Source organism: Aeribacillus sp. FSL k6-2211 (genome assembly GCF_037966125.1).
Taxonomy (GTDB): Bacteria; Bacillota; Bacilli; order Bacillales; family Aeribacillaceae; genus Aeribacillus; species Aeribacillus composti.
The window spans coordinates 100,001-157,671 of record NZ_CP150190.1; the positions used below are offsets into that span (position 1 = coordinate 100,001).

A 57,671-nucleotide genomic window follows, 5' to 3' on the forward strand; every position below is an offset into this window, starting at 1 on the left:
TTTTGAAAGAATGACATTCCGATGTCATTTGACAACAGGAAGGAAAACAGAAAAGGCTGCTTGGTGGCAATGGCGAAGAGGTCACACCCGTTCCCATCCCGAACACGGAAGTTAAGCTCTTCAGCGCCGATGGTAGTGAGGGTTTGTCCCTTGTGAGAGTAGGACGCTGCCAGGCTGCCTTTATTTAATTGTTTTTAGGAGGATTAGCTCAGCTGGGAGAGCACTTGCCTTACAAGCAAGGGGTCGGCGGTTCGATCCCGTCATCCTCCACCATCTTGCATGCTCGTGAAGATCAATTGGAGAGCATGTTCTGTCTTCTTTGATTATACTTCAGCGTACTACATTGAGATTCTTCTTAAGCAAGCTTATTTTCATTGGAATAACAATTTAAGCAAAGGCAAAAACTGAGTATTGAAGTTGTTATTATGCCGGTGTAGCTCAATTGGCAGAGCAACTGACTTGTAATCAGTAGGTTGGGGGTTCGATTCCTCTCGCCGGCATCATTTTAGTTGTTATTATGAGTATGTCTTTCAATCAGTTGTCAGACAAGCAATGCTTCATCAAATTTGTGGCAGGTTGTTTTGCCCTGATGTCATTGATCGTCTTCCAAATAGTTAAGACAGAAGAGACGGCTGAAAAATATTTTTGATTATGAGCCATTGCTCAGCAGGTAGTGCAACGAGCAAAGCCTCGTCGAATAAGCGGCGAGTTGTCCCGACGCATCCAACATCCTCGAAAAGACTGGCAGAGGAAGGGACATCTGACAAATGAAAAATGGATTAGAAGAAAAAAATTTTTTATGAGCCATTAGCTCAGTCGGTAGAGCAACGAGCAAGGCTTCATCGAATAGGCGACGAGTTGTCCCGACGCATCCAGCATCCTCGAAAAGACTGGCAGAGGAAGGGACATCTGACAAATGAAAAATGGATTAGAAGAAAAAAATTTTTTATGAGCCATTAGCTCAGTCGGTAGAGCAACGAGCAAGGCTTCATCGAATAAGCGACGAGTTGTCCCGACGCATCCAACATCCTCGAAAAGACTGGCAGAGGAAGGGACATCTGACAAATGAAAAATGGATTAGAAGAAAAAAATTTTTTATGAGCCATTAGCTCAGTCGGTAGAGCATCTGACTTTTAATCAGAGGGTCGGAGGTTCGAATCCTCCATGGCTCACCATTTTGACGCGGGTGTGGCGGAATTGGCAGACGCACTAGAATCAGGATCTAGCGCCTTTATGGCGTGGGGGTTCAAGTCCCTCCACCCGCATCATATGCGGAAGTAGTTCAGTGGTAGAACACCACCTTGCCAAGGTGGGGGTCGCGGGTTCGAATCCCGTCTTCCGCTTTTCTCTGCCGGGGTGGCGGAATTGGCAGACGCACAGGACTTAAAATCCTGCGGTAGGTGACTACCGTACCGGTTCAAGTCCGGTCCTCGGCACCATATTGGCGCCCGTAGCTCAATTGGATAGAGCGTTTGACTACGGATCAAAAGGTTAGGGGTTCGACTCCTCTCGGGCGCGCCATATCGGGAAGTAGCTCAGCTTGGTAGAGCACATGGTTTGGGACCATGGGGTCGCAGGTTCGAATCCTGTCTTCCCGACCAGGGAATTTAAAGGGGCCTTAGCTCAGCTGGGAGAGCGCCTGCTTTGCACGCAGGAGGTCAGCGGTTCGATCCCGCTAGGCTCCATCCAAATATTTATTTATACAACCAATTCCAATAATCCACTGAACCTTAGGGAGATTCCTAAGGTTTTTTTATTGCCCATGAAAAATGGACATGCCTGGCGCAGGTCGTTAAAAATTGCATATCACAATAAATTGATTGTTGAGGAAGCCAATCGGCGATATCATTGTGCTTGGTTATTTCTCACACTGACAGTTCGGAATGTCGAGGGAGGAGAGCTTCGCCAAACGATTTCCGATATGATGAAGGGGTTTAATCGTTTGACGAAGTACAAGCGATTTGATGCAGCCGTCCTTGGGTATTTTCGAGCTTTAGAAATCACGAAAAATCATGAAGAACATACATATCATCCACATTTTCATGTGTTATTACCAGTAAAGAAAAGTTATTTCACAGGCAAGTTATATATTAGTCAAAAAGATTGGACAAGCCTTTGGAAAAAGGCAATGAAACTTGATTACACGCCGATTGTACATATACAGCGGGGCAAAGGGAAAACCAAGATTGATGCTGAACAGATCGAGAGTGAAGTGCGAGAGGCTATAGAGGAGCAAAAAGCTGTTTTGGAAATTTCAAAGTACCCTGTGAAGGATACAGATCTTGTCCGCGGCAACAAGGTGACTGAAGACAATTTGGATACGGTCTACTATCTGGACGACGCGCTGTCGGCTCGGCGACTAATCGGATATGGTGGCATTTTGAAGGAGATACATAAGGAAATGAATCTCGGTGATGCAGAGGACAGCGATCTGGTTAAGATTGAGGAAGAAAATGATGAGGTGGCAAACGCTGCATTTGAGGTTATGGCTTATTGGCATCCTGGCATAAAGAATTACATAATCATCGAGTAGGAGGGAGCGATTAACTCCCGTCCTCTCACACCACCGTACGTACGGTTCCGTATACGGCGGTTCAATTAAGATAATTGACGCAAGTCTTTATAACTTCCGTGAATAGCTGTTCTCTTTATGCCAGTGGTCACTCCACCCTCCAAGAGATCTCCCACGGGATTCACCGCTTCCTCCCTCAAGTGAGGTACTACGTTTTCTGTGTTCATCATGACTCACTGAATGCCAAGGGCTATTCTCTCTTAATTGTTCGGTCCTTCTTAGTTGTTCTAGACCAACTAATACTATGACCTCTGCTGACTTCTGACTGTTCAGCTATCTATCACTAGATAGGTTACCAAGGTTACTTGGCGTGCCAGCCAGACCTCCCCGGGTAAGAGTGTAATCTTTCCTTCCATCCATCTGCTTCATTTACTCTGTATCACCTTCGGCAGAAAGGGCTTTGTTTTGTCTTGCAAACTCACCCAGTGATACCTAGCCTCATATGAAGTTCGTGTTCCGAGAGACCCAAAGTTTGCCGCTCGCTTCCTTCAGATTCCGCGTCACCACGGACACCCTTGCGTTAAGCTAACTGCTACTTCTGCCTTCGCAGCTCGGGACTTTCACCCTATAGATTACACCCATGCCGGGCGCACAAGTAAGAAAAGCAGGCCTAGAGCCTGCTTTTCTTACTAAGGTAGATGTTTTTTTAACTTTTTGTCCCATCCTGTGAAGACCATTATTGCCGTTATTGGTAGCCCTAATGCCATAACAAAAATCAAAGATACATTTTCAGATGGACCTAAGATTAAATAAATCAATAACATTATAGCCGCGAGGCTAATATAACTTTTTAAAAATGCTATCAGTGAGTTTTTATTCATAATCTCGCCCCATTTTAAATTATTTTACAATCGTGTATTATATTTGTACTGAATAGGATGTATGGTAATTTTTATAATCAGTTATTGTTATTTTTAATCTCTTTCCTTTTTTTGCAGCATTTATAACTTCTTTTTTATAAAGAGAATCATTAGCATTGCATAAATATAGTTAGAATTTTCTGTTAATTAATTTTTGTGAATTTGTGCCAAAAAGACAAAACCTAAAGAAAGGTGGCACTGCCCATTTGGTAAATATATACAGTTAAACCAGAGCGACAACGACAAAAGGGAGATTATGGACTGGCTCGCCCATCAAATTTTCGCAACCAAACATAAGCTGGTTTCCACAGAGCTCTCTTTAACCAACGAGTAATTCGAAGTAGGGATTTCTTACTTTTCATCTCCAATTGAATGAGAACATGTAAGCAATACGTGATCAGGGCTAAGAAAATTTGATTTTGAATAGCTGTTTCACTCATTCCATAAAAGTGCTTAATTTCTACGTGTTGCTTGAGCCATTTGAAAAAGAGTTCAATAGCCCAGCGAGATCGGTAAATATCACTTATCTCTTCTGGTTTTAAATCAAATCGGTTGGTGATGAAACGAAGTAAGTTCCCTTTTGTGTCCATAACTTCTAGTAGACGAAAGACATTTTCAGTACGATTTTGTGTGGTACCAATGTAGACCATTTTATCGGATAGAACGTGACAATCATCAGGAAGTGAAAATGTATAGACTTCACGAATGACTGCGTTTTTCTTCAGTCTTGAAACGAAGAAATAGCCATCATCTGTCATCCGATCAAAACGTTCATAGTCCACATAACCGCGGTCAAACACATACATGGCTTCTTGATCATCCACTAGGACTTCGAGTTGATTTCGGTCATGTTCTTTTGCTGTCGTAATCACTGCTTTTTCAGGATAGACGGTGTCTTTATCCATGAAAACGAGCCGTAAGTGTAGCTTTACACCAGCTTTTGTTTTCCGGAATTTTGCCCATTTATAATGGGTCAAATTCAACGGGAGTGTACTTGAATCAATGATTTTCAGTGGCATATTCTTTCCGTTTTTATAATGGTACCGTTGAATTTTCCAAACAAGATCCAAGAACAAATTTGCAAGAATTAGTGGGTGGATCTGATTGTTTTTTCGGGATAGCTGAGAGGCACTTATCGATTCAAATCCGAGTGCTTTTTGAAGATCTTCGTCTACAAGTGCATCACTCATTTCCTCTAAGCTCTTAAATTCGAGCAGCTGGGCTACCAATAAAAGTTTAATATAGGCTTCTGTTGTCAGCTTTTTTGTGTAATAGTCCTGTTTCAATTCTTTGACTTGTTCGCTAAGTTTTTGAATATTTATGGGTGAAACCCATTTACCAAATGATGAAATTAGTGTATTCTTGTCCATAACTCTTATCCTTTACGGTTGGATTTGGACAGGAACCACCTGTACTTCCATTGTAAAGGATTTTTTTGTTTCGAAATCAATAAAAAATTGAACATTCTTAGTATTTTGAATCATCAGATTTAATTACTGCAATGCTAGTGAAAGAGAATTAGAACTCAGTTGTGTTGCTAATGCAAGAAGCCCATCCAGCAACTCCACCCCATTTAGTAGCAATAGCTAAAATAACAATTTTTAGATTACTATTACCTTTTATTGCTTTCATATTATTAGCCAACTCTTTATTGAGCTTTGGATAAAGTATAAGACCCTACTACAACTCTCTTTTCTGCTGCATGAGCAACATTACTTGATTTATTAAATCCCAAAAAACTTGTTGATCCTAACAGAGGTGGGGCAACCAATATAATCTTCACTAAAAAACCAAATCTCTTCTTTTTCACAATCATAGCATTATCTCCTTTACTTTCACACTCTTTTTCAATCAAAAAACATCCTTTCCTGGAATTATATGGGCCCATATACTACTACTATAAACAAATATAAGTCTTTTTGGAATACTTTGGATATGATTTAATTAGAATTAGTCGAAAATTAAGAAGGGTTTGAATTAAAGATAGGAAAAAACGTTTTACTTTTTATAACGTGTGGTTTTTTGGATTGATAATGTACAACATTAGAGAGCATACTTCCTTTGCTACAGCGACGATTATTTTAGCTGCTTTCATTGCTGTTTGTTTGATGCTTGAGGTGGTTTGGAAAAGATATAAAAAAGACTTAGAAGAATACGAGAAAGATTTTAAAAAAGCTATCAGAGAACAAAATGCTATTTTGGAAGTTTCTAAGTATCCAGTCAAAGATACGGATGTCATTAAAGGGAATAAGGTCACGGATGAAAATGTGGAAACCGTTTTGGTGTTAGACAACGCCTTGGCATATAAGCGATTAATCGGTTATGGTGGTTTGCTGAAACAGATCCACAAGGAATTGAATTTGGGAGATGCAGAAGATGGAGATTTAGTCTATATCTCCGAAAATGACGAAGTAGCAAACGGTGCTTTTGATGTGATTGGCAAGTGGCATATCGGTTTAAAAAATTATGTGATAAAGAGAGATTAATAGGGTGTAGAAAATTAGAGATACAGAAGATACGGGAGATGATTTTCGTATCTTTTTTTATTGCTCGGCGGGTCACTAGAGGGAAGAAGGTGACGCATGGCGGTTGTCAATTAAAATGTGCGGTAGCGGACCGAAGGGAGCATAAGGAGCACATTTTTTTGTGTTGCTTAACATAGTGCTTTGAAGCCGTTAGTATGATCCGAAAAGTGTATAGCGATGGGGGCAAACAAAACTATCGATATCGATCGAAACATAAAAAATGGGAGAATTTCTAATAAATCGCTAAATATGGTTGATTAATGGTATATTTGGTAATATTATTTAATTGATCAGATGAAGAGAAAGTGAGAGTTTAAATATGAGTTCAGCTATACAATGGCTCAGCAGCTTCATTATTTTTTAGGAAAAATTTAAGAAAATAGATAAACATCGCGTAATGAACATTGTTTCTAAATTTCGTTTTATGGTTTTATTGATGAGGTGCAGACTATGTCATATGTAAGAATTTTTTTTCTTATTGCAATCAATGCTTTAAGAGCATATCAAAGCAATTTGTATGAAAAATTTGAAAAAATTTTACCTGAACTTAAGTATCTGGCGAAATATTATATATACTTTTATGCAGCGTCAAATATTTTATTATTAGGGATTATTCTTTTACTAGACCCTTCTCAAAATGTACATATTCATCGTATTTTAAATGACTATAAATGGGAAATTTTAATCGCAAAATATTTAATGGAATTATTTATCATTATAACTTTGTTAAGATTTGAAGTTCCAAAAGGATTTAAAAAAGTTTATGGATTAATACCGTCTATTTTTTATGTAATCACTGCTAATTTTAAAAACGTTTATACATGGATACTGATACAGTTTATATATTATGCATTTTTAGATAAACAACTTTTTTTGATCTTATTGATTTTAAGCTGTATCATCATTTATCTTTCTTTGTTTGCTAAAATATCAGAATTTCAATACATATTAAATATTTTAAAAATGGCTCGTCTCATGTTTGTAATATTGTTAAGTTATCAAATCATTCAAGAAGTATCGCAAAAAGCAGGTTTTAGCTTCGCGAGTGCAACCAATAAAATCGAGGTTTTATTATTTTTATGGGTGGCTTTTCTATTAATTCTGTTAATATCTAACTATTTTTTATTAAGATATATTAAAGCTACTACACGAATTTTCCAGGAAAAACAATTAATCCATTATTTCAAACTATTTTTTATACCCTTCATATTTTTGACTTTGATACAGATCACATCCAGCTTGTTTGTTTTCATCAGCAATATCGAAGAATCACTGATAATCATATCCTATTTAATTTCATCTCTTTTTGTAAAAATCAAATTTATTGATTTTTTAACTATGGAAACTTATGGTTATTATTTGTTTTATTTAAAGTCTTTAGACAAAAAAATTCAATCTGAGTTTATGATGAATATTAACTTAAATAATTTCTTCTTATTATTGCCCGTTTTACTATTTCACCTCTGTTATCTCATTTTAAATCAGCAATATATTTATGCTTTCCTGCTGATGCTTGTATACATATTAGACATTAAGGCAGATGAACTAATCATTTTAATCACGAGAAAAATATTGAAGAAAAGTGAATTGCCTAATTTGTTTATACACACAAAAAAAGGTTTATCCAACGTATTATTAATAGCGTTTGTTCCCAGTGCCATTATTAGCATTCTTGTAAACAGTAGCAGCATAAAGAGCTCCAGCTTAGCTACAACGATGTTGCTGCTCGTTTCCGTCATACTATTTTGTGTGTCAATATTGGCGCATTATTGGAGGAAGAGCTTTTTTGACGAATTACATAAGTGAGGTAAAAAATAAATGTTAGAAATTAAAAATTTAACGTATAGCATAGGGGAGAAAAAAATTTTAGATCATATATCTTTTTCAATACCTGAAAATGAAGTGACAGCCATTGTCGGGCCAAATGGCGTGGGCAAAACTACAACCGTGCAAATATTGTCGAATATAATCAAAACGGAAAATGCTTCTGTTAAGAGCTTAAATCGTAATAAGAAAATCGTTTACTTGGATATTGAATATTTAGTTTTTGATGAATTGACAGCACAAGAGTTTCTCGAGTTACATTCACGAATTCATAATAAAAATAAAGAAGAGCTTGAAGAACTATTAAACGAATTTGAAGTATTGAATATTAAAGAATTTTTACCGAACAAGTTAAAGGGTCTTTCTTTAGGGCAAAAGCAAAAATTGATTATATTAATGGGATTTATGTCCAATGCAGATATTTTAATATTTGATGAGCCATTTAACGGTTTAGATTATAAATCTGAAATGAATTTTAAAGAGCTGCTCAGAAAAAATAAGTTTAACTTCACAATTATCATCACTACCCATAATTTTCATGATATCGAAAGGTACACTAAGCAGTGCATTGTGATGGAAGATAGCAAAACGATTAAGCAGATTACAAACGTAAATACTCAAAGTTATAAAAAAAATATATTTCAGTATTTAGGTTTAGAACAGGAGCAGTATAAATGAATCGTCAGTTCGTCATAAAAAGGGAAGAGTTCATGAAAATTCCTCTGCTTATATTTGGTTTTTTATTGGCAGGATTCTTCTTTGGCGCATTATTAGAAGTCGATTTAAAAAGGGAAGCTCTCGATCTAAATTTTATTGATATTTTTTTCAATAACGCCTCAATCGGCATTATGTTAGTTCTGCTAACAAGTTTCATATCTTATCCGATTATTTTATATAATTCATTTTTTTTTTAGGGTTAAACATATATTTTGGCATAGAGCTCTTTGGCGTATATAAAACTTTCATGACTTTAATTTTCCATACGCCGATAGAAATAGTAGGATGGATCATATGTATCATCGCTTCGAAAAGAATGAAAGATTTTTATAAAACTGTGTTAAAAAAAGAAATAAACAAAGAAAATATAAAGGCTGTTTGTATGTTATTGCTGACAATGATAGCTGTTTACTTTGTTGCAGCCATAGTGGAATATTATGCTTTTGAATTTCTGGGGGGACATAAATGGTTAAATTAAAAGCAAATGAAAAAATATTATTAATACTGTTTACGCTTTGGTATTTATTATCCATACAATTTATCAGTCAATACATGATCATGAATCAAGGCAGTGTAATCTATGAAATGAACATTTTTAAAACGAAAGAAATCATGTTTGTATTCCTAAATTTTGTCATAATGATCTTTTCGATTGTTTTTCTTTTCTTTCAAGCTTTTATCTATCGATTTATCATACTATTATTTAAACCGCAGAAATATCCATCCATATTTTCAAGCTTTTTTTATTTAATGATTGGATATTTGCCATTTTCCATTACGATCATTATCACAAACTTTATTCATCAAGAGTCAGTAGCATTGCATTAAGTTAATTTTAATTTGTCAAGCCCAATTTTATGTTAAATTTCATCTTTTTGGATATAAAAAAACTCCTTATAATTAGGATTGGCAGTCCTATCCAAATCCTAAGAATAAGGAGAAACCATTATGGATAAGAATACCACAGAATCCACAATAAATGAACTATTTAAAGAGATCGATCCAATAACTTTTTCAAAACTAATTAATGTGATTGACGTTGACAAATACATTAAAAAATTAACAGCGTATAAGTTTTTACAACTTTGTATCATCGCTCAGATAAATGAATTGGAAAGCTTAACAAAATTGGCCAAACATTTGAAAGACAAGGAAGAGTTGCAGACATATCTGGAATTTGATGCAATTAGTACTTCGCAACTTTCTCGCAAATTAGGCCAATTATCCCCTCAACTGTTTGAAAAAGTATTTAAATATCTGGTCTTAAAGATCCAAGGGCAAATGAAAAATGCCCCGATCATCCGAAACATTGGTCGTCTTCTGGTCATTGATTCTACCACGATGAGCATGAGTTTGAGCCAATATCCATGGGCAACTTTTCGTAAGACAAAGGCTGGTGTTCGACTCCATTTAAAGGTTGTTGTAACGAAGGATATCACTGTTCCGGATCAAGGGATTATCTTACCCGCGAAACATGCCGATCGCACACAGATGGACGAACTCATTGAAATCGATCCAAATGCGATTTACTTGTTTGATCGAGGGTATGTCGATTACAAACAGTTCGACCGCTTATGCCGAGAAGGGGTGCGATTCATTACCCGGCTTAAAAAGAACGCAGAGATTGAAGTTTTATCGGAACGGATTCCCAATCCAGAACGTTTGATTTATAGGGATCAGATTGTCATTTTAGGAAATGACCGTAATCATACCAAAATGACTCATCCTCTCCGATTGATCGAAACGGTCGACAGCGAAGGGAATCCCGTGATCATCATAACCAATTGCTTTGATCTTTCTGCGGAAGAGATTGCAGATTTATACCGATATCGCTGGAAGATAGAGACCTTCTTTAAATGGATGAAACAGCACCTTAAGATAAAAAGATTTTATGGAAAAAGTCAAAATGCCGTTTACAATCAAATTTGGATCGCCCTAATCACCTATTGCTTACAGGCCATGCTCCAATTAAAAGTGAATCACGATGGTCCTTTATTAGAGATCAAGCGAACTTTACAGAATCTGCTTTTTAAAGGTTTTGACTGTTTTGTTCGCTCCCTTTTTAAAAAGCCAATTCGAACGTCCAACGGTCGGAAAAAATACCATTGGGAAAAAGATTTTGAAACCATCGTGTACCAATTTGAAGAAGGGGAGGTGGAACACCTAGACGATTTAGTTTATGATCCAATGTTTCTGTAATATATTACCAAATTGTGGAAATGGACTGCCGATTAAGACGTCATTGTCCTTTTAAGCTTGCTTAGAAAGATTGTATGTCTGAATATTCAGTTACATGAAATAACTGGAATTTTTATTGAGCTTGACAAACATTAAATTTTTTTATGCAACGCTACTGATCAAGAGTATGTTTACAATATTTCAACGAATATATACGCAAAAATTTTCATAACGATTATTGTAAACGTAATATATATATTCATCATTGTTAAAAAAAATATCACCGATTCCAAAAAGGCGCTATTATTGTGTATGTTTTTAATCGTAATAAATGCTCTAGTTTTATTCATTAATTTCAATTCACTATAAAAAACGATCGCATGATCATTGACTGTTTTCCAGAGGAACTTTGCAAAATATATGAGAGGATATGAAAATGGTTAATGAAATAAAAATGTATTTTTCTCGTCACAAACCAATTTATGTTATACTTGCTGCAATCATGATAGGATGCGGACTGCAATATTTCATACTTAGCAATGAGAATATGAAGTCTGTACAGGATGCTTTATCGGAAGAATCGGAGTCATTGATTTTCCAAAGCTTCTCTGTCGATATCATTGCCCTCATTGCCTTGCTATATTATATTTTTTGCTCTGCTGCTTCAATCATGAAAGATGGAGTTTTTGAAAAAAATAAAAGCACCCGTAAAATGATTTTACATAAATATACGCTTCTTATTTGTTCGTATTTATTTGCAACGGAATCATTGTATTATCGACTAGCATAATCGTTATCATACTTTATGGATTTCATCATGATATTTTTTATCATGCATTGTTATTACTTATTGCGAAGTCCTATACCGCAATTTTTTATGTAACATGATCTATGTTTTTGGCTGTTCTATTCAAAAAGTATATGTTTATTTTTTCCATGCTTTTTGTTGTGGAGATTGCAAAAATTGCGGTTTTTGCATTTCTGCGTAAATTTGCTGTTTTTGATTACGTTATATTCAATCATTTAGATATTTCTTCTTATTTCCATTTGCCGTCTTCAGGAATTGATAAGGGATATAACATAACCCATGGTGCTAGTTGAGCGTCAACGCTCAACTAGCCCAAGAACAACGAGCGAATAGGCCAACAAAATGGCATCAAGCGCCGTTTCAAATCCAGAGATCGAATTGGCGCGAATTTTCGTGATCCGAAATGAATCCACTAAAACCGAGAACGCGGTTTCGACGATTTTGCGTTTTCGTTTCATCCATCGTTTCCATGCTTTCGATTGATGGATTTTCTGGTTTTTCCGAACGGGCGTCCAAAAAGTGATCTTGTATTCATCATACAGCTTCTTTTGCAAGTCTTGGCTCACATATCCTTTGTCACCAAGTGTATACGGATGAGGAAGTTGGGCCATCACGGTTTCCGCAGCTGTCCGGTCGTGACAGGATGCTTCGGTGACGACATATCCCATCGGAAGCGCTTGGTCAGTGATCTGGAGATGAAGCTTAAACCCATAGTAAGCCATCTTTTTGGATGCACAATACCCGATATCTGCGATTCCTTGAAACCGTTTGACGCGATACATTCGTGCGTGGTGGCAGAGTTCAATAGGTAAGCTATCCACTACCGCATAAGCGTGATGTTGCCCACGTTTGGCTAGTTGATATCGTATCCATTTGACGGCAAAGCCAAGATTTCGACAACGGCGGTTATATCGAGAACGTTCAGGAAATAAATCTTTCGAAAATAAGTTTCCGATCACAAATCGGTGCCAAGCTCGTTCGGATGTAAAACCTAACAACTTTCCAAGAACATGGACGGCGATGATGACTTCATCTTCTTGCTTCAACAAATGGTGATTTCGGCGTTGTAAATACATCTGAATCAAAGACAATTGTCCAGATACAAAGAACAAAATCGCTGCATATTGTTTTTGAATTTTCGCTTCGTCTGTTGTAAAATGAAAGTGCTCTTGCATGGGACTTCTCCTTTTAAATGTTTGGTAGCACTTTCATTTTAAAGGAATTTTCCATGCAAGGGCTATTTTTATATCCTGTGATCTTTATCTAGCACCACAGGTATAACATATTATTTTCCATTGCCATATATTTAGCGTATATATTCCTTCTGCAAGCTTTGAGTGTTTATATATTCAACAAGAAAAGAGAGCGAGTAACCTATTAATTAACATTTATCGTTGTTATGGATGGCATTATCACCATTGTAAAGATTTTGAAAAGGCCGTTTAGCTCGCTAGGCTAGCTGTTAAAAATACTTTTGCTTCATATCAAAAGAAAAGAAAAGTCAGACCTGTTCTCTTTTGTCCATTATATGATTAACTGAATATACCAATGGAAAATTTCCGTTTCATAAAAATATGAAAGCACGGCTCCAATACTGATGAAAGGTCCGAATGGTATCGCCGATTTACGGCTTAATTGTTTCGTGATGATGCCAAATAGACCAAATAATGCCCCAATCAAGGTAGACAGGAAAAAAGCTAATAAAACTCCTTTAAGACCTAAAGCATATCCTAAAACAGCAAATAGTTTAATATCTCCGCCTCCCATTCCGCCATTGCTTACAATGGCAATGATATAAAGAAGGATAAAACCGACAGTCATTCCAATTATCGAATCATACCAAGGATGAAGCGGAATCCAGGTCCGCAGGAGAACAAATAGAATGAAGAAAAAGATTAAAATTCGATTCGGAATCAATTTGTAAGATAAATCACTCACCGTAATAATGATCAGGAGTGAAACAAAGGATAGTGCTACTATAAGCTCCTTGCTAAATCCAATTTTGTAAAAACTAAAAACAAATAGTAAACCTGTAAACAGCTCCATCACTGGGTAAATAGCCGAAATCGGTACACGGCAGCTGCGGCATTTTCCTTTCTGAAGCACATATGAAAAGATGGGTATTAATTCATACCAGGATAAGAAATGGCCACAATGCGGGCAGTGCGACCTCGGCTGAACGATTGAGCGTTTTTTCGGGATGCGAAGACCGACAACATTAAAAAAAGACCCGAAAATGATTCCGATAACAAAGAAAAAAAGGTAAACGAAAACCATTGCCAAACTCCTCGTACATTAGTATTCAGGGCTGTTTTTATCATTTTGCGTTTTCTTATTTATTTCTGATGAGTTATTTTTATCTGCTGAATCAAAATAAAAGGTAGTTAATTGAATTTCCATCGTAATGGTTTGATTCGTTTCGTCCTCTAAAAGCTCCTTTTCCCCCGGTTTCGTGAACGAAAGGACGTCCACTCGGGTGATTCGCTCTAATTTTTCTATTTCTTGTAGGAATTGTAAAAAATGCTTGAAATCTGGTGAAACAACCGACAGATTAAAGGTTATTAGCTTCACGTTTTTATATTTTTCTTTCTCTGTCGTTTCGTTGGAAGCTGATTGGTTTTCGCTTTGATTAGACGGAGCATCCGTATTTTCATTTTCAGATTGATTGGCTGTAGACTCCATTTCGGTTGATTCATTTTGCTCCTTATTTTCGTTCGTATCGTTCGTATCTGTTTTATTGTTTTCCGATAATAATTCCGATTCAGACAGCGTTTGCTCATCCTGAAAGGAAATGTTCTGGATTTGGCTGCCGCTGACGTATTCCGCTTCCTGTAAATCAAGCAGCAGCTGGTCCATATTGCGGCTTAACGGCATTTTTTTCTCTAATTGAGCAGTATTTTCTTCCTTATCCGTTTTACTTTTATTCAATTGTGCTTCCAATTGCTTCATTTCCACTTCAAGCTGATTGGCATCTAACTGTGCAAGCGCAACATCGTCTTTCAAAGGCTTTACCGTATACATATACACAACGCCAATAAGCAAAAACAGTAAAACGATTAAACAATAAAAAAAGATTTTCCTTTCTTGGAGGAAATCACTCATCTTCTTCACCCCCGTTTTCGTCCTCTAACGCCGAAGAATGAGTCTCAAGAATAATATTCACATCATATCTCGGAATCTCCTTGAACATTTCTTCATCCACTTGTTCATCTGAAGCTTCTTCAAATGTGAAGGTTTTAATTTCTTTGATCCTTACATTTGTAAAAAGAGGGGAAGAGACGAGCTTTGCAACATAAGATGCGGCAACATCCAATGATTCGAATTGGGTTTGGATCGACAATTGTTTATTTTCATATTCATAATGGCTTAAATAGCTATGATTTGGCAGCAATTCCAGCAATTCTTCAATGAAATGTGAGGTAGGTGCGGTCAATTCCTCTGCTTTAGCAACCGCTTCTTCTAAGCTGCCTGATTGTTGTTTTTTTTGATTTTCTACTTGAGTTTCTAAAATTTCCTTATCCATTTTTAAATTTTCGATTCTCGTATCGGCCAGTTTTTTCTCATTTTTCGTATGAATATATTGATAAATAACGATCGATAAACAGATTAGCCAAACAATAAGAAAAGAGATAAAAATAATCAAAACCGTCGAACTTTGTCTTTCGGATTTCGGCAATAAATTTATTTCAGGGATCACTTAACTTCCCCCTTTCAAGGCAAGCCCCAAAGCAGGTATAAAATGACGAGGAACTTTATCCATTTTTTCAGGAGAAAGGTAAGCATCTAAAATCGTAACGGGAATTTGAAATTGACCTTCTATTTTTTTTCTAATCAAATCTAAGTTTGGAAAATCTCCTAACAGCATAATTTTCGATACAGCTTTCTGACCTTTATGAATGGAGTAGCGGTAAAAATTCATCATCCGCTCCAATTCCATTATTTGATCATCAATTAAACCTAAAAATTGCGCTTCGTCACCATTATACGTCCAGGTGAGCAGATGAATAGGCCGGAATTACTCGCTGCGAATGGCGCTCAATAATCTCTACATTTGTTTGCAGTAGCAAAGAATACAGCATAGAAACGACGAAATTTCCATCATCCTCCCTAAAATAACTCACCTCATTTGCCACTTGCTGCAAAAACGAAAATGAATTTCCAGGTGTTATCTTTTTTCCATTTAATTCTTCTACTAACTCATCTAAAAAGATATAGTCTTTCGGAATATTCCAGCTTGCTTCAGCAATTACATCATTTTGTTCGTTTGCTTCTGTTAAAACCGCTTGAATGTTATGTTCTCCTAAATAAGAGGCCGTTGTTTCAACGTTGTTTATCGTTTTGACTTTATCAATATGGTTCGGCCATTCTGAAAGTTCTTCATCTGTTATATTCACTTTTACAACCAACGGCAGATCAACTGATTTTTTTTTAATAAAGAAGGCATACCACGGTGTTTTTGTTTTTTCGAGCAATTGATCCATCGTTTGATTCAGGTCATACTGAATATCTTCAGATGGAATGGTTAATATTTCCGTGGGTGATTCAATCGTCATATCACTTTGATTTTTCCACTCATTGATCTTATCTGATAAAATGTCTTTAGCTTCATCAACAGTCATTCCACCGACATCAATTCCTCCGACTGTAGAACCATCAGGAATTGTAAAGGCAGCGTTTGCGATATGGGGAGTTCCGAAACTAATGGTCGCAGCTGATATAACGATTATGAAAGAAAAAAACAAAGCCATTAACCTTTTCATCCTGCTCATAAAGAACCTGCCTTTCTATGTATCATTTGTCTGATCAAGCTTAGAAGACTGAAACCGGCAAATAAATATATATTACTAAGGTTGACTTTTCATTTCAATGCCAATATTCGGGATCTTTTAGAAGCGCGGTTGATTGCGCAAGGCTCCAGTTCCTTAGAGCTCGTTTCTTCATCGTATGAGTAAAAGAAGAAATACAATTGATTTGTCTAATTCAGCCTGTAAAAATATAAAATTTTACAAAATAGGTAAAAAATACGGTTTTATTTAGTTAAAAAGACCTATTTTGGAGTAAAATGAAAGCAACGAAGATGAAATATTTTGTATAATAATAGCAAAATTACAGCAATTCATCCACAATAAAATGTAAAAATTTGGATAAATAGTAAAAATATTGTTTTCTTTTAGTCTAAAAGGCTTTATTTTGAAGTAAAATAAAAGTAATAAATAATGTATTTTTGTATAATCATAGCAAATTTTGGAGAGAAAAATTTTTACGGATTTAGTAAAAATGTTCCATATACTTACATTCTATTATTATGATTCGTTTAAGACAATGGTTTTTTAGTCAAAAAGTCCAATTTCAGAGGATATAGTTCCAATTCACTACAGCCATTGCGACTATTACTTAATATTTAAAAAATGGGTGAATATTCTATGAAAATGAAGATTGTGAAGAGAATGGACGGGTTTACACTTGTGGAGATACTAATTTCTCTCGTCATTCTTTCCATCATTATTTTGGCATTTCTTAATCTTTTTGTTTTTACAAATAAAACAACTGTAGTAAACAATGATCAATTAGTGGCAATTCATCTGGCGAAATCAACAATGGAAAGAATTAAGATGAATCCTTTTTCTTATATTGATGAACCAGATAATGATCGCTTTAATCAGCCGCAAGTTTATACTTCTGACAGCTGCTCGAACCGTCCAGATCCCGATGAATGTGAACTTTTGTTTTCTCCACTTATAAATAATAAAACGTATGCAGTTCAAGTAACGGTCAGTCAAACTGCTAATGAAAAAGCGATTCGATTAATGAATGTACTTGTTGAAGTGAATTTACAAAATTCAAAAACACCCATTACTTCAAAGGTTGAAGGGTATGTGAGCTATGAGTAAAAAAATCATATCCTCTAGTAAAGGAATTACGTTAGTAGAAGTTCTTTCAGTGGTTTTATTGGGTTCTGTTATCGGACTGATCGCTTACTCTGTTCTTTTTAGCGGATTAAAAACATATGACCGTGCTATGGAAGAAGCAGCATTGCGCGATGAAGCAGATTATATACTCGCCCATTTAATTGATGAGCTGTTTGTGTTAAAGGTTAGTGAGATTAAGGAGCAGAAATTGCCGGATCCAAGCGGGAATTACTTTTTGATCAAAAATGACGGCAGCAAAATTGGTTTTGATCATGAACATTCACGTGTAGTGATTAATAACAAAGAATTGTCGTTAACAAACGGAAATATCGTGCTTTCTCGCGAATCAAAATTGATAGAAACTGAACGAGAAGATGTGTTTGAAATTTTGTTAGTTTTACAATCTACTAAAACACAGCAAACAATGAAACTGAAAAGTATTGTGAACATTATTGATGATCGAAAAGGAGTGCAAAATAATAATGAAAATCATAATGAATGAAAAAGGATACTCCTTGATCTTAACCATGTTGATCTTTTTACTATTTACAGTCTTGTCTGTTTCCGTTTTGACAGTGGCTTTATCTGGGGTGAAAAGAAATCAAACAAGCGAGGATTATGTTCAAGCTCGTGAATTAGCCAATAAAGGAATTGAGCATATTACGAGTCAGATTCAAAGTGATTTGAAAAATGAACTCGGAGAAGAAGGAATTACCCGCAGCGAGTTTATAACGAAATTAAATACGATTTTAAATCGCTATAAAGACGAGGTAAATAGTGTTCACAATACTGGCGCAATTGGTGAATATCGAGTATATATACGAAATATAGAAAATGTAATAGAAAATGGTGAAGAAAACCCGCTAAAGAAGAAGATAACCTTTTTAAGCAGAGGATTTGTTGATGGCAAGGAAAAAACGGTTATTTCAGAAGTTGAAATTGGTGCACAATCTGTTTTGGAGACGTTACATTATGCGCTCGGTGCCAACAAATTATGTAAAACTCCAAATACCTGTATACCTGGTGAAGGAAATTTGTTTTTGCACGGCGGGGTTTCAATCACAGGGGATATGAAGGTAGACGGGAATTTAATCATAACGAACCGCGGATATGCATTATTAAATCGTGAGGAGAAATGGATTGCGTCCGTTTACCCGAGCATTTTGCCGGCACAAGGAAAAGCAAACGCAAACTTACTACTTGGCGGAAATATTTTTACCTTTAATCATATTCCTCCATATGAACAACATATTACAACTTCTAATTTTGGAAGTTCTTATACAAAGCTAACAGATCGTATTGATGATGCTTTTTACAATCGGCAAGCCCCGGTTATTGTAAAAAGGCAGCCGATCCGTGATGACATTCAAATTCCTGCACAAAAATCGGTTTTTTATTATAAACATAATTCTCCCGGTGTAACGATCATAAAAGCTAATAATAGACTAATCTCAAACCAAAATCGGCCTAATGACAAAGTTTATGCGAGTCATGATGAATGTTTTTTATGGTGTAATGAAAAATACGATGGAAATTACACATTTACTGGGAATAATCTTTTTAAAAGCTTTGCCACTGCAGGTCATTAACAATTCGCAATTCAGATAATCAATTCAAACAGACCACCTTTAAGGAGGGAGCCTATATAGAGAAAAATTTAACAATTGGCAACGAGTGGTCTGATTCGTACAACCCAAATAATTATGACAAAATTCGGGTGGACGGCCCCATATTTGTGAACGGTGATCTGACGATTAGAGGTGCTGATGCGGAATTTAATTCTATTATGTATGTAATGAGGGATGTGACGATTGAATATTCGCGCATCAATGGATTAGGCCAAAACGGTTCGTTAATTATTTTTGCAAATGGAAATATAAACATTAGAAATAATAGCGTTAACCAGGATGAACCTAGTAATATTAAAGGGTTTTTCTATTCAGAACAAGCATTAGAAATGTTTGGAGTTGGTTCAAATATTCGTATAGAAGGAGGAATATCAGCGAGGCGCATTGTTTTAAATGCGATAAGGGGACGGGCCAGCAATCAAAATTTTAGTGGGGCGCAAAAAATTACGAATAACGATTATTTTGAAGGTGCACAAAACCAAATAGGCAAGCTTTCTAGGCTGCAAATTATTTATGATCCGGAAATTATCAATACGTATGCAGATATAAAGTCTAGAGAGCCCGTTATTAAAAACTTAGATCCGCCTAAAATTATTAATCGTGACATAGAATAAATACCTTTCATCTTATTTTTTTGCCGATATGACCGCCGCCTCTCGTGTATAGTGAAGGCGGTGGAGGAATCGGCTTCTTTTTTAGCTTTTTGTGATGTTTTTCCGTTGCAATACTTTCCGTTATGATCATAAAATGAAAAATTAAGAAATGACAGTCTAAAAGCCAATTTTTCGAGAAAATTGTCGAAAGCCGAAATGGATATTTTTGCTGTTACAAAAACATCTTTAATTGATTTGAATGATGCAAACCGTTTTAATTAATCTGAGAAAAGCGATGGAGGCGAGATTTGCTTATCCTTGTAAAAAAGTATGGACGAAACAATTATTCGCTGCAATGCGGTTTGAGAAGCTCAAGCCTCTTTTATCCTCTTGTAAATGGAAATATACAACAAACAGACAAAACAGCTTAAAACAGAACGAACAAAAACGACAAATTTACGAACAACTAAGAGCTCGCTTCTTCTGAAGATCCTCCGCATCTATTGCAATCAAGCTCGCTTTCTTTAAAACCTTCAATCGGAGTATAATTAATTGATCGCTACTTCAGAAGCATAAACTGTTCCATTCTTGAAGCATATGAGCAGTGAAAGCTTCGTTTGATTTTAAAGCCAGCTCTAAAAGTGCTTTTTTGTTTCATATCATTCTTAGTCTCATACTCAAGAACAATTGAATATTGAGCACTGTTCATCGCATATAATGGGAAAGTATAATACTGTATCATTTCAAAATTCATATATGGCCAAAACAGAAAAAGTCATTTGGATGGTAAGGAGGAATGATAATGCCTGAGGAATGGCAAATTATGTTGATTCGCATTGTTTTAGCAGTCATTTTAAGTGGATTTATTGGCCTTGAACGAGAATTTAAACGGCATCCAGCAGGCTTTCGCACGCATTTGTTAGTTGGTGTCGGCTCCTGCATGATGATGCTGCTGTCTCTTTATGGCTTTGAAGAATATATGGATCGTTATGAAAATATTCGTTTTGACCCAGCAAGAATTCCTTCTTATGTCATTAGCGGCATTGGTTTTTTAGGTGCTGGAACGATATTAGTGAGAGGGGTTACGGTAAGAGGATTAACGACGGCAGCCTCGATTTGGGTTGTTGCAGGACTTGGCCTTGTTGTTGGGGCAGGAATGTATCCGTTGGCGATTTTTTCTACCTTGATTGTATTGTTAAGTTTGATCTTTCTCAATAAGGTGGAGGCTTTTTTTGCTGAGAAGTCAAGCAAAAAATGGATACAAGTTAATCTTCCAGAAGATGATTTGGTGGAATTTACTCGGAAACTTGAACAATTAAATATTTCTGTTTATAAAATTCATTTTACATTGTCAAAGCCAAAAGAAACTAAACATGCGAAGCGTTCATATTTACTTGAAATTGGCCTTCCAAAAGATGAAATGCCTGAAATCATAAACGAATTATTGAAATTTCAAGAAGTTAAAAAAGTTTTTTAAAGAGCGGGTTTTTTCCATATTGTAAATGGCAATATTATTAGTGAGCTTTTTTGTTGAAATGACACAAAAAAAAATTTATATTATAATTAAGGTCAAATATAGTCAAAGTCAAGTGACTAGTTGTTATCGTTTAGGAAATAAGCATTACGTAAACATCTTGCCTCCTATCCCTCAAGGATATTGCACATTTCTTGAGCGTTTTGCAATTCCAATCAAAAAGTTGAAGGAGGTGTTTTTCGAGGTGCGGAATATATCTGATATTATCGAGCAATATTTAAAGCATGTATTAGATTCTAGCGGAAAAGAAATTGTTGAAATTAAAAGAAGTGAAATTGCGGATAAATTTCAATGTGTTCCATCGCAAATCAATTACGTGATCAACACTCGTTTTACAATTGAACGGGGTTACATTGTCGAAAGCAAAAGGGGTGGAGGCGGTTATATCCGAATTATGAAGATTCGAATCAATGACCGTATCCAGCTGATCAATCAAATTTTAAATGCCATTGGTAAAAGGCTGTCACAATCGTCGGCGGAGGATATTATTTTGAGATTGGCTGATGAAGAGGTTATTTCAGAAAGAGAAGCGAAAATTATGTTGAGCGTAATTGATCGGTCTGTTTTATATATTGATTTGCCTGATCGAGACGAATTGAGGGCAAGGATGATGAAGGCGATGCTCACCTCGTTAAAATACAAGTGAGGATGTGATGGACGATGATTTGTCAAGAATGTCATGAAAGGCCCGCTACTTTCCACTTTACAAAAATCATCAACGGCGAAAAGACTGAAGTGCATATATGTGAAAAATGTGCACAGGAAAAAAGTGATGTATTCATATTCAATATGAATCCAGGCTTTTCTATAAACAACTTATTGTCCGGATTATTAAATATGGACAGCGCCATTAGCAGCCAAGGGCAAAATGTTTTCAAGAAAAATCAGGTCATTCAATGTGAGAAATGTAATATGACGTTTGATCAATTTACGAAAATTGGTAAATTCGGGTGCTCCCATTGTTACAAAACGTTTTATCACCAAATTACCCCGATTTTAAAACGTGTTCATGGCGGGAATACAACTCACGGCGGTAAAGTACCGAAACGGACCGGTGGAAGTATTCATTTGAAAAAGCGCCTGAAAATGCTTAAACAGGAACTGCAAGAATTAATTGCGAAAGAGGAATTCGAAAGAGCAGCTCAAGTTCGGGATGAAATTCGGTCCATTGAAGCGAAGATAAATGGACGGAACGAAAGGGGAGTATGACATGTCCTTTCAAAAATTTATTCGTTCAGCCATGAGCCCTTGGATGAATCAAGAAGGACCTGATTCCGATATTGTGCTGAGCAGCCGAGTCAGATTGGCGCGAAATATAGAAAATATAAGCTTCCCTACCATTATGTCGAATGAAGAAGCCTTGGTTATTTTAAATACATTTGAAGAATCATTTTCACAAAGAGTGTTTGACGGTTTAGGGACATTCGTGCTGCTGAAAATGAATGAACTTCAGCCTATTCAAAAACGCGTACTTGTAGAGAAGCATTTGATTAGTCCTTATTTAATGGAAGAATCAGCACTTGGAGGGTGCCTTTTATCTGAAAACGAAGAAGTGAGCATCATGATAAACGAGGAGGATCATATTAGAATTCAATGTTTGTTCCCGGGCCTTCAGCTAAAAGAAGCGTTGAAAATGGCAATGAATCTTGACGATTGGATTGAGGAAAAAGTAGATTATGCATTTGATGAACATAGGGGCTACTTAACTAGCTGTCCAACAAATGTCGGTACCGGCTTGCGGGCTTCCGTGATGATGCACCTTCCAGGACTTGTCTTAACACAGCAGATTAACCAAATTATACCTGCTATCAATCAATTAGGATTGGTTGTGAGAGGTCGGTACGGAGAAGGAAGTGAAGCGATAGGTAATATATTCCAAATTTCGAACCAAATTACGCTAGGCAAATCAGAAGATGATATTGTCGATGATTTAATAGGTGTTGTCGGGCAATTAATTGCTCAAGAACGGGCTGCAAGAGATGCTTTATATAAAACGAATCCGCATCATCTAGAAGACCGTGTATATCGTTCCTACGGCACTCTCAAATACAGCAGAATTATTCCATCGAAAGAAGCAATTCAATGTTTATCAGATGTGCGCTTAGGAATTGACCTGGGAATTATTCAAAATGTTCCACGCAGTGTTTTAAATGAGCTTATGATTTTAATTCAGCCCGGATTTCTGCAACAATATTCAGGAGGAGTTCTACGGCCGAATGAACGGGATATTCGCAGGGCAACATTAATTCGTGAAAGGCTTCAATTAGAAAGGAAGCAAAGGGAGGATGATGAACAATGATGTTTGGGAGATTTACGGAACGGGCGCAAAAAGTGCTTGCTTTAGCTCAGGAAGAAGCTGTACGACTCGGACATAACAATATCGGCACAGAGCACATATTGCTTGGGCTCGTGCGCGAAGGAGAAGGAATTGCCGCTAAAGCGCTTCACGCTTTAGGATTAAGTCCAGAAAAAATCCAAAATGAAGTGGAAAGCCTGATAGGACGGGGGCAAGAAATTTCACAAACGATCCATTACACACCGAGAGCAAAGAAAGTCATTGAACTGTCAATGGATGAAGCAAGAAAATTAGGACATTCTTATGTCGGAACAGAACATATCCTATTGGGATTAATTCGAGAAGGCGAGGGAGTTGCTGCGCGTGTTTTAAACAATCTCGGAGTAAGCTTGAACAAAGCGCGTCAGCAAGTTTTACAGTTGTTAGGCAGCAATGAAGTATCCTCAAGCCACCAAGGAAGTTCGATGACAAACGCAAATACTCCAACGCTTGATAGTCTTGCGCGGGACTTAACGGCTGTTGCACGGGAGGGCGGACTTGATCCAGTCATCGGCCGAAGCAAAGAAATTCAGCGTGTCATCGAGGTTTTGAGCCGAAGAACAAAAAATAATCCTGTCTTAATAGGTGAACCTGGTGTTGGGAAAACTGCCATAGCAGAGGGACTTGCTCAGCAAATTGTGAATAATGAGGTTCCTGAAATTTTGAGAGATAAGCGCGTTATGACCCTTGATATGGGAACGGTTGTAGCTGGCACAAAATATAGAGGGGAATTTGAGGACCGCCTTAAAAAGGTAATGGATGAAATTCGCCAAGCAGGAAACATCATTTTATTTATTGACGAGCTTCATACACTGATCGGCGCAGGCGGGGCGGAAGGTGCAATTGATGCTTCCAACATTTTAAAACCTGCTTTGGCTCGGGGAGAATTGCAATGTATTGGGGCAACAACTTTGGATGAATACCGTAAATATATTGAAAAGGATGCTGCACTTGAACGGCGCTTCCAGCCAATCCAAGTCGACGAACCGTCCATTGAAGAGAGCATTCAAATTTTAAGAGGATTAAGAGACCGATATGAAGCACACCACCGGGTATCCATTTCCGATGAGGCGATTGAAGCTGCTGTTAAACTTTCAGATCGGTATATTTCCGATCGGTTCCTGCCTGATAAAGCGATTGACTTGATTGATGAAGCAGGCTCCAAAGTCCGTCTTCGTTCATTTGCAACACCTCCGAATTTAAAGGAATTGGAGCAAAAATTAGAAGAAGTGCGAAAAGAAAAAGAAGCTGCAGTCCAAAGCCAAGAATTTGAAAAAGCAGCTTCATTAAGAGATACAGAGCAGCGGCTCAGAGAGGAATTAGAGGAAACGAAAAAATCATGGAAGGAAAAACAAGGTCAAGAAAATTCTGAAGTGACCGTAGAGGATATTGCAATGGTTGTTTCAAGCTGGACGGGAATTCCGGTTGTTAAACTTGCCCAAACAGAATCAGAGCGGCTTTTGAATCTCGAAGAAATTTTACACTCGCGCGTTATTGGTCAAGAAGAAGCTGTCACTGCAGTCGCAAAAGCTGTCAGACGGGCACGTGCAGGCTTAAAAGATCCGAAGCGTCCGATCGGTTCATTTATCTTCTTAGGACCGACAGGTGTAGGGAAAACGGAATTAGCCCGTGCATTAGCTGAAGCAATGTTTGGTGACGAAGATGCTATGATTCGAATCGATATGTCAGAATATATGGAGAAGCATTCTACGTCAAGGCTCGTTGGTTCGCCTCCTGGATATGTAGGCTATGAAGAGGGAGGACAATTGACGGAAAAAGTGCGCCGCAAGCCATACTCAGTCGTATTATTGGATGAAATTGAAAAAGCTCATCCAGATGTGTTTAACATTTTGCTGCAGGTGCTTGAAGACGGAAGACTCACAGACTCAAAAGGGCGCACCGTTGATTTTCGAAATACGATTTTAATCATGACTTCAAATGTAGGGGCAAGCGAATTAAAACGGAATAAATATGTCGGCTTTAATGTTCAAGACGAAAATGAAAATTATAAAGATATGAAAAACAAAGTGATGGATGAACTGAAAAAAGCATTTCGTCCTGAATTTTTGAACCGGATTGACGAAATTATTGTGTTCCACTCTTTAGAGAAAAAACATTTGAAAGAAATTGTTTCGCTGATGGCGGATCAGCTGACAAAACGATTAAAAGAACAGGATATAGAACTCGAATTAACGGATCGTGCAAAAGAAAAGCTGGCTGAAGAGGGCTTTGACTTAGAATATGGAGCGCGTCCGTTGCGGAGAGCGATTCAAAAATATGTCGAAGATCGCTTATCAGAGGAATTATTGAAAGGCACGATCTCGCAAGGTCAAAAAGTTGTATTGGACGTGCAAAATAATGAATTTGTCGTAAAAACTGCAGAAAAGGTTCAATAATCCAATGGGCATACTGCTTCACGTATGCCCCTCTCTTTCATTATATTGTCGTTTATCGATTGAACAAAGTGGGGAATAACCGAATGTCAAAGATCAAATCAAAATTTATTTGTCAATCGTGCGGATATGAATCGCCGAAATGGATGGGAAAATGTCCAGGGTGCGGCGAATGGAATTCAATGGTTGAAGAAGTTATCAAGCCAAAGGGAAAACACCGCATTGCTTTTAGTCATTCCGAATCATCCACTGTCAGCAAACCTTCTCCAATTCATCAAATCCAAGCTGCGCAAGAACCTAGAATGCTTACAGGACTTCATGAGTTTAACCGCGTATTGGGAGGCGGAATTGTAAAAGGGTCTCTCGTTTTAATTGGAGGGGATCCTGGAATTGGAAAATCCACTCTCTTATTGCAAGTCTCCTCACAGCTGGCAGAGAGAGGGAACGATGTTTTATACATTTCGGGAGAAGAATCTTTAAAACAGACAAAACTTCGCTCCGACCGACTCGGGGTAAAAGGCGAAAGACTTTTCGTGCTTTCTGAAACGGACTTAGAAATCATCATTCAATCCATAATGGAAACTGAACCGGCTTTTGTCATCATTGATTCCATTCAAACGATTTATAACAGTGAAATTGCTTCTGCTCCTGGAAGCGTATCTCAGGTTCGAGAATGTACGGCTGAATTAATGAGATTGGCAAAGACAAAAGGAATTCCGATTTTTATTGTCGGTCATGTAACAAAAGACGGCACAATTGCAGGGCCGCGCATTTTAGAACATATGGTTGATACTGTATTGTATTTTGAAGGTGATCGACACCATACGTACCGAATTTTACGGGCAGTTAAAAACAGGTTCGGATCCACTAACGAAATAGGAATTTTTGAAATGAAGGAAGCAGGTCTTAAAGAAGTGCTCAACCCGTCAGAAGTGTTTTTAGAAGAGCGTGCAAAAGGGGCATCTGGTTCAACAGTAGTCGCTTCCATGGAAGGGACAAGACCTGTTCTAGTCGAAATACAAGCTTTAATCACCCCGACAAGCTTTGGAAACCCAAGAAGGATGGCAAATGGGATTGATCATAATCGTGTTTCTTTGTTGATGGCGGTATTGGAAAAACGTGTTGGTTTATTGCTCCAAAACCAAGATGCCTACTTAAAAGTTGCCGGCGGGGTGAAATTAGACGAGCCTTCAATTGACTTGGCAATTTGCATCAGTATAGCTTCAAGCTTTAAAGATGTTCCGACGAACATTTATGATGTTTTTGTAGGTGAGGTTGGTTTAACAGGAGAAATTAGAAGGGTTTCACGAATTGAACAGCGTGTACAAGAAGCTGCCAAACTGGGATTTAAGCGGATTTTTTTACCGAAAGCCAATCTGGGCGGTTGGAAATGGCCGGAAGATATAGAAATTGTCGGTGTGCAAAACATTTCAGAAGCGCTCGAACTTGCAATAGGGGGATAAGCTATGAAACAAGAAAAATCGCTTAAGGAAATCTTGCAATTTGTAGCCCCAGGCACACCAATCCGGGAAGGAATTGAAAACGTGCTGCGCGCAAAGACCGGGGGGCTAATTGTTGTAGGATATAACGAAAAAATCAAACAAATTGTAGACGGGGGATTTTATATCAATTGCCCTTTTTCCCCCGCCTATTTATATGAACTAGCTAAAATGGATGGAGCCATTATTTTAAGCGACTCAGGGCAAAAAATTTTATACGCAAACGCACAGCTCGTTCCGGATACGAGCATAGAGGTAAGAGAAACAGGCATGAGGCATAGAACAGCTGAACGAGTAGCAAAGCAAACAGGAAATCTCGTAATTGCTATTTCTGAAAGAAGAAATGTCGTCACATTATATTTTGGCAATTCCCGCTATGCTTTGAGGGATATCGGCGTCATTTTGACGAAGGCCAATCAAGCTTTGCGGACGTTGGAAAAGTATAAATCTGCCACTGACCAATCCATTAATAATTTAGGATCTTTAGAGTTTGAAGATTTAGTCACGATCGATGAAGTGATCCAAGTTTTACATAGAATAGAAATGGTGCTGCGAATTAAGAGTGAAATTATTAATTATATTTACGAACTCGGTACAGAAGGGCAGCTGATTCAGCTTCAGATGACCGAGCTTTTAGCAGATATTGAAAAAGAAGCGGCTCTGCTTATCAAAGATTACAGCATGGAGCGGCTGAATGATCCTATTCCTGTATTAAAGCAGCTGCAAGAATTGTCCAGCTCAGCATTATTGGATGATGCGGTTTTATTGAAGCTGCTCGGATATCCCCATTTTACCAATATGAATGAACCTGTTGTTCCTCGAGGTTACCGGTTTTTGCATAAAATACCAAAGCTTCCTTCCGTTATTATTGAAAATTTAGTGACAACCTTTGAAAATTTGAAACAAATTGCAAATGCTACCGTAGAAAAGCTTGATGAAGTGGAAGGAATAGGTGAAGTTAGGGCGAGGAAAATTAAGGAAGGATTAAGGCGCCTCCAAGATCAGTATAACATTGCAAGGGAGCTCTAACACATCCTTTACAGTAATTTATCAATATTTTTACAATCCTTGTTTTTAGATGTTTGAAAGGTTTGAAAGTGTATATAATGAAATAAAGGAGGTGGAGGTATGTTAAAACGAATTGTTCAAATATTTTTCTTTTTTGTTGGCGGAACGTTAGGTGTTTTGTTTATACCGGAATTATTATTTCTCTTAAATCTTGATGATGTTCCATTTCTGATGACACCATATACATTGGCGATATTAGGTGCAATTTTATTTTATATAACCTCCTTCTGGCTAGTGGATTATGTGGTGAATTGGATAAAATTTATAGAAGAGAAATTAGTGAAAGCTCCGGTTACGGATGTATTATTTGGCAGTTTAGGATTAATTTTTGGTCTGATTATTGCTTATTTAATTGGAATTTCATTATCTGAACTTCCATACCCAATTATCAATAACATTGTTCCGATCTTTTTAACCATAATTTTAGGATATTTAGGTTTTCAAATCGGATATAAAAAGCGCGACGAACTGTTGAACTTGTTTTCGATTACAGCAAGAATCAGCAAGAAGAAAGCCTCTCAAGAAGAAGAGGAAAATGTTGAAAAGAAAAGCTTAAAAATATTAGATACAAGTGTTATTATAGATGGCAGGATTGCAGATATTTGTCAAACAGGTTTTTTAGAAGGGACCATTATTATTCCTCAATTTGTGTTGGAGGAACTTCAGCATATAGCGGATTCTTCAGATGTGCTAAAAAGAAATCGAGGAAGAAGAGGTCTGGATATTTTAAATAAAATCCAAAAAGAGCTGGACATTCAAGTGGAAATATGGGAAGGCGACTTCGAAGATATACAAGAAGTCGACAGCAAGCTTGTAAAACTGGCAAAAATCATTCAAGGCGTTGTGGTCACAAACGATTTCAATTTAAATAAAGTATGTGAGCTCCAAAACGTCTCTGTTTTGAACATCAACGATTTAGCCAATGCGGTAAAACCGATTGTACTACCAGGGGAAGAGTTAAATGTCCAAGTAATTAAGGATGGAAAAGAGCATAACCAAGGTGTTGCTTATCTTGATGATGGCACGATGATTGTTGTCGAGGACGGAAGGGACTATATCGGGAAAAATATTGACATTCTCGTTACAAGCGTTCTTCAAACATCTGCCGGACGAATGATTTTTGCAAAGCCAAAGCTGCTGGAAAAAGCATTGTAATAAGGGAGAAAGAAGATGGAATATCGGGTTGTCATACCAGCTGCAGGGCAAGGGAAAAGAATGAGGGCAGGAAAAAATAAACAGTTTATCAAACTTAATTCTTTACCTGTGATTGTTCATACTTTAATGGTGTTTGAAAAAGATCCTCAATGCACCGAAATTGTTCTAGTCATAAACGAGAAAGAGCGTGAAGAATTTCTTTCTTTACTGAAAAAATATAAAATAAAAAAAGTGCAAAAACTAGTTCCCGGAGGACAGGAACGCCAATATAGTGTTTACAACGGGTTAAAAGCTGTTGAAGAAGATGGTATAATATTAATTCACGACGGTGCAAGGCCTTTCATTCGCAGGGAAACCATTCATCAGCTTGTTGAAAAGGCTCATTTAGAGGGCGCAGCGGTCGTAGCCGTTCCTGTAAAGGATACTGTGAAAAGGGTTCGCAATATGGAAGTCATTGATACTGTTGAACGTTCTAGCTTGTGGGCAGTTCAAACGCCACAAGCTTTTCGTCTTTCCATCGTATTAAAAGCTCATGAAGCGGCCAATAGGGATCAATTTGTAGGAACAGACGATGCAAGTCTTGTAGAAAGAATTGGCGAAAAAGTTTGTATTGTACATGGGGATTATTCAAATATAAAGCTTACAACCCCTGAAGATTTGATTTTTGCCCGTGCGATTTTAGAGAGTGAAAGAGGGGAAAGGGAATGATTCGGATTGGACAAGGTTTTGATGTTCATCAGCTTGTGGAAGGAAAACCGCTTGTGATCGGTGGAGTCAACATTCCTTATGAAAAAGGATTGCTTGGACATTCTGATGCTGATGTTCTTCTTCATGCATTGACAGATGCCTGCTTGGGAGCGATTGGAGAAGGAGATATCGGCAAGCATTTTCCTGATACGGATCCTGCATATAAAGATATTGACTCGGCGAAATTGCTTCAAGAGGTATGGAACTTGGTAAAGGAGAAAGGCTATATATTAGGCAATGCGGATTGTACAATTATTGCTCAAAAACCAAAAATGGCGCCTTACATCCATCAAATGCGTACTAGAATTGCGGAGCTCTTGGAGGCTGAACTTGACCAAGTGAATGTTAAAGCAACGACGACGGAGGAGCTTGGGTTTACAGGACGCGGGGAAGGAATCTCTGCACAGTCAATCGTTTTATTGCAAAAGAAAAAGTAATCTTTGAACATCAATGGTTTGGTGGTACAATATTTTAAAGAATTACGGTTTGATTATTGGAGGGACAAAATATGGCTGACAACGGAATACGGGTTCGCTATGCACCGAGTCCGACGGGGCATTTACATATTGGAAACGCACGCACTGCATTATTTAATTATTTGTTCGCTAGAAGCCAAAATGGGAAATTTATTATCCGAATTGAAGATACCGATCAAAAGCGGAATATCGAAGGAGGAGAACAAAGCCAGCTTTTTTATTTAAAATGGCTTGGAATTGATTGGGACGAAAGCATAGACAAGGGCGGAGATTACGGTCCTTATCGACAATCGGAGCGGACAAGCATTTATAAAAAATATTATGAAGAGCTCTTGGAAAGAGACTTGGCGTATAAATGTTATTGTACGGAAGAGGAGCTTGAAAACGAGCGTCAAGCGCAAATCGATCGCGGTGAAATGCCAAGATATTCAGGGAAATGCGCGCACCTTTCTAAAGAACAGCAAGAGGCACTCGAAAAAGAAGGACGGAAACCAAGCATTCGTTTCCGGGTTCCAAAAGGAAAAATATATAAATGGAACGATATCGTAAAAGGAGATATTTCTTTTGAGTCCGATGATTTTGGGGATTTTGTCATCGTGAAAAAAGACGGAACACCGACTTATAATTTTGCCGTCGCCGTCGACGATCATTTAATGGAAATCAGTCATGTGTTGCGCGGAGAAGACCATATCTCCAATACACCGAAGCAAATGATGATTTATGAAGCTTTTGGATGGGAGCCGCCTGTTTTTGGTCATATGACGTTAATCGTCAATGAAAACAGAAAAAAATTAAGCAAGCGTGATGAGAGCATCATTCAATTTATTGAACAATATGCTGAATTAGGGTATCTGCCTGAAGCGCTCTTTAATTTTATCGGTTTGTTAGGATGGTCTCCTGTTGGGGAAGAAGAGATTTTCAGCAAAGAAGAGTTTATTAAAATTTTTGATCCAAACCGATTATCAAAATCACCTGCTGTTTTCGATACACTGAAATTAAAATGGATGAACAATCAGTACATGAAAAAGCTTGATCTCGAAAAAGTAGTCGACCTTTCGCTGCCCCACCTTGTAAAAGCCGGGCGCATCAGTGAAAATATGTCAGAAGATGAAAGAGATTGGGTGCAACGTCTCATTTCCCTGTATCAAGAGCAAATGAGCTACGGTGCAGAAATTGTCGAATTAAGCGAAATGTTTTTTAAGGAAGAGATAGAGATCGATGAAGAAGGAAAACTTGTGCTTCAAGAAGAACAAGTTCCTTCCGTGTTAAGCGCATTTTTGGAAGAAGTGAAAGCAATTCAAGATTTCAAAGCAGATGAAATCAAAAAAGCGATTAAGTCAGTTCAAAAAGCGACAGGTCAAAAGGGGAAAAAATTGTTCATGCCGATTCGCGTTGCGACGACCGGGCAGACACACGGTCCTGAGCTGCCGCTTGCCCTTGAGCTCTTAGGAAAAGAAAAGATTATCACAAGGCTGGAAAAAGCACTAGATTAACTTTTTAAAAAAATTGTAATATAGTATGTATGAACAGATGACGGAAAAACGTTGAGAAGGAGAAGTAAGAAAGCAAACGGCTTTTCAGAGAGAACCTCCTTTGGCTGAAAGAGGTTTAAGCACGCGCTTTCTGAAATGCCCCTTCGAGTCTTTTGTCGAAACCAGCGGGAGTAGACAAAAGCGGAGACTCACCGTTATAAGAGTTAAAGTTGAGGGAAAAGAAAAGCTATACTTTTCCCTAAACAGAGTGGAACCGCGCTTATTTGCGTCTCTGTATCTACAGAGGCGCATTTCTTTTTCAGTAGGGTATTATGATTACTTTTTATGGGAGGGAGAAAAATATGTGGAAAATATTAAAAGAAGATGTGGAAGTCGTTTTTGACCAAGACCCTGCTGCGAGATCTTATTTAGAAGTGATCTTAACTTATTCAGGCCTTCACGCCATATGGGCTCATCGGTTGGCGCATGCGTTTTACAAACGGAAATTATACTTTATCGCCAGGGTCATTTCGCAAATAAGCCGCTTTTTCACGGGAATTGAAATCCACCCTGGTGCCAAAATCGGTCGTCGTTTTTTCATCGATCATGGCATGGGTGTCGTTATTGGCGAGACTTGTGAAATTGGCGATAATGTTACTGTATATCAAGGAGTTACATTAGGCGGAACAGGTAAAGAAAAGGGGAAACGGCATCCTACCATCAAAAATAACGTTCTCATTGCAGCTGGCGCGAAGGTATTAGGATCTATTACGATTGGAGAAAACTCGAAAATTGGCGCAGGTTCCGTCGTTTTGCGCGATGTTCCGGATAATTCGACTGTTGTAGGCATTCCGGGGAGAGTTGTTGTGCAAAACGGGAAAAAGGTGAGAAAAGATTTAAATCATAGAGATTTGCCGGATCCTATTTCAGATAAATTAAAAGAGCTTGAAAAAGAAATAGGAAAATTAAAGGCAGAATTAGATAATCTGAAAAAAAAGGAGGGCGTTCAATGAGTATCAAAATTTATAATACATTATCCAGGAAAAAGGAAGAATTTATTCCTTTAGAGGACAACAAGGTAAAGATGTATGTTTGCGGTCCTACCGTTTACAACTATATTCACATCGGAAATGCTAGACCAGCCATTGTATATGATACAGTTCGTCGATATTTGGAGTACAGAGGGTACGATGTGAAATATGTGTCGAATTTTACCGATGTGGATGATAAATTGATTAAAGCTGCAAATGATTTGGGCGAAACGGTTCCGGAAATTGCAGAACGATTTATTAAGGCCTATTTTTCTGATATTGATGCACTGGGATGCAAAAGAGCGGATGTTCATCCTCGTGTAACGGAAAATATGGAGACAATCATTGAATTCATCCAAGCTCTCATTGACAAAAATTATGCCTATGAAGTCGACGGAGATGTGTATTATAAAACACGGTATTTTAAGGAATACGGAAAGCTTTCGCATCAATCAATAGATGAGCTTCATGCCGGTGCCAGAATACAAATTGGCGAAAAAAAGAGAGATCCGCTTGATTTTGCACTTTGGAAAGCAGCAAAAGAAGGGGAAATTTCATGGGATAGCCCTTGGGGAAAAGGACGTCCTGGCTGGCATATTGAATGCTCCGCAATGGCAAGAAAATATTTAGGGGATACAATTGATATTCATGCAGGCGGCCAAGATTTAACTTTTCCGCATCATGAAAATGAGATCGCACAATCCGAAGCGCTTACCGGCAAACCTTTTGCGAAATATTGGATGCATAACGGTTATATTAATATCAACAATGAGAAGATGTCTAAATCACTCGGAAATTTTATTCTTGTTCAAGACGTTTTAAAGCAGTATGACCCACAAGTATTTCGATTTTTTATGCTGTCTGTACACTACCGACATCCTATCAATTATTCGAAAGAACTTTTGGATAGTACAAAAAACGGATTGGAAAGAATCCGCACCTCATATATCAATTTAAAGCATCGGCTGGAAAGTAGTGCGAATCTCACTAATGATGATGAAAAATGGCTGGAAGAAATCAGCCGGCTAAAGAAGGAATTTATTCATGAAATGGACGACGATTTCAATACGGCGAATGCTATATCTGTCATTTTCGATTTAGTGAAAAATGCAAACTATTATTTGGAAAGAAAAAACACCTCCGAAAAAGTAATTAAGGCATTTTTGCAGCTATTTAATGAATTTGGCGATGTATTAGGTTTGACATTTGATGTTCAAGAGCTGCTGGACGAAGACATTGAAAGGCTGATAAACGAGCGAAATCAAGCTAGAAAAGAAAGAAATTTTGCTTTAGCCGACAAAATTCGAGATCAGCTCAAGGAAATGAACATTATATTGGAAGATACGCCTCAAGGAACAAGGTGGAAAAGAGGATAAATATGATTGAGCTTGAAAAAATAAAAGAAGCACGGCAGCTTAACGGTCTTGTTTTAGCATATATGGGCGATGCTGTATATGAAGTATTTGTCAGGCATCATCTGTTATCAAAAGGAACTGTCAAACCGGGCCAGCTTCATAAATTGGCGAAGTCGTTTGTTTCAGCCAAAGCGCAGGCAGCGATTTTAAAAACATTAACTGACAACGGCTTTTTCAATGAAGAAGAGCTGGAAATAATGAAAAGAGGGCGAAATGCCAAATCAAACACGGTGCCGAAAAATACCGATGTACAAACATACCGATACAGCACGGCTTTCGAATCTTTAATCGGCTATCTTTTTTTAACAGGTGATCAAGATCGGCTAAACGACGTTATAGATGCTGCAATGGCTGCAACATACGAGAAAGGGGGAGTTGAACGTGGCGGATGAATATATATACGGGAAGAATTCGGTTATCGAAGCATTGAAATCGAACAGGGATATTAACAAAGTGTTTATTGCGGAAAATTCATATACTAAACAAGCGCAGCAAATTATAATGCTGGCGAAAAATAAAGGGGTAGCAGTTCAATTCGTTCCAAAGAAAAAGCTCGATCAGATCGTTTCGGGCAGCCACCAAGGAGTCATTGCGCAAGTTGCTGCATATAAGTATACGGATTTTGAAGATTTGTTCAAATTGTCTGACGAACGCGGGGAAGCGCCCTTTTTTCTGATTCTAGATGAAATTGAAAATCCGGCAAATCTCGGCTCGATTATGAGAACAGCTGATGCTGCTGGAGTACACGGCATTATTATTCCAAAGAACCGGGCGGTCGGTTTAACCAATGTAGTGGCAAAAACGTCAACGGGAGCAATTGAATATGTTCCCGTAGTCCGCGTGACAAACTTGGCACGCACGATTGACGAGCTGAAAAACAGAGGTATATGGATTTACGGCACTGATGCAAAAGGGGAAGACGATTATCGGACAATTGACGGGAAACTGCCCGTTGCATTAGTAATCGGCAGTGAAGGGAAAGGAATTAGCCGCTTAGTAAAAGAAAAGTGCGACTTCCTTGTGAAAATCCCGATGGTTGGTCATGTTACTTCTTTGAACGCCTCCGTTGCTGCCAGTCTATTAATGTATGAAGTTTTTCGTAAACGGCGGCCATCAGGAGAGTAACCAATGGATATTTTATTAGTCGATGGATACAACATTATTGGTGCTTGGCCTGATCTGCAAAAATTAAAAGATGAAAACAATTTGGAGGATGCAAGGAAGATCCTGATCAACAAGATGGCCGAATATCAAGCATACACGGGGATGAAGGTGATTGTCGTTTTTGATGCTCATTTAGTGAAAGGAATTGAAAAAAAATATTTAGATAATCGCGTGGAAATAATTTTCACGAGAGAAAATGAAACCGCTGATGAACGGATTGAAAAGCTGGCCAAAACATTAAAAAATATTAAGACGAAAATTTATGTAGCAACATCCGACTATATAGAACAATGGACGATTTTTTCCCAGGGAGCTTTGAGAAAATCGGCGCGCGAGCTATATAACGAAGTGGTGTCTATTGAAGAAAGCATTCGAAAAAAAATTCAGCAAATTCAGGGCGAGCGCCCCGCTTCGAAGATTCGCCTTTCTTATGAAGTTGCCGAAAGGTTCGAAAAATGGAGAAGAGGAGATTTATCGTAATTTTGACATAAGTTGACGTTTATGGAAATCTTACAGTATAATATTTCTAATAATTGTATGCGCGGTCGGGGTGATTTGCATGAGTGTTCAAGACAACAAGGGGGAAAAAATAAAAAAATTGCAGAAGCTTGAAGATGAACAAATTGTAGAGCTCGTCCACAAAGGCGACAGCGCTGCATTAGATTTCTTGATTACAAAATACCGGAACTTTGTGCGGGCCAAGGCAAGATCCTACTTCCTCATCGGGGCGGATCGTGAGGATATAATTCAAGAGGGGATGATTGGATTATATAAAGCGATTCGTGACTTTAAAGAGGACAAGCTTACCTCCTTTAAGGCTTTTGCCGAGTTGTGCATTACCCGCCAAATGATTACTGCCATTAAAACTGCTACCCGTCAAAAACATATTCCTCTAAACTCGTATGTTTCATTGGATAAACCCATTTATGATGAAGAATCAGATCGCACACTGATGGATGTAATATCTGGTGCAAAAGTAATGGACCCAGAAGAGCTCATCATTAACCAGGAAAAGTTTGATGATATAGAATTGAAAATGGGGGAAATATTATCTGATCTTGAACGGAAAGTGTTGTCCCTTTATTTGGAAGGCCGTTCCTATTTAGAAATTTCAGAAGAATTGAACAGGCATGTGAAATCTATTGACAATGCCTTGCAGCGGGTGAAAAGAAAGCTAGAAAGATACTTAGAGCTGAGGGAATTTACTTCATAACTCATTGACATAAAAATTGCCATTATGTTACTGTTTAATAGAGTAAGTATCGGTAGGTGCAATATGAGGAAAAAAATAGTTCTAGCTTGTTCTCAATGCGGCAGCCGAAATTATTCAACGATGAAAAAGGCGACCGAAGAACGGTTGGAAATCAAAAAGTTTTGTAAAACGTGCCAAGCTCATACCACTCATCGGGAAACAAAGTAAATTGCACGATTCTTGGATTTCTGGAGGTAAACAAATGCAGCGCTTGACTGGATTTTTTCGAGATGTCGTAAAAGAAATGAAAAAGGTCAGCTGGCCGAAAAGAAAGGAATTGGTTCGCTATACGATTACGGTCATTACAACGGTAGCCTTTTTTGCTATATTTTTTGCTATTGTCGACTTAGGAATTTCTGAGTTATTAAGGCTTATTCTTGAATAAAAGCCTTTTATCCATGATATAATAGATATTATTCATAAGTCCGTCAGTAAACCCGGTAAACGGGTTTTTTCATTGCCTAAAAATGAAATGGGGAGGGAAGGACAAGGTCCTCTGATATGGAAAAGAACTGGTATGTTGTGCATACATATTCCGGCTATGAAAATAAAGTAAAAGCGAATTTAGAAAAACGCGTAGAGTCAATGGGCATGCAGGACAAAATTTTTCGTGTGATCGTCCCTGAAGAAGAAGAAATGGATATGAAAAGCGGAAAGAAAAAAGTGACGAAAAAAAAGGTTTTCCCTGGGTATGTTTTAGTAGAGCTCATCATGACGGATGATTCATGGTATGTGGTTCGCAACACTCCCGGAGTTACCGGATTCGTCGGCTCTGCAGGGTCTGGATCTAAACCAACTCCGCTTTTGCCGGAAGAAGTACAGGCAATTTTCAAACGCATGGGAATAGAAGAGGCTCGTGTGGAAGTTGATTTTGAATTAAAAGAAACGGTAAAAGTAAATGACGGCCCGTTTGCTAATTTCACGGGCGTTATCGAAGAAATCGATACAGATAGAAAAAAAGTCAAAGTTCTCGTCAATATGTTTGGGCGTGAAACACCAGTTGAACTAGATTTTTCCCAAGTTTCCAAATTGTAAAATGTAGAAAAACAAACTTGAAATCATTAATTAAAAATGGTAATATTTCTTAAGTCGATATGTCTCTGAAAGAGACTGAATGATGCATTAATCTTTCTCTCATTCATATAAAGAAGGATGTTGCATGAGTGGGAGGGTTTTACCCTATTACCACATCACGGACTTAAGGAGGTGTGTCTCGTGGCTAAAAAAGTGATTAAAATCGTGAAATTGCAGATTCCTGCAGGTAAAGCTAATCCTGCGCCGCCAGTAGGACCTGCTCTCGGTCAAGCTGGGGTTAATATCATGGGATTCTGTAAAGAGTTCAACGCTCGCACGGCTGATCAAGCTGGCTTAATTATTCCTGTTGAAATTACGGTATTTGAAGACCGTTCATTTACATTTATTACGAAAACTCCGCCTGCTGCCGTTCTTTTGAAAAAAGCAGCTGGAATTGAATCAGGTTCTGGTGAACCGAATCGTAATAAAGTGGCAACAATTAAACGCGATAAAGTTCGCGAAATTGCCGAAACGAAAATGCCTGACTTAAATGCAGCTAGCGTTGAAGCAGCAATGCGTATGGTTGAAGGCACAGCCCGAAGCATGGGCATTGTGATCGAAGACTAATCAATATGCATTGGTGTAGTAGGTTGCGAGTTTGTTTATTCAAGTTCGCAACCTTTATTCGTGGGAGGTTATTCCGCTAAAACCACATAAGGAGGAAAATGATATGGCAAAAAGAGGTAAAAAATATTTAGAAGCTGCAAAGCTTGTTGATCGTTCAAAAGCTTATGACGTAAAAGAAGCAATTGAATTAGTAAAGAAAACGAATATCGCAAACTTTGATGCGACAGTTGAAGTTGCATTCCGCCTTGGCGTTGATCCTCGTAAAAACGATCAGCAAATCCGCGGGGCTGTTGTGCTGCCGAACGGTACAGGTAAAACACAACGTGTATTAGTGTTCGCTAAAGGGGAAAAAGCAAAAGAAGCGGAAGCTGCTGGTGCGGACTATGTCGGCGACAGCGACTACATCAATAAAATTCAACAAGGCTGGTTTGACTTCGATGTTGTTGTGGCTACCCCTGATATGATGGGTGAAGTCGGTAAACTTGGACGTATTTTAGGTCCTAAAGGTTTAATGCCAAACCCTAAAACAGGAACGGTAACATTTGAAGTTGAAAAAGCTGTCAAAGAAATTAAAGCTGGTAAAGTCGAATACCGTGTAGATAAAGCTGGGAACGTTCATGTTCCAATCGGAAAAACTTCTTTTGACAGTGAAAAATTAGTTGAAAACTTTACAACAATTTACGACGCACTATTAAAAGCAAAACCGGCAGCGGCAAAAGGCACTTACATGAAAAACGTTTCTGTAACGTCTACAATGGGCCCTGGAATTAAAGTAGATCCTTCCAGCTTTGTCGTGAAATAATAAACCGGTTTGACAAGCAGGATATATTTTAGTAAAATAAAAATGTTGTGTAATTAAATAGAATTCATTTATACCGTAGACAGTAGGTGCCGAAAGGCTTAATATCCTACCGAGGTGTATGATATAGATTAAGCGGAACGTTTGCTTATTTGTACAATACCTCCATGTCTGCGGGCATGGAGGTATTTCATTTCACCAGCGGTATAAGTGTTCATTTTCAATTTGCAGGAGGTGTAAACAAATGAGCAGCGCAATTGAAAAGAAGAAACAGATCGTTGAAGAAATTGCAGCCAAATTCCGTGAAAGCGTCTCTACTGTTATCGTAGATTACCGCGGTCTTAATGTAGCGGAAGTAACGGAATTGCGCAAAAAACTTCGTGAAGCAAATATAGAGTTCAAAGTTTACAAAAATACGTTAACTCGCCGTGCTGTTGAACAAGCAGAAATTTCTGGATTAGAAGAAGTGCTGACTGGTCCAAACGCTATCGCATTTAGCACTGAAGATGTCGTGGCGCCTGCTAAAATTTTGAATGATTTTGCAAAAGAGCATGAAGCGCTTGAGATTAAAGCTGGCGTCATCGAAGGCAATGTTGCAACAGTTGATGAAATTAAAGCGATTGCTGACCTTCCATCTCGCGAAGGCTTGCTTTCTATGTTGCTTTCTGTACTGCAAGCTCCTATTCGCAACTTTGCACTTGCAACAAAAGCAGTTGCAGATCAAAAAGAAGAGCAAGGCGCTTAAAGCAAATTTTCGTATGAAACTATTAGCAATTTAAAACATAAGGAGGAAAAACAAATGACAAAAGAACAAATTATTGAAGCGATAAAAGAAATGACTGTTCTTGAACTTAACGACTTAGTAAAAGCAATCGAAGAAGAATTTGGCGTAACTGCTGCTGCTCCTGTTGCTGTGGTTGGTGGCGCTGGCGGTGGTGAAGCTGCTGCAGAAAAAACTGAATTCGATGTTATTCTTGCTAATGCAGGTGCACAAAAAATTAAAGTTATCAAAGTTGTTCGTGAAATCACTGGCCTTGGCTTAAAAGAAGCAAAAGAATTAGTTGACAACACTCCAAAACCATTAAAAGAAGGCGTATCTAAAGAAGAAGCTGAAGAACTTAAAGCAAAACTTGAAGAAGTTGGAGCAGAAGTTGAAGTTAAGTAAAAGCTGTTAAATAAATAGAAAAGCTCGCTGATTCATTGGCGGGCTTTTCTTTTATGTATGAATTTCTGCCCGTAGAAAATACTCCTAAAAAAGGGGTGCAGAAAATGAGCGAACATTATTTTTCGGAAAAACCGGAAGTGGAAAGCAATAGGAGAAAAATTGAGTGCACGTTGAGAAATCATCCATTTGCGTTCATGACCGACCGCGGAGTTTTTTCAAAACGGGAGGTTGATTTTGGAACGCAGCTATTAATTGAAACTTTCGCTGCTCCCGAAATTCCAGGAGATATTTTGGATGTAGGCTGCGGATACGGACCGATCGGATTGTCAATTGCAAAATCGGAACCCGATAGAATGATTGATATGATCGATATAAATGAAAGGGCAATCGAACTTGCAGAACTGAATGCTCGAATAAACAACATTCAAAATGTCCGTGTGTTTCAAAGCAATTTGTTTGAAAAGCTGGAAGGGAAATGGTATGCTGCTATTTTAGCAAACCCTCCCATTCGGGCTGGAAAACAAGTCGTCCATCATATATTTGAAAAAAGCTTTGATCATTTAAAAGACCATGGAGAGCTTTGGATCGTTATCCAAAAAAAGCAGGGGGCTCCTTCCGCTAAACAAAAGCTGGAGACTCTGTTTCGTTCGGTAGAAGTGGCAGAGAGAAAAAAAGGCTATTATATTTTTAAAGCACAGCCCTGAAGAGTAAAAATTCTTCGAGATAATTCCACCCAAACTTTGCCAAATATGTGATAATAAGGGTATGTAAAAAACCTAATATATTGGCATTTGGGGGGGATTTTTTTATGGTAACGAGGAAGGAAAAGCGTGAAAAGGAAAAAGAGGTAAATTATTTATTCGAGTTGCTAAAAACACAAAATCACTTTTTTAAAAATTTAAACAAATTGCTCAAAACTATTGATGATCCAAGGCACCAAAGCTATATTACCTATGACACGGAAGTCCTTTTGATGATGGTTATTTTGAAAAATGCATGCAACTTAAAAAGTATGCGCGAAATGACAAACGAATTTAATAAGGAAGAGTGCATTAAAAATTTGGGGAAATTGTTGGGGAATGAAGATTTGGAAGAACTGCCCCATTATGACACAATCAATGATTTTTTGGCACGAGTGAACCCGGCAGAACTTGAAAGGATCCGAATCGATATGATCAAGAAATTATTCAAAAAGAGGTGTTTTGAATCCTATCGTATCAATGGGAAATACTGGGGTATTGCCATAGATGGGACCGGTATTTTTACTTTTGACAAAAAACATTGTGAACACTGCCTGAAACGGGAGCGCAAATACATAGACAAGGAAACGGGTGAAGAAAAAATAAAGACCATCTACATGCATCATGTCTTGGAAGCCAAGTTAATTGTGGGAAATATGGTACTAAGTGTGGCCTCCGAGTTTATTGAAAATGAATCAGAGGACGTGGAAAAGCAAGATTGTGAGTTGAATGCTTTTTATCGACTGACTGCTAGACTGAAAGACACCTTTAAAAAACTGCCTATCTGTCTGATTGCCGATAGTCTTTATGCCTGCGAAAATGTATTTAAACAATGCAAGGCGAATAATTGGAACTACTTATTCCGTTTTAAGGAAGATCGTATTAAAAGCATCACCGATGAGTTTCAAGCGTTAAAAAATATGGAAGAGGAGGAAGGCAAGAAAGCCAATGTGGTAAAGATACGTGAAAGCGAACAGCGAGGGGAAATCACCTGGGTGAACGATATTGATTACAGAGGCTTTGGGGTGAATGTTTTCGAATGCGAATTAGAAGATGAAAAAAGAAAACAAAAATTTACCTTTATCACAGATATAAAAATCACAAAAAACAATGCAAAGAAACTGATGAACGCTGGCAGAAGCCGCTGGAGAATAGAGAATGAGGGGTTTAACAGACAAAAAAACCTGCGCTACCACATTGAACACGCAAGCAGCCAAGATTACAATGCCATGAAAAATCACTACCTATTAACCCAAATTACAGAGATTATCATGGTGTTACATGAGCATGGGTCAAAAATATTGAGAAGCATGAAGAAAACGATAAAAGAAATATCCTCGCGATTGTTAGAAGCCTTCCGTGGGCAAACACTAACAGACGAGGATATCGCACAACTGGGAAAACCTATGCAAATTAGGTTTACCTAGCGAATTAATTGTACCAAAGGATGTGATGTTTGGCAAAGAAAAAAAGTTATCCACAACAAACAAAAATAAGTTATCCACATTTTTTAAAAAAATAAGCAAAATTGGTTCTTTTTGACCCTTTTTGTAAATAAATTTAACTGGAAAATTTTACCAACTGTGGATAAGTCGTAATTGCATAATACTACCGAAAATTGATAAATTTACTCCTCATAGCTGTTTAAAGCAAAAAAAGATTGACCTGCAATCCAGGATATGTTAACATTATAAAATGCCAATATATTAATTTCCATTTGTAGCTAAATTTTTTCTTGGATGTATAGAACCAATCCATTAAGGAAAAAATAATAAAATCAACTATTTCTGCGCAGTGGTTTTCTTTTTTCATAAAGAAAATCCTTTTTCTTTTTACTTGTAATAGTATTTATTTTATTATATAAAACATGGAATGCTATTTACAAGATATTATTATGCTGATTTGAGGGGTGACTCAGTTGACAAGTCAACTAGTTCAGTACGGACGACACCGCCAACGCAGAAGTTATGCGCGTATTAAAGAAGTGTTGGAATTACCTAATCTTATTGAAATCCAAACCTCTTCGTATCAGTGGTTTCTTGATGAGGGTCTTCGTGAAATGTTTCAAGACATATCTCCTATCGAAGATTTCACTGGTAACCTCTCGCTTGAGTTTATTGACTACAGCTTAGGTGAACCGAAATACTCCGTTGAGGAAGCAAAAGAACGCGATGTTACTTATTCTGCTCCGCTGCGGGTAAAAGTGCGCCTAATTAATAAAGAAACAGGCGAAGTGAAAGATCAAGATGTATTTATGGGCGATTTTCCGCTTATGACGGAAACCGGCACATTTGTGATCAATGGTGCAGAACGAGTTATTGTTTCCCAATTAGTCCGTTCACCTAGTGTTTACTACAGCGACAAAATTGATAAAAACGGTAAGAAGGGCTTTACAGCTACCGTCATTCCAAACCGTGGCGCTTGGTTAGAGTACGAAACAGATGCAAAAGATGTTATATATGTCCGCATTGATCGCACTCGCAAATTACCAGTTACGGTTCTTTTACGTGCCCTTGGGTTTGGCTCTGATCAAGAAATCATCGATGTGTTCGGAGAAAATGAATATTTAAGAAATACGTTGGATAAAGACAATACCGAAAGCCCAGAAAAGGCGCTTCTTGAAATTTACGAACGCCTGCGTCCTGGTGAACCGCCAACAGTTGAAAATGCAAAAAGCTTATTGATCTCCCGTTTCTTTGATCCAAAAAGATATGATTTAGCAAGTGTCGGCAGATATAAAATTAACAAGAAACTTCATATCAAAAACCGACTCTTTAATCAACGATTAGCAGAAACTCTAGTCGACCCTGAAACTGGAGAAATCATTGCTGAAAAAGGAACTATTATTGATAGAAGAACACTGGATAAAATTTTGCCTTACCTTGAAAAAGGAATAGGGTTTAAAAAATTCACTCCTGATGGTGGAGTAGTTGATGAAGACATCACGTACCAATCTATTAAAATTTATGCTCCAAACGATCCGGATGGAGAAAAAATTCTCAACGTTGTTGGCAACGCAAACATTGATGAAAGTGTAAAAAACATTACGCCAGCAGACATTATTGCGTCCATCAGCTACTTCTTTAATTTGCTATATGGAGTAGGAAATACAGATGATATTGACCATCTAGGAAACCGCCGTCTTCGTTCGGTAGGGGAGCTTTTGCAAAACCAGTTCCGAATCGGACTTTCACGGATGGAGCGTGTTGTGAGGGAAAGAATGTCCATTCAGGATGCCAATACGATTACTCCGCAGCAATTAATCAACATCCGTCCAGTAATTGCGGCCATTAAAGAATTTTTTGGCAGCTCCCAATTGTCCCAATTCATGGATCAAACAAATCCTCTTGCAGAACTGACGCATAAGCGCCGTTTATCTGCATTGGGACCTGGCGGACTCACACGTGAACGAGCAGGCTTTGAAGTTCGCGACGTCCATTATTCCCATTATGGACGCATGTGTCCAATTGAAACGCCTGAAGGTCCAAATATCGGATTGATTAACTCATTATCAACATATGCAAAAGTAAACCGTTTCGGTTTTATTGAAACGCCGTATAGAAGAGTTGACCCTGAAACAGGGAAGGTAACAGACCGAATTGACTATTTGACAGCTGACGAAGAAGATAACTATGTTGTTGCTCAGGCTAACGTGCCAGTAGCAGAGGATGGAACGTTTTTAGAAGATAATATTGTTGCCCGTTTCCGCGGGGAAAACATAGTGGTGAAAAAAGACCGTGTCGACTACATGGACGTTTCGCCTAAGCAAGTTGTATCAGCAGCAACAGCTTGTATCCCGTTCTTGGAAAACGATGACTCCAACCGTGCATTAATGGGTGCGAACATGCAGCGCCAAGCTGTTCCTTTGCTTCAACCAGAAGCGCCTATTGTTGGTACCGGAATGGAGTATGTATCGGCTAGAGACTCTGGAGCAGCTGTCATCTGCAAGCACGCAGGCGTTGTCGAACGAGTTGAAGCCAACAGAATTTTAGTTCGCCGTTATGAAGAAGTGGACGGCCAAAAGGTTAAAGGTGATCTCGACGAGTACAAATTGTTGAAATTCGTCCGTTCCAACCAAGGAATGTGCTACAATCAGCGCCCAATTGTATCTGTTGGAGACGAAGTCGAGAAAGGCGAAATTTTAGCTGACGGTCCTTCCATGGAAAAGGGAGAGCTTGCTTTAGGCCGAAATGTACTTGTCGCCTTTATGACATGGGATGGATATAACTATGAAGATGCCATCATCATGAGCGAGCGTCTTGTAAAAGAAGACGTCTATACTTCCATCCATATTGAAGAATATGAGTCTGAATCCCGTGATACAAAATTGGGTCCGGAAGAAATCACTCGTGATATTCCAAATGTCGGAGAAGACGCTCTTCGCAACTTGGATGAACGAGGCATTGTCCGCATTGGAGCAGAAGTTAAAGACGGCGACTTGCTTGTTGGGAAAGTAACGCCAAAAGGAGTTACAGAACTGACTGCTGAAGAACGATTATTGCACGCTATTTTTGGAGAAAAAGCACGTGAGGTTCGTGATACATCACTTCGTGTTCCGCATGGGGGCGGAGGTATTGTTCTTGATGTAAAAGTGTTTAACCGTGAAGACGGAGATGAACTGCCTCCAGGTGTCAACCAGCTGGTGCGTGTATACATTGTACAGAAGCGTAAAATCTCTGAAGGGGATAAAATGGCAGGCCGCCATGGAAACAAAGGGGTTATTTCCCGAATTCTCCCTGAGGAGGACATGCCGTTTTTGCCGGATGGAACACCAGTTGACATCATGTTAAATCCATTAGGAGTACCTTCCCGGATGAACATCGGGCAAGTATTGGAATTGCACCTAGGAATGGCGGCTAAGAAGCTGGGCATTCATGTTGCAACTCCGGTATTCGATGGTGCGACAGAAGAAGATGTATGGTCAACAATTGAAGAAGCTGGGATGGCCCGTGATGCGAAAACGGTCCTTTACGACGGCCGCACTGGGGAACCTTTCGATAATCGCGTGTCTGTCGGAATCATGTATATGATCAAACTGGCGCACATGGTTGACGATAAACTGCATGCTCGTTCCACAGGTCCATACTCGCTTGTTACACAGCAACCGCTCGGCGGTAAAGCACAGTTCGGTGGACAGCGGTTCGGAGAAATGGAGGTTTGGGCTTTAGAAGCCTATGGAGCAGCATATACATTGCAAGAAATCCTTACTGTAAAATCAGACGATGTTGTCGGTCGTGTAAAAACATACGAGGCAATCGTAAAAGGCGAAAATGTGCCTGAACCTGGAGTTCCTGAATCTTTCAAAGTATTAATTAAGGAGCTTCAAAGCTTAGGACTGGATGTTAAAATTCTCTCAAGCGATGAACAAGAAATCGAAATGAGAGAATTGGAAGATGAGGTAAATTCCACCCAGTCAGATGGCCTCTCTTTAACGACTGATACAATCGAAGAGGAAGTTGTTGATAAAGAAGAAAAAGATGCAGTTGCCAAAGAGTAAAGGAATTTTTTGCTACGGAAGATAAAAAGGGAGGTAGGCCCCTTGCTGGATGTAAATAATTTTGAGTATATGCACATCGGTCTTGCTTCACCTGATAAAATTCGTTCATGGTCATATGGTGAAGTGAAAAAACCAGAAACGATCAACTATCGTACTTTAAAGCCTGAAAAAGACGGTTTGTTTTGTGAACGTATATTCGGTCCGACAAAAGATTGGGAATGCCACTGCGGAAAATATAAACGGGTTCGCTATAAAGGCGTAGTATGCGATCGATGCGGTGTTGAGGTTACGCGAGCAAAAGTGCGTCGGGAGAGAATGGGGCACATCGAACTTGCTGCCCCTGTCTCTCATATTTGGTATTTCAAAGGGATTCCAAGCCGTATGGGACTAGTTCTTGACATGTCACCTCGAGCATTGGAAGAAGTTATTTATTTTGCCTCTTACGTCGTGACAGATCCTGGGGACACACCACTTGAAAAGAAACAGCTTTTATCTGAAAAAGAGTATCGCACATACCGCGAGAAATACGGAAATGCCTTCCAAGCATCAATGGGTGCGGAAGCAATTAAAAAATTATTGCAAGATATCAATCTTGATAAAGAAGTAGAAGCGTTAAAAGAAGAGCTTAAATCTTCTCAAGGCCAGCGGCGCACAAGAGCGATTAAACGCCTTGAAGTGATGGAAGCATTCAGAAATTCCGGAAATGACCCTTCATGGATGGTGTTGGATGTACTTCCTGTCATTCCGCCTGAATTGCGGCCGATGGTTCAATTGGATGGCGGACGCTTTGCAACTTCCGATTTGAACGATTTGTATCGCCGTGTTATTAACCGAAACAATCGTTTAAAAAGACTGTTGGATCTTGGAGCGCCAAGTATCATCGTGCAAAATGAGAAACGGATGCTTCAAGAGGCTGTTGACGCACTTATTGACAATGGACGCCGTGGTCGTCCAGTTACTGGACCGGGAAATCGTCCACTGAAGTCACTCTCTCATATGCTGAAAGGAAAGCAAGGACGCTTCCGTCAAAACCTGTTAGGAAAACGGGTTGACTACTCTGGACGTTCCGTTATCGTTGTCGGCCCAAATCTGAAAATGTATCAATGCGGTTTGCCAAAGGAAATGGCGCTTGAGCTCTTTAAGCCTTTTGTCATGAAGGAGCTTGTTGAAAAAGGGCTGGCACATAACATTAAAAGCGCCAAACGGAAAATTGAACGCGTCCATCCTGAAGTTTGGGATGTGTTGGAGGAAGTCATTAAAGAACATCCGGTTCTGCTTAACCGGGCACCGACTTTGCACAGATTAGGAATCCAAGCGTTCGAACCAACGTTAGTCGAAGGGCGCGCCATTCGTCTACATCCGTTGGTATGTACAGCCTATAATGCTGACTTCGACGGTGACCAAATGGCTGTTCACGTTCCGTTATCGGCAGAAGCACAAGCAGAAGCAAGGCTGTTAATGCTTGCGGCTCAAAACATTTTAAATCCGAAAGACGGAAAACCGGTTGTTACGCCTTCACAAGATATGGTGTTGGGGAACTATTACTTAACAATGGAACGTGAAGGAGCGATCGGAGAAGGGAAAATTTTCAGAGATCCTGATGAGGCGCTCATTGCCTATCAAAACGGCCATGTACATTTGCATACACGAATTGCAGTACATGCCGGTTCCTTAAAGAACGAAACATTTACAGAAGAACAAAATAAAAAGCTTCTGATCACAACGGTAGGAAAATTAATATTCAACGAAATACTGCCGAATTCGTTCCCGTATATTAATGAGCCGTCAACTAAGAACATTCAAGAATGCACGCCTGATAAATATTTTGTTGATCCGGCACAGGTAGATGTGCGGGAGCACATTAAAAACCAAGAAATCATTCCGCCATTTAAAAAAGGAATTTTAGGAAAAATTATTGCCGAAGTCTTTAAGAGATTCCATATTACTGAAACATCGAAAATGCTTGACCGCTTAAAAGATTTAGGCTTTAAATATTCGACTAAAGCCGGAATTACAATCGGTGTTTCTGATATTGTTGTGTTGGCGGAAAAAGAAGCAATTTTAAAAGAGGCGCAAGCTAAAGTTGACAATGTCTTGAAGCAATTCAGACGCGGATTAATCACTGAAGATGAGCGGTACGATCGTGTTATCTCTATTTGGAGTGCTGCTAAAGACACCATTCAAAGCAAGCTGATGAATTCATTAGATAAGCGGAATCCGATTTTCATGATGAGCGATTCAGGAGCTCGCGGAAATGCATCTAACTTCACGCAGCTTGCGGGAATGCGCGGACTGATGGCTAACCCTGCTGGACGAATTATTGAGCTTCCAATTAAATCGAGTTTTAGAGAAGGTTTGACAGTGTTAGAATACTTCATCTCGACCCATGGTGCCAGAAAAGGTCTGGCAGATACAGCATTAAAAACTGCTGACTCCGGTTATTTAACACGCCGCCTTGTAGATGTTGCGCAAGATGTGATTATTCGTGAGGAAGACTGCGGAACAGACAGAGGAATTTTAGCGAGAGCGCTGAAAGACGGTTCAGAAGTTATCGAAAAACTCGAGGAACGGATTATCGGACGATATGCAAGAAGATCGGTTATTCATCCTGAAACGGGCGAAGTGCTTGTCAGGGAAAATGAAATGATTACCGAAGACATAGCAGCTCAAATTGTCAATGCAGGGATAGAAGAAGTTTGGATTCGCTCTGCATTCACATGTAATACAAGACATGGTGTATGTAAAAAATGTTATGGACGGAACTTGGCTACCGGCACTGATGTCGAAGTAGGCGAAGCGGTAGGAATTATCGCTGCTCAATCGATCGGAGAGCCGGGTACACAGCTGACGATGCGTACTTTCCACACCGGTGGGGTTGCCGGCGACGACATTACCCAAGGTTTGCCGCGTGTTCAAGAATTGTTTGAAGCCCGTAATCCAAAAGGGCAAGCGGTTATTTCAGAAATTGACGGGGTAGTTGCTGAAATTAATGAAGTGAGAGATAAGCAGCAAGAAATTGTCGTCCGCGGTGAAGTGGAAACACGCACATACATGGCGCCATTTAACGCCCGCTTAAAAGTAGCTGTGGGGGACCGTGTAGAGCGCGGCCAAGAAATTACGGAAGGTTCAATAGATCCAAAAGAATTGTTGAAAGTAAAAGACATTTTAGCCGTTCAAGAATATTTGCTTCGTGAAGTGCAAAAAGTGTACAGAATGCAAGGTGTGGAAATCGGCGATAAGCATATTGAAGTAATGGTGCGGCAAATGCTGCGGAAAGTCCGTGTCATCGATTCCGGCGATACGGATGTTCTGCCGGGAACACTCCTTGACGTTCATCAATTTACAGAAGCGAATAAAAAGGTGCTTTTGGAAGGAAAACGCCCTGCAACAGGACGGCCGGTATTGCTCGGTATTACAAAGGCATCGCTTGAAACGGAGTCCTTCTTGTCTGCCGCATCATTCCAAGAGACAACACGCGTATTAACGGATGCGGCCATTAAAGGAAAACGGGATGAACTGTTAGGCTTGAAGGAAAATGTTATTATCGGTAAGCTTGTTCCGGCTGGAACAGGAATGCAGCTCTATAGAAAAATAAAACCGGTCATGAATAAAAAATCCGTTGACGAAACGATTTCGGTTGAATAATTGTCGGGGAAAAGATGGATGCCGTAAAATGCACAGTTGACATCCATCTTTTCCAATGTTAATATTATCAAGGTGTGTAAATATCACCTGTCACTTTGGAGGATATGAAATATGTCTTATGAAAAAGTAGCACAGGCTGAAAAGATTATTATTGGTACAAAGCAAACAGTGAAAGCTCTGAAAAATGACACTGTAAAGGAAGTTATCATTGCAGTGGATGCTGACCCGAAAGTGACAAACAAAGTGGTTCAGCTGGCTGAAGAGAAAGAAGTTCCTTTAATTAAGGTCGATTCTATGAAGAAGCTCGGAAAAGCTTGCGGAATAGAAGTTGGAGCGGCAGCTGTTGCAATTATAAAATAAACATTGTTTTTGTAGATTTCTGCAAAAACAATTGTTTTTACCAAATTATGAACCGCCTGGATGTGTGGGTTTGAAAAAACGTTTGAAGGGAGGAAATGTATATGCCTACAATTAACCAATTAGTGCGAAAAGGCCGCACGCGCAAAGTAGTAAAATCAAAATCTCCTGCGTTAAACAAAGGATACAACAGCTTCAAAAAAGAACAAACAAATTTATCTTCGCCGCAAAAACGAGGAGTATGTACACGTGTTGGAACAATGACACCTAAAAAACCAAACTCAGCTCTTCGTAAATATGCACGTGTCCGCTTGTCAAACGGAATTGAAGTAACAGCTTATATTCCGGGGATCGGACATAACCTGCAAGAGCACAGCGTTGTGCTAATCCGCGGCGGACGTGTAAAAGACTTGCCTGGTGTCCGCTATCATATCGTACGCGGAGCTCTTGACACAGCTGGAGTTGAAAACCGTAAGCAAGGCCGTTCCAAATATGGAACGAAACGTCCTAAAAACTAAAAGATAATATAATAAATACAGAATGAAGGGAGGAATTTAGTGATGCCACGTAAAGGACCTGTACCAAAACGTGACGTACTACCAGATCCAATTTACAATTCAAAATTAGTAACTCGTCTGATTAATAAAATCATGATTGACGGTAAAAAAAGCAAAGCGCAAAAAATTCTTTACAATGCATTTGATATCGTGAGAGAACGAACTGGCAAAGATCCAATGGAAGTGTTTGAACAAGCATTGAAAAATATTATGCCAGTATTAGAAGTTCGTGCACGCCGTGTAGGGGGCGCAAACTACCAAGTACCTGTAGAGGTTCGTCCTGAACGCCGCACAACTTTGGGTCTTCGCTGGTTAGTAAACTATGCCCGCCTTCGTGGTGAAAGAACGATGGAAGAACGTCTTGCGGCTGAAATCATTGACGCAGCAAACAACACAGGTGCGGCAGTGAAAAAGCGTGAAGATACACATAAAATGGCTGAAGCGAATAGAGCATTTGCACATTATCGCTGGTAATAAACATAATATTTATCAATACCCATGAAGGAAGGAGAAATTACCCGATGCCAAGAGAGTTCTCCTTAGAAAAAACTCGCAATATCGGTATTATGGCGCACATTGATGCTGGTAAGACGACAACAACTGAGAGAATTTTGTTCTATACAGGCCGCATTCACAAAATCGGGGAGACTCACGAAGGAGCTTCCCAAATGGACTGGATGGAGCAAGAACAAGAACGCGGTATTACCATTACATCTGCCGCTACAACAGCTCAATGGAAGGGACATCGGATCAATATTATTGATACGCCAGGGCACGTAGACTTCACGGTTGAAGTTGAACGTTCTTTGAGAGTCCTAGACGGAGCAGTTGCAGTTCTTGATGCTCAGTCTGGTGTTGAGCCGCAAACGGAAACAGTTTGGCGCCAAGCAACAACATACGGAGTGCCGCGCATTGTATTTGTTAACAAAATGGATAAAATCGGCGCAGACTTTTTATACTCTGTCAAAACACTTCACGATCGCTTAGAGGCTAACGCACACCCTATTCAGCTCCCGATTGGAGCAGAAGATCAATTTGAAGGTATCATTGACCTTGTGGAAATGAAAGCATATTACTATCTGGATGATCTAGGTACGCGTTCGGAAGCTCGTGAAATTCCAGACGAGTATAAAGAACAAGCAGAAGAGCTGCACACTCGATTGATTGAAGCAGTTGCAGAGCTTGATGAAGAATTGATGATGAAGTACCTTGAAGGAGAGGAAATTTCCGTTGACGAGCTTAAAGCAGCTATCCGTAAAGGTACTTGTAACGTTGAGTTTTATCCTGTTTTATGCGGCTCAGCTTTTAAAAACAAAGGCGTGCAGCTAATGCTGGATGCGGTAATTGATTACTTGCCATCGCCAATTGATGTGCCACCGATAAAAGGCGTCATCCCTGATACAGAGGAAGAAACAGTTCGCAAATCAAGCGACGATGAACCATTTGCTGCATTGGCGTTTAAAGTAATGACAGACCCATATGTAGGAAAATTAACTTTCTTCCGCGTATATTCAGGAACATTAAGTTCCGGTTCATACGTATCCAATTCCACAAAAGGTAAACGTGAACGGATTGGACGTATTCTACAAATGCACGCGAATCACCGCGAAGAAATTCCAATGGTATATGCAGGTGATATTGCTGCTGCAGTTGGTTTAAAAGATACAACAACTGGAGATACTCTATGTGATGAAAATCATCCGGTTATTTTAGAATCGATGGAGTTTCCAGAGCCTGTTATCAGAGTTGCGATTGAACCTAAATCAAAAGCAGACCAAGACAAAATGTCAACAGCATTGCAAAAACTATCTGAAGAAGACCCAACATTCAAATCGCATACGGATCCGGAAACTGGCCAAACAATTATTGCCGGTATGGGCGAACTTCACCTTGACATTATCGTTGACCGTATGAAACGTGAATTTAAAGTTGAATGTAATGTAGGTGCGCCACAAGTTGCGTATCGCGAAACATTCCGCTCATCCGCACAAGTTGAAGGTAAATTCGTACGTCAATCAGGCGGACGCGGACAATACGGTCACGTTTGGATCGAATTCAGTCCAAATGAAGAAGGAAAAGGATTTGAATTCGAAAACGCAATTGTCGGTGGTGTCGTTCCACGCGAGTACATCCCAGCGGTTCAGGCTGGTTTGGAAGATGCTATGCAAAACGGTGTGCTTGCAGGCTATCCGTTAATTGACATTAAAGCTAAACTTTTTGATGGGTCTTACCACGATGTTGACTCAAGTGAGATGGCGTTTAAAATTGCCGCTTCACTTGCCCTTAAAAATGCTGCTCAAAAATGTAACCCGGTACTCCTTGAGCCAATTATGAAAGTTGAAGTAATTGTACCTGAAGAGTACATGGGAGACATCATGGGTGATATCACTTCACGCCGTGGACGTGTGGAAGGAATGGAAGCACGTGGAAATGCACAAGTTGTAAAAGCAATGGTTCCACTCGCTGAAATGTTTGGTTATGCAACCGCACTTCGTTCCAATACACAAGGACGCGGTACATTTACGATGCACTTCGATCATTACGAAGAGGTGCCTAAAAACATTGCAGAAGAAATTATCAAAAAAAATAAAGGCGAATAATTGATTTTCAACCATTGTTCAAGTATAAATACTTATGTAGCCCTTGGATGCGGATGCACTTGCGCCGCCTCCAAGTATTCTATATATTTATTTAAAATGAAACATATTTTTTTAAGGAGGAAAAATTACTTATGGCTAAAGCGAAATATGAACGCTCTAAACCACATGTTAACATTGGTACAATCGGCCACGTTGACCATGGTAAAACTACTTTGACTGCAGCTATTACTACTGTTCTTGCAAAACAAGGTAAAGCTGAAGCTCGTGCATATGATCAAATTGACGGTGCTCCAGAAGAGCGTGAACGCGGAATCACGATTTCAACTGCACACGTAGAATACGAAACTGACAACCGCCACTATGCACACGTTGACTGCCCTGGACACGCAGACTATGTTAAAAACATGATCACTGGTGCTGCTCAAATGGACGGCGCTATCCTAGTTGTTTCTGCTGCTGACGGTCCTATGCCGCAAACTCGTGAGCACATTCTTTTATCTCGCCAAGTAGGTGTGCCTTACATCGTTGTATTCTTAAACAAATGCGACATGGTAGACGACGAAGAATTATTAGAACTAGTTGAAATGGAAGTTCGTGACCTTCTTTCTGAATATGACTTCCCTGGCGACGATGTACCTGTTATCAAAGGTTCTGCGCTTAAAGCACTTGAAGGAGATGCTGAATGGGAAGAAAAAATCATTGAATTAATGAACGCAGTTGACGAATACATCCCAACTCCAGAACGCGATACAGAAAAACCTTTCATGATGCCTGTTGAAGACGTATTCTCTATCACTGGTCGCGGTACAGTTGCAACTGGTCGTGTAGAACGCGGCGTTGTAAAAGTTGGTGACGAAGTAGAAATCGTTGGTTTAGCTGAAGAATCTAAGAAAACAACTGTTACTGGTGTTGAAATGTTCCGTAAGCTTCTTGATCAAGCTGAAGCTGGAGACAACATCGGTGCTTTACTTCGCGGTATCGCACGTGACGAAGTAGAACGCGGTCAAGTTTTAGCAAAACCTGGTTCTATCACACCGCACAAAAAATTCAAAGCACAAGTTTACGTTCTTTCTAAAGAAGAAGGTGGACGTCATACTCCATTCTTCTCTAACTACCGTCCACAATTCTATTTCCGTACTACAGACGTAACTGGAATTATCACTCTTCCAGAAGGCGTAGAAATGGTAATGCCTGGAGATAACGTTGAAATGACTGTTGAACTCATTTCTCCAGTTGCGATTGAAGACGGTACGAAATTCTCTATCCGCGAAGGCGGTCGTACTGTAGGTGCAGGATCTGTTTCAGCTATCCTTGACTAATTGAAAAAAGCGAGTCGAATAGGCTCGCTTTTTTTATTATGAGCATTTTGCAAAATTAGATTTTTTGGATAAAAGTATAAAAAATAAAGCACTCGACAAATAGCTACCAGCATGTTATTTTACAAAATATTACAATAATCTTGTTTTCGGGCATACCTACAGAATTTTTCACATTGAATTTTTTTAAGCGGCTTTCTTCCCTTTATTTTCCTTTGCCATCGCTAGCGCTGAAACAAGTAATACAATAGCGTTCAGGTAAATATGGGTCTTTACTTTTTCAATTCCCCATACATGTAGGGAGTTCGCCGTAAGGTAGCTTTTCATTCTTGAATTACAGCGTTCTACACTTGTCCTCTCGTTGTAAAGCTCTTTCCAACGTTTTGTATCACGGTGCGGATTGGAATATCGGCGCACATCCTTTTTGATGTCGACTTTTACCACCATTCCATAGTTGGAAGATGAACAGGCTGCCATTCCTAATGGGCAATCCACTTTGCCGGTTGCGTGAGGACATCTGAACTTGAGCTGGTCCTTATCAGCTCCCCAATAAGTCATTTCATAACCCATGGAACAACGCGGAGTTCCATTGGAAGAAATCCCTTCAGGAGGCTCTTTTTCGTTGCGCAAATTGAGCGGGATAATGGCTTGCGCTCCAATGTTTTTGGCTGATTCATAGTTTTTTAGTTGGTCATATCCGCCATCCATGATCAGAAATTCAATTTTGGATTTGGTACGCTCTGCCACTTGCTCTATTAATTCTGGTGCGACTTCTCCATCGTTCACATGGGCAGGGGTTACTTTTATGGCTATTGGCAGTTCGCTTGCGGTATCGACTGAAAGATGCATCTTATAGCCAAACCAGGTAATTTTATTGCCGAAGGAATCATATTTTGCGCCCCAATTGGCATTACCCGTTTGTTCACTACGCTTTTTGGGCTGTTTCTTTTCATAGGCATCAATGGCGGCACTGTCGATGGCCTGGTGGCTGCCGTCAATTATTCCTTCCTCCTGAGCTAACTGTACCAAGTCAAGGAAGATCTTTTCAGCCAGCTTTTTTTTGGTAAGTGCCGCAAAAACCCGGCTGAGAGTGGAGATAGACGGTGCGGGGCGATCAATCGATAAACCGCATTGATAACGGAAACGAAGGTCTTTATCCAATCGATGATGAAGGGCGGTAAAGGTGTCGATGCCTTCGAGTGGGGCAGCGATGAGAGCCCTTAGAATCCCTTCTCTGGAATGACCGTCAGCCCCTCGGGGTGAAGAACTTCTCAACTGTTTAGCATAAGGGCGTAAATCAAGCGAGCTAAAAAAGATAGGTAATTTCTCTTTTGACTCTAATTTTTGCAGTTCTTCAAAGGAAAATAGGCTTTCTTGTAGAATATACAAAGTGACTTCCTCCTTTTGAATTTTTGTGGTTTCGTCACTTCAAAAATTCTACATTTTAGGGGTGAAGTCCTTTTTTATGTCTTTGAAATCCTTATGGCTCTTGGGTCAAAAAATATGCAAAATGCTCATTATAAATATGAAGTCTGCAACGCTTTAACTTTTAAAGAAACAACACTAAATTTTATAGGAAATCCTGATTTTTTCTTGCATTAGACACCTGTTTTTTATATAATGTATAACGTTGGTCTTTGACTGCGATGAAGCGGGAGGTTGCTGATACACCCGGCCGCTTTGCCATGGCGGGCGTACAGGAAATTCTCGTGGAGAATTGTCTATGGAAAGTAGGCGAAAAGGAGGGAAAATAATGGCAAAACAAAAAATTCGAATTCGATTAAAAGCGTATGATCACAGAATCCTTGATCAATCTGCCGAAAAAATTGTGGAAACTGCAAAACGTTCGGGAGCAAATGTTTCTGGTCCAATTCCGCTACCGACTGAAAAAACAGTTTATACAATTCTTCGAGCAGTGCACAAATATAAAGATTCTCGTGAACAATTTGAAATGCGTACACATAAACGTTTAATCGATATTGTCAACCCTACACCGCAAACGGTTGATGCGTTAATGCGTTTAGATTTGCCTTCTGGTGTAGACATTGAAATTAAACTGTAACGATAGATTAAAACATTTGAAATTTAGGAGGTGTGACTCATGACCAAAGGAATCTTAGGAAGAAAAATTGGAATGACGCAAGTATTTGCAGAAAACGGTGAATTAATTCCTGTTACTGTAGTTGAAGCATCCCCAAA

55 protein-coding genes, 9 tRNA genes, 1 rRNA gene, 1 pseudogene and 2 other annotated features (1 of these 68 cut by a window edge) are annotated in these 57,671 nt (G+C 39.0%); of the genes and pseudogenes, 57 read left to right on the forward strand and 9 right to left on the reverse strand.

The window, feature by feature from the left end; genetic code table 11:
* Positions 1-59: 59 nt before the first annotated feature.
* The 11 genes from rrf to NSU19_RS00530 all read left to right on the forward strand — a co-directional run bounded on the left by rrf (position 60) and on the right by NSU19_RS00530 (position 2,533).
* Positions 60-175 (forward strand): 5S ribosomal RNA (rrf, locus tag NSU19_RS00480).
* Positions 176-197: 22 nt separating this feature from the next.
* Positions 198-273 (forward strand) — tRNA-Val (locus NSU19_RS00485).
* Positions 274-427: 154 nt separating this feature from the next.
* Positions 428-500: transfer RNA gene (locus tag NSU19_RS00490), tRNA-Thr, on the forward strand.
* A 599-nt stretch (positions 501-1,099) separates the two neighbouring features.
* Positions 1,100-1,175, forward strand: a tRNA-Lys gene (locus NSU19_RS00495).
* A gap of 7 nt (positions 1,176-1,182) precedes the next feature.
* A tRNA-Leu gene (locus NSU19_RS00500) sits at positions 1,183-1,265 on the forward strand.
* A 6-nt stretch (positions 1,266-1,271) separates the two neighbouring features.
* A tRNA-Gly gene (locus NSU19_RS00505) sits at positions 1,272-1,343 on the forward strand.
* Positions 1,344-1,350: 7 nt separating this feature from the next.
* Positions 1,351-1,439, forward strand: a tRNA-Leu gene (locus NSU19_RS00510).
* A gap of 5 nt (positions 1,440-1,444) precedes the next feature.
* Positions 1,445-1,521: transfer RNA gene (locus NSU19_RS00515), tRNA-Arg, on the forward strand.
* A gap of 3 nt (positions 1,522-1,524) precedes the next feature.
* A tRNA-Pro gene (locus tag NSU19_RS00520) sits at positions 1,525-1,601 on the forward strand.
* An 11-nt stretch (positions 1,602-1,612) separates the two neighbouring features.
* A tRNA-Ala gene (locus tag NSU19_RS00525) sits at positions 1,613-1,685 on the forward strand.
* 77 nt (positions 1,686-1,762) lie between these two features.
* Positions 1,763-2,533: a protein rep gene (locus tag NSU19_RS00530; protein WP_339198237.1), complete on the forward strand. Its 771-nt coding sequence runs from the start codon at positions 1,763-1,765 to the stop codon at positions 2,531-2,533.
* Between the two features lie 1,153 nt (positions 2,534-3,686).
* On the opposite strand, the gene NSU19_RS00535 is transcribed toward NSU19_RS00530, so the two are convergent.
* A complete protein-coding gene (locus NSU19_RS00535) occupies positions 3,687-4,802 on the reverse strand; it encodes an IS4 family transposase (RefSeq protein ID WP_003352762.1) in 1,116 nt (371 codons plus the stop codon).
* Positions 4,803-5,080: 278 nt separating this feature from the next.
* Positions 5,081-5,287, reverse strand: a complete 207-nt coding sequence (locus NSU19_RS00540) for a hypothetical protein (RefSeq protein ID WP_339198239.1) — start codon at positions 5,285-5,287, stop codon at positions 5,081-5,083.
* Positions 5,288-5,570: 283 nt separating this feature from the next.
* Between NSU19_RS00540 and NSU19_RS00545 the strand changes: the two are divergent.
* From NSU19_RS00545 to NSU19_RS00575, 7 genes and pseudogenes are all read left to right on the forward strand, one after another.
* Positions 5,571-5,918 (forward strand): annotated as a pseudogene (locus NSU19_RS00545) (protein rep); the annotation flags it as partial.
* Positions 5,919-6,407: 489 nt separating this feature from the next.
* A complete protein-coding gene (locus NSU19_RS00550) occupies positions 6,408-7,763 on the forward strand; it encodes a hypothetical protein (RefSeq protein WP_339198242.1) in 1,356 nt (451 codons plus the stop codon).
* A 12-nt stretch (positions 7,764-7,775) separates the two neighbouring features.
* Entirely contained in the window at positions 7,776-8,459 is a 684-nt protein-coding gene (locus NSU19_RS00555) for an ABC transporter ATP-binding protein (RefSeq protein ID WP_339198244.1), read from the forward strand.
* The gene (locus NSU19_RS00560; RefSeq protein ID WP_339198247.1) at positions 8,456-8,695 is read left to right on the forward strand and encodes a hypothetical protein; all 240 of its coding nucleotides are present in this window, start codon (positions 8,456-8,458) and stop codon (positions 8,693-8,695) included. Before NSU19_RS00555 ends, NSU19_RS00560 begins: the two co-directional genes overlap by 4 nt.
* Positions 8,696-8,963: 268 nt before the next feature.
* The gene (locus NSU19_RS00565) at positions 8,964-9,326 is read left to right on the forward strand and encodes a hypothetical protein (RefSeq protein ID WP_339198250.1); all 363 of its coding nucleotides are present in this window, start codon (positions 8,964-8,966) and stop codon (positions 9,324-9,326) included.
* A 120-nt stretch (positions 9,327-9,446) separates the two neighbouring features.
* Positions 9,447-10,697, forward strand: a complete 1,251-nt coding sequence (locus tag NSU19_RS00570; RefSeq protein ID WP_339197272.1) for an IS4 family transposase — start codon at positions 9,447-9,449, stop codon at positions 10,695-10,697.
* A 415-nt stretch (positions 10,698-11,112) separates the two neighbouring features.
* The gene (locus NSU19_RS00575; RefSeq protein ID WP_339198252.1) at positions 11,113-11,466 is read left to right on the forward strand and encodes a hypothetical protein; all 354 of its coding nucleotides are present in this window, start codon (positions 11,113-11,115) and stop codon (positions 11,464-11,466) included.
* Between the two features lie 314 nt (positions 11,467-11,780).
* On the opposite strand, the gene NSU19_RS00580 is transcribed toward NSU19_RS00575, so the two are convergent.
* The 6 genes from NSU19_RS00580 to NSU19_RS00605 all read right to left on the reverse strand — a co-directional run bounded on the left by NSU19_RS00580 (position 11,781) and on the right by NSU19_RS00605 (position 16,232).
* Complete coding sequence (locus NSU19_RS00580; protein ID WP_339196453.1) at positions 11,781-12,659, reverse strand: IS982 family transposase; 879 nt, start codon at positions 12,657-12,659, stop codon at positions 11,781-11,783.
* Positions 12,660-13,008: 349 nt separating this feature from the next.
* On the reverse strand, positions 13,009-13,761 hold the full coding sequence (locus NSU19_RS00585; protein ID WP_339198255.1) for a prepilin peptidase: 753 nt from the start codon (positions 13,759-13,761) through the stop codon (positions 13,009-13,011).
* Between the two features lie 18 nt (positions 13,762-13,779).
* Positions 13,780-14,586 (reverse strand): hypothetical protein, encoded by an 807-nt coding sequence (locus NSU19_RS00590; RefSeq protein WP_339198258.1) that lies wholly within the window; start codon positions 14,584-14,586, stop codon positions 13,780-13,782.
* A complete protein-coding gene (locus tag NSU19_RS00595) occupies positions 14,579-15,181 on the reverse strand; it encodes a PilN domain-containing protein (protein WP_339198261.1) in 603 nt (200 codons plus the stop codon). Before NSU19_RS00595 ends, NSU19_RS00590 begins: the two co-directional genes overlap by 8 nt.
* A complete protein-coding gene (locus tag NSU19_RS00600) occupies positions 15,182-15,421 on the reverse strand; it encodes a hypothetical protein (RefSeq protein WP_339198264.1) in 240 nt (79 codons plus the stop codon).
* A 43-nt stretch (positions 15,422-15,464) separates the two neighbouring features.
* The gene (locus NSU19_RS00605; protein WP_339198267.1) at positions 15,465-16,232 is read right to left on the reverse strand and encodes a hypothetical protein; all 768 of its coding nucleotides are present in this window, start codon (positions 16,230-16,232) and stop codon (positions 15,465-15,467) included.
* Positions 16,233-16,907: 675 nt separating this feature from the next.
* Here NSU19_RS00605 and NSU19_RS00610 point away from each other — a divergent pair.
* The 37 genes from NSU19_RS00610 to tuf all read left to right on the forward strand — a co-directional run bounded on the left by NSU19_RS00610 (position 16,908) and on the right by tuf (position 55,475).
* Complete coding sequence (locus tag NSU19_RS00610; protein WP_339198270.1) at positions 16,908-17,375, forward strand: prepilin-type N-terminal cleavage/methylation domain-containing protein; 468 nt, start codon at positions 16,908-16,910, stop codon at positions 17,373-17,375.
* Entirely contained in the window at positions 17,368-17,895 is a 528-nt protein-coding gene (locus tag NSU19_RS00615) for a hypothetical protein (protein WP_339198273.1), read from the forward strand. Before NSU19_RS00610 ends, NSU19_RS00615 begins: the two co-directional genes overlap by 8 nt.
* Positions 17,876-18,982 (forward strand): hypothetical protein, encoded by a 1,107-nt coding sequence (locus NSU19_RS00620; RefSeq protein ID WP_339198276.1) that lies wholly within the window; start codon positions 17,876-17,878, stop codon positions 18,980-18,982. The genes NSU19_RS00615 and NSU19_RS00620 overlap by 20 nt, the downstream gene beginning before the upstream one ends.
* A gap of 146 nt (positions 18,983-19,128) precedes the next feature.
* Positions 19,129-19,635: a hypothetical protein gene (locus tag NSU19_RS00625; protein WP_339198279.1), complete on the forward strand. Its 507-nt coding sequence runs from the start codon at positions 19,129-19,131 to the stop codon at positions 19,633-19,635.
* A gap of 781 nt (positions 19,636-20,416) precedes the next feature.
* A complete protein-coding gene (locus NSU19_RS00630) occupies positions 20,417-21,091 on the forward strand; it encodes an MgtC/SapB family protein (RefSeq protein ID WP_242513753.1) in 675 nt (224 codons plus the stop codon).
* Between the two features lie 241 nt (positions 21,092-21,332).
* Positions 21,333-21,794, forward strand: coding sequence for a CtsR family transcriptional regulator (locus NSU19_RS00635; protein WP_063387474.1), 462 nt, complete (start codon positions 21,333-21,335; stop codon positions 21,792-21,794).
* Positions 21,795-21,808: 14 nt separating this feature from the next.
* On the forward strand, positions 21,809-22,357 hold the full coding sequence (locus NSU19_RS00640; RefSeq protein ID WP_063387128.1) for a UvrB/UvrC motif-containing protein: 549 nt from the start codon (positions 21,809-21,811) through the stop codon (positions 22,355-22,357).
* 1 nt (position 22,358) lies between these two features.
* Positions 22,359-23,447, forward strand: coding sequence for a protein arginine kinase (locus NSU19_RS00645; RefSeq protein ID WP_311066733.1), 1,089 nt, complete (start codon positions 22,359-22,361; stop codon positions 23,445-23,447).
* Positions 23,444-25,879, forward strand: coding sequence for an ATP-dependent protease ATP-binding subunit ClpC (clpC, locus tag NSU19_RS00650; RefSeq protein ID WP_063387130.1), 2,436 nt, complete (start codon positions 23,444-23,446; stop codon positions 25,877-25,879). Before NSU19_RS00645 ends, clpC begins: the two co-directional genes overlap by 4 nt.
* An 83-nt stretch (positions 25,880-25,962) precedes the next feature.
* Positions 25,963-27,339, forward strand: coding sequence for a DNA repair protein RadA (gene radA / locus NSU19_RS00655; RefSeq protein WP_130156460.1), 1,377 nt, complete (start codon positions 25,963-25,965; stop codon positions 27,337-27,339).
* A 3-nt stretch (positions 27,340-27,342) separates the two neighbouring features.
* Entirely contained in the window at positions 27,343-28,404 is a 1,062-nt protein-coding gene (gene disA / locus NSU19_RS00660; protein WP_066247900.1) for a DNA integrity scanning diadenylate cyclase DisA, read from the forward strand.
* A gap of 99 nt (positions 28,405-28,503) precedes the next feature.
* On the forward strand, positions 28,504-29,598 hold the full coding sequence (locus NSU19_RS00665; RefSeq protein ID WP_339198285.1) for a PIN/TRAM domain-containing protein: 1,095 nt from the start codon (positions 28,504-28,506) through the stop codon (positions 29,596-29,598).
* Positions 29,599-29,613: 15 nt separating this feature from the next.
* Entirely contained in the window at positions 29,614-30,306 is a 693-nt protein-coding gene (gene ispD / locus NSU19_RS00670) for a 2-C-methyl-D-erythritol 4-phosphate cytidylyltransferase (RefSeq protein WP_063387134.1), read from the forward strand.
* Positions 30,303-30,782, forward strand: coding sequence for a 2-C-methyl-D-erythritol 2,4-cyclodiphosphate synthase (gene ispF, locus NSU19_RS00675; RefSeq protein ID WP_339198288.1), 480 nt, complete (start codon positions 30,303-30,305; stop codon positions 30,780-30,782). Before ispD ends, ispF begins: the two co-directional genes overlap by 4 nt.
* Before the next feature lie 71 nt (positions 30,783-30,853).
* Positions 30,854-32,314, forward strand: a complete 1,461-nt coding sequence (gene gltX / locus NSU19_RS00680) for a glutamate--tRNA ligase (RefSeq protein ID WP_063387136.1) — start codon at positions 30,854-30,856, stop codon at positions 32,312-32,314.
* Between the two features lie 42 nt (positions 32,315-32,356).
* Positions 32,357-32,590, forward strand: a binding site (T-box leader).
* A gap of 65 nt (positions 32,591-32,655) precedes the next feature.
* Positions 32,656-33,306: a serine O-acetyltransferase gene (gene cysE / locus NSU19_RS00685; RefSeq protein WP_063387137.1), complete on the forward strand. Its 651-nt coding sequence runs from the start codon at positions 32,656-32,658 to the stop codon at positions 33,304-33,306.
* Positions 33,303-34,700, forward strand: coding sequence for a cysteine--tRNA ligase (cysS, locus tag NSU19_RS00690; protein WP_339198292.1), 1,398 nt, complete (start codon positions 33,303-33,305; stop codon positions 34,698-34,700). Before cysE ends, cysS begins: the two co-directional genes overlap by 4 nt.
* A 2-nt stretch (positions 34,701-34,702) precedes the next feature.
* Complete coding sequence (locus NSU19_RS00695) at positions 34,703-35,131, forward strand: Mini-ribonuclease 3 (RefSeq protein ID WP_327873331.1); 429 nt, start codon at positions 34,703-34,705, stop codon at positions 35,129-35,131.
* The gene (gene rlmB / locus NSU19_RS00700; protein WP_339198296.1) at positions 35,079-35,864 is read left to right on the forward strand and encodes a 23S rRNA (guanosine(2251)-2'-O)-methyltransferase RlmB; all 786 of its coding nucleotides are present in this window, start codon (positions 35,079-35,081) and stop codon (positions 35,862-35,864) included. Before NSU19_RS00695 ends, rlmB begins: the two co-directional genes overlap by 53 nt.
* A 3-nt stretch (positions 35,865-35,867) precedes the next feature.
* Positions 35,868-36,383, forward strand: a complete 516-nt coding sequence (locus NSU19_RS00705) for an NYN domain-containing protein (protein ID WP_063387141.1) — start codon at positions 35,868-35,870, stop codon at positions 36,381-36,383.
* 79 nt (positions 36,384-36,462) lie between these two features.
* Positions 36,463-37,116, forward strand: a complete 654-nt coding sequence (gene sigH / locus NSU19_RS00710) for an RNA polymerase sporulation sigma factor SigH (RefSeq protein ID WP_063387142.1) — start codon at positions 36,463-36,465, stop codon at positions 37,114-37,116.
* A 63-nt stretch (positions 37,117-37,179) separates the two neighbouring features.
* Complete coding sequence (gene rpmG / locus NSU19_RS00715; protein WP_082829425.1) at positions 37,180-37,323, forward strand: 50S ribosomal protein L33; 144 nt, start codon at positions 37,180-37,182, stop codon at positions 37,321-37,323.
* Between the two features lie 34 nt (positions 37,324-37,357).
* Positions 37,358-37,540: a preprotein translocase subunit SecE gene (secE, locus tag NSU19_RS00720; RefSeq protein ID WP_063387143.1), complete on the forward strand. Its 183-nt coding sequence runs from the start codon at positions 37,358-37,360 to the stop codon at positions 37,538-37,540.
* 116 nt (positions 37,541-37,656) lie between these two features.
* The gene (nusG, locus tag NSU19_RS00725) at positions 37,657-38,190 is read left to right on the forward strand and encodes a transcription termination/antitermination protein NusG (RefSeq protein ID WP_063387144.1); all 534 of its coding nucleotides are present in this window, start codon (positions 37,657-37,659) and stop codon (positions 38,188-38,190) included.
* A gap of 180 nt (positions 38,191-38,370) precedes the next feature.
* Positions 38,371-38,796, forward strand: a complete 426-nt coding sequence (gene rplK / locus NSU19_RS00730; RefSeq protein WP_063387145.1) for a 50S ribosomal protein L11 — start codon at positions 38,371-38,373, stop codon at positions 38,794-38,796.
* A gap of 103 nt (positions 38,797-38,899) precedes the next feature.
* On the forward strand, positions 38,900-39,598 hold the full coding sequence (gene rplA, locus NSU19_RS00735; protein ID WP_063387146.1) for a 50S ribosomal protein L1: 699 nt from the start codon (positions 38,900-38,902) through the stop codon (positions 39,596-39,598).
* 55 nt (positions 39,599-39,653) lie between these two features.
* Positions 39,654-39,796, forward strand: a sequence feature (ribosomal protein L10 leader region).
* Positions 39,797-39,839: 43 nt separating this feature from the next.
* The gene (rplJ, locus tag NSU19_RS00740) at positions 39,840-40,340 is read left to right on the forward strand and encodes a 50S ribosomal protein L10 (RefSeq protein WP_327857009.1); all 501 of its coding nucleotides are present in this window, start codon (positions 39,840-39,842) and stop codon (positions 40,338-40,340) included.
* Positions 40,341-40,394: 54 nt separating this feature from the next.
* Entirely contained in the window at positions 40,395-40,760 is a 366-nt protein-coding gene (rplL, locus tag NSU19_RS00745) for a 50S ribosomal protein L7/L12 (protein WP_063387148.1), read from the forward strand.
* A 104-nt stretch (positions 40,761-40,864) separates the two neighbouring features.
* Entirely contained in the window at positions 40,865-41,464 is a 600-nt protein-coding gene (locus tag NSU19_RS00750; RefSeq protein ID WP_339198299.1) for a class I SAM-dependent methyltransferase, read from the forward strand.
* Positions 41,465-41,544: 80 nt separating this feature from the next.
* Positions 41,545-42,927: a transposase family protein gene (locus tag NSU19_RS00755; RefSeq protein WP_339198302.1), complete on the forward strand. Its 1,383-nt coding sequence runs from the start codon at positions 41,545-41,547 to the stop codon at positions 42,925-42,927.
* A gap of 491 nt (positions 42,928-43,418) precedes the next feature.
* Entirely contained in the window at positions 43,419-46,997 is a 3,579-nt protein-coding gene (rpoB, locus tag NSU19_RS00760; protein ID WP_339193827.1) for a DNA-directed RNA polymerase subunit beta, read from the forward strand.
* Positions 46,998-47,039: 42 nt separating this feature from the next.
* Positions 47,040-50,642 (forward strand): DNA-directed RNA polymerase subunit beta', encoded by a 3,603-nt coding sequence (rpoC, locus tag NSU19_RS00765; protein WP_339198305.1) that lies wholly within the window; start codon positions 47,040-47,042, stop codon positions 50,640-50,642.
* Positions 50,643-50,753: 111 nt separating this feature from the next.
* Positions 50,754-51,002 carry a 50S ribosomal protein L7ae-like protein gene (locus NSU19_RS00770; protein ID WP_063387152.1) on the forward strand — a complete coding sequence of 83 codons (249 nt, stop codon included), beginning with the start codon at positions 50,754-50,756 and terminating at the stop codon, positions 51,000-51,002.
* 101 nt (positions 51,003-51,103) lie between these two features.
* A complete protein-coding gene (rpsL, locus tag NSU19_RS00775; RefSeq protein ID WP_063387153.1) occupies positions 51,104-51,517 on the forward strand; it encodes a 30S ribosomal protein S12 in 414 nt (137 codons plus the stop codon).
* Positions 51,518-51,559: 42 nt separating this feature from the next.
* Positions 51,560-52,030, forward strand: a complete 471-nt coding sequence (gene rpsG, locus NSU19_RS00780; protein ID WP_063387154.1) for a 30S ribosomal protein S7 — start codon at positions 51,560-51,562, stop codon at positions 52,028-52,030.
* 47 nt (positions 52,031-52,077) lie between these two features.
* Positions 52,078-54,156: an elongation factor G gene (fusA, locus tag NSU19_RS00785; RefSeq protein ID WP_063387155.1), complete on the forward strand. Its 2,079-nt coding sequence runs from the start codon at positions 52,078-52,080 to the stop codon at positions 54,154-54,156.
* Positions 54,157-54,287: 131 nt separating this feature from the next.
* Complete coding sequence (gene tuf / locus NSU19_RS00790; RefSeq protein ID WP_063387156.1) at positions 54,288-55,475, forward strand: elongation factor Tu; 1,188 nt, start codon at positions 54,288-54,290, stop codon at positions 55,473-55,475.
* Positions 55,476-55,658: 183 nt separating this feature from the next.
* Here tuf and NSU19_RS00795 read toward each other — a convergent pair whose 3' ends face one another.
* Positions 55,659-56,861: a transposase gene (locus NSU19_RS00795; RefSeq protein WP_339192838.1), complete on the reverse strand. Its 1,203-nt coding sequence runs from the start codon at positions 56,859-56,861 to the stop codon at positions 55,659-55,661.
* A gap of 364 nt (positions 56,862-57,225) precedes the next feature.
* On the opposite strand from NSU19_RS00795, the gene rpsJ reads away from it, so the two are divergent.
* Complete coding sequence (gene rpsJ, locus NSU19_RS00800; RefSeq protein WP_063387157.1) at positions 57,226-57,534, forward strand: 30S ribosomal protein S10; 309 nt, start codon at positions 57,226-57,228, stop codon at positions 57,532-57,534.
* Between the two features lie 39 nt (positions 57,535-57,573).
* Positions 57,574-57,671, forward strand: the 5' portion of a protein-coding gene (rplC, locus tag NSU19_RS00805; protein ID WP_063387158.1) for a 50S ribosomal protein L3. It continues 532 nt past the right edge of the window; only the first 98 of its 630 coding nucleotides appear in the window; it begins with the start codon at positions 57,574-57,576; the stop codon falls past the right edge of the window.

What these genes read in the sequence shown, in the direction of transcription:
- NSU19_RS00695 (WP_327873331.1), top strand. Translation starts at nt 34,703, where the DNA reads ATGATTGAGCTTGAAAAAATAAAAGAAGCACGGCAGCTTAACGGTCTT.
- NSU19_RS00750 (WP_339198299.1), top strand. Translation starts at nt 40,865, where the DNA reads ATGAGCGAACATTATTTTTCGGAAAAACCGGAAGTGGAAAGCAATAGG.
- NSU19_RS00550 (WP_339198242.1), top strand. Translation starts at nt 6,408, where the DNA reads ATGTCATATGTAAGAATTTTTTTTCTTATTGCAATCAATGCTTTAAGA.
- rplL (WP_063387148.1), top strand. Translation starts at nt 40,395, where the DNA reads ATGACAAAAGAACAAATTATTGAAGCGATAAAAGAAATGACTGTTCTT.
- tuf (WP_063387156.1), top strand. Translation starts at nt 54,288, where the DNA reads ATGGCTAAAGCGAAATATGAACGCTCTAAACCACATGTTAACATTGGT.
- clpC (WP_063387130.1), top strand. Translation starts at nt 23,444, where the DNA reads ATGATGTTTGGGAGATTTACGGAACGGGCGCAAAAAGTGCTTGCTTTA.
- sigH (WP_063387142.1), top strand. Translation starts at nt 36,463, where the DNA reads ATGAGTGTTCAAGACAACAAGGGGGAAAAAATAAAAAAATTGCAGAAG.
- NSU19_RS00610 (WP_339198270.1), top strand. Translation starts at nt 16,908, where the DNA reads ATGAAAATGAAGATTGTGAAGAGAATGGACGGGTTTACACTTGTGGAG.
- rpsJ (WP_063387157.1), top strand. Translation starts at nt 57,226, where the DNA reads ATGGCAAAACAAAAAATTCGAATTCGATTAAAAGCGTATGATCACAGA.
- fusA (WP_063387155.1), top strand. Translation starts at nt 52,078, where the DNA reads ATGCCAAGAGAGTTCTCCTTAGAAAAAACTCGCAATATCGGTATTATG.
- rpsL (WP_063387153.1), top strand. Translation starts at nt 51,104, where the DNA reads ATGCCTACAATTAACCAATTAGTGCGAAAAGGCCGCACGCGCAAAGTA.
- NSU19_RS00770 (WP_063387152.1), top strand. Translation starts at nt 50,754, where the DNA reads ATGTCTTATGAAAAAGTAGCACAGGCTGAAAAGATTATTATTGGTACA.
- ispF (WP_339198288.1), top strand. Translation starts at nt 30,303, where the DNA reads ATGATTCGGATTGGACAAGGTTTTGATGTTCATCAGCTTGTGGAAGGA.
- NSU19_RS00705 (WP_063387141.1), top strand. Translation starts at nt 35,868, where the DNA reads ATGGATATTTTATTAGTCGATGGATACAACATTATTGGTGCTTGGCCT.
- NSU19_RS00630 (WP_242513753.1), top strand. Translation starts at nt 20,417, where the DNA reads ATGCCTGAGGAATGGCAAATTATGTTGATTCGCATTGTTTTAGCAGTC.
- rplA (WP_063387146.1), top strand. Translation starts at nt 38,900, where the DNA reads ATGGCAAAAAGAGGTAAAAAATATTTAGAAGCTGCAAAGCTTGTTGAT.
- NSU19_RS00560 (WP_339198247.1), top strand. Translation starts at nt 8,456, where the DNA reads ATGAATCGTCAGTTCGTCATAAAAAGGGAAGAGTTCATGAAAATTCCT.
- NSU19_RS00600 (WP_339198264.1), bottom strand. Translation starts at nt 15,421, where the DNA reads ATGGAATTGGAGCGGATGATGAATTTTTACCGCTACTCCATTCATAAA.
- cysE (WP_063387137.1), top strand. Translation starts at nt 32,656, where the DNA reads ATGTGGAAAATATTAAAAGAAGATGTGGAAGTCGTTTTTGACCAAGAC.
- NSU19_RS00570 (WP_339197272.1), top strand. Translation starts at nt 9,447, where the DNA reads ATGGATAAGAATACCACAGAATCCACAATAAATGAACTATTTAAAGAG.
- NSU19_RS00605 (WP_339198267.1), bottom strand. Translation starts at nt 16,232, where the DNA reads ATGGCTTTGTTTTTTTCTTTCATAATCGTTATATCAGCTGCGACCATT.
- NSU19_RS00620 (WP_339198276.1), top strand. Translation starts at nt 17,876, where the DNA reads ATGAAAATCATAATGAATGAAAAAGGATACTCCTTGATCTTAACCATG.
- ispD (WP_063387134.1), top strand. Translation starts at nt 29,614, where the DNA reads ATGGAATATCGGGTTGTCATACCAGCTGCAGGGCAAGGGAAAAGAATG.
- NSU19_RS00565 (WP_339198250.1), top strand. Translation starts at nt 8,964, where the DNA reads ATGGTTAAATTAAAAGCAAATGAAAAAATATTATTAATACTGTTTACG.
- NSU19_RS00575 (WP_339198252.1), top strand. Translation starts at nt 11,113, where the DNA reads ATGGTTAATGAAATAAAAATGTATTTTTCTCGTCACAAACCAATTTAT.
- NSU19_RS00530 (WP_339198237.1), top strand. Translation starts at nt 1,763, where the DNA reads ATGAAAAATGGACATGCCTGGCGCAGGTCGTTAAAAATTGCATATCAC.
- cysS (WP_339198292.1), top strand. Translation starts at nt 33,303, where the DNA reads ATGAGTATCAAAATTTATAATACATTATCCAGGAAAAAGGAAGAATTT.
- NSU19_RS00590 (WP_339198258.1), bottom strand. Translation starts at nt 14,586, where the DNA reads ATGAGTGATTTCCTCCAAGAAAGGAAAATCTTTTTTTATTGTTTAATC.
- nusG (WP_063387144.1), top strand. Translation starts at nt 37,657, where the DNA reads ATGGAAAAGAACTGGTATGTTGTGCATACATATTCCGGCTATGAAAAT.
- NSU19_RS00555 (WP_339198244.1), top strand. Translation starts at nt 7,776, where the DNA reads ATGTTAGAAATTAAAAATTTAACGTATAGCATAGGGGAGAAAAAAATT.
- NSU19_RS00535 (WP_003352762.1), bottom strand. Translation starts at nt 4,802, where the DNA reads ATGGACAAGAATACACTAATTTCATCATTTGGTAAATGGGTTTCACCC.
- NSU19_RS00645 (WP_311066733.1), top strand. Translation starts at nt 22,359, where the DNA reads ATGTCCTTTCAAAAATTTATTCGTTCAGCCATGAGCCCTTGGATGAAT.
- disA (WP_066247900.1), top strand. Translation starts at nt 27,343, where the DNA reads ATGAAACAAGAAAAATCGCTTAAGGAAATCTTGCAATTTGTAGCCCCA.
- rpsG (WP_063387154.1), top strand. Translation starts at nt 51,560, where the DNA reads ATGCCACGTAAAGGACCTGTACCAAAACGTGACGTACTACCAGATCCA.
- secE (WP_063387143.1), top strand. Translation starts at nt 37,358, where the DNA reads ATGCAGCGCTTGACTGGATTTTTTCGAGATGTCGTAAAAGAAATGAAA.
- NSU19_RS00640 (WP_063387128.1), top strand. Translation starts at nt 21,809, where the DNA reads ATGATTTGTCAAGAATGTCATGAAAGGCCCGCTACTTTCCACTTTACA.
- rpmG (WP_082829425.1), top strand. Translation starts at nt 37,180, where the DNA reads ATGAGGAAAAAAATAGTTCTAGCTTGTTCTCAATGCGGCAGCCGAAAT.
- gltX (WP_063387136.1), top strand. Translation starts at nt 30,854, where the DNA reads ATGGCTGACAACGGAATACGGGTTCGCTATGCACCGAGTCCGACGGGG.
- NSU19_RS00665 (WP_339198285.1), top strand. Translation starts at nt 28,504, where the DNA reads ATGTTAAAACGAATTGTTCAAATATTTTTCTTTTTTGTTGGCGGAACG.
- NSU19_RS00615 (WP_339198273.1), top strand. Translation starts at nt 17,368, where the DNA reads ATGAGTAAAAAAATCATATCCTCTAGTAAAGGAATTACGTTAGTAGAA.
- NSU19_RS00580 (WP_339196453.1), bottom strand. Translation starts at nt 12,659, where the DNA reads ATGCAAGAGCACTTTCATTTTACAACAGACGAAGCGAAAATTCAAAAA.
- rplJ (WP_327857009.1), top strand. Translation starts at nt 39,840, where the DNA reads ATGAGCAGCGCAATTGAAAAGAAGAAACAGATCGTTGAAGAAATTGCA.
- NSU19_RS00585 (WP_339198255.1), bottom strand. Translation starts at nt 13,761, where the DNA reads ATGGTTTTCGTTTACCTTTTTTTCTTTGTTATCGGAATCATTTTCGGG.
- rlmB (WP_339198296.1), top strand. Translation starts at nt 35,079, where the DNA reads ATGCTGCAATGGCTGCAACATACGAGAAAGGGGGAGTTGAACGTGGCG.
- radA (WP_130156460.1), top strand. Translation starts at nt 25,963, where the DNA reads ATGTCAAAGATCAAATCAAAATTTATTTGTCAATCGTGCGGATATGAA.